Raw genomic sequence first — 57,671 nt, 5'->3', positions numbered from 1 at the left:
CCCGCCCGAACTACATGGAAGCGTTCTGGAAGCTGGTTAACTGGGACTTCGTCAACCAGAACTTCGCCTGATCGCAGTGATCTGAAAAGCGGGCTTACAGCCCGCTTTTTACTTTTCAGCCACCCCCTGCGGTGGCGTCCTCCCCAACCCCATAAACCCACAAGGATTAACACCAAACGGGAATGCCAAACATGCAGTTCACCAAGACCCTGATTGCCGCAGCCATAAGCACGCTGGTAATAACAGGCTGCGACCGCGCCGAGGACAAACCGGCACCAAACCAGGATGCCGGAGCCAGCGCAGAAAGCTCGATTGAAAACGCGAACACCCATTCCAAGGCAACCGCTCAAGACACCTCAGTCAACCCAGAGACGGTCGCCAAGGCCAACCAGCTGTTTGAGGATCACTTCGAGGAGCTGCTCGACCGCAGCCCGGTCTTCAAAACCTTCCTCGGCATGAAAGAGGATTACGATCAGTGGGACAACCTCTCGCCGGAGTTCGAGCGGGAAACCCATGAAATCGTCAAGCGCCAGCTGGCCGAGCTGAAAGCCATCGACGCCAGCGAACTGGATGACTCCACCGTCCTGAGCCTGAAACTGGCCATCCGCAACAAGGAAGAAGAGATCGAGGGCTTCAAGTGGCGGCTGCATACCTATCCCGTCAACCAGATGTACGCCGAGCACACTCAAGTGGCGTCGCTGCTCATCAACCAGCACCGCATTGACAGTGTCGAGGACGCCGACGCCTACATCGCGCGCCTCAATGCCCTGCCGGCGCACTTTGACCAGCTGATCGCCAACCTCAAAGAGCGTGCCGACGCCGGCATCATCCCGCCGAAGTTTGTTTTTCCCTATGTCATCAGTGATGGCAAAAACCTGATTACCGGCGCGCCCTACAGCGAGGGCGAGGACAGCACCCTGCTCAAGGACTTCAAGGGCAAGGTGGAAAAACTCAACATCAGCGACGAGCAGAAGCAGGCCCTGATCACCAAGGCCGAGGCCGCGATGCGCGAAAGCGTGCAGCCGGCGTACGAGGCGCTGATCGCCTATCTCGGTGAACTGGAACAGCAGGCCAACACCGATGATGGCGCGTGGAAATTTCCCGATGGAGACGACTACTACGCCCATCGACTGAATGTTTACACCACCACCGACATGAGCGCCGACGAGATCCACCAGAAGGGCCTCGAGGAAGTGGCGCGCATTCACGACGAAATGCGCGGGATCATGGAGCAGGTCGGCTTCGAGGGCTCACTGCAGGAATTCTTTGAATTCATGCGCACAGACCCACAGTTCTATTACCCGAACACCGAAGAGGGGAAACAGCGCTACCTGAAAGAAGCCACAGCCCTGATCGACAACCTGAAAGAGCGCCTGGACGAGCTGTTTATCAGCAAGCCAAAGGCAGAACTCACCGTCAAGGCCGTGGAGCCATTCCGGGAGAAATCCGCCGGCAAGGCGTTCTACCAGCGTCCGGCCCCGGACGGTTCGCGCCCCGGCATCTATTACGCCAACCTCTACAACATGAACGACATGCCCAGCTACCAGATGGAGGCGCTGGCTTACCATGAAGGCATCCCCGGGCACCATATGCAGCTGTCCATTGCCCAGGAGCTGGAAGGCATTCCCAAGTTCCGCAAGTTCGGCGGCTACACCGCCTATACCGAGGGCTGGGGGCTCTATTCAGAGCTGGTGCCAAAGGAGATTGGCCTGTATCAGGACCCCTACTCCGATTTCGGCCGCCTGGCGATGGAATTGTGGCGCGCCGCGCGACTGGTGGTGGACACCGGCCTGCACAGTAAGAAGTGGACCCGCGAGGAGGCGATCGAGTATCTGGGCAAGAACACCCCCAATCCGCAGGGTGACCAGAAGAAAGCCATCGAGCGCTATATTGTCATGCCCGGCCAGGCCACCGCTTACAAGATCGGTATGCTGAAAATCGTCGAACTGCGGGAGAAAGCCAAGGCAGCCCTCGGCGACCGCTTCGATATTCGCGAATTCCACGATGTCGTGCTCGCCAACGGCGCAGTGCCGCTGGACGTGCTTGAGGAACTGGTGGATGAGTGGGTAGCGCAAGTGCAAGCCCGGCAGTAACCAGAGCAAGCTCTCGGGGCGGCGATAAAAGGCACCCCCTGCACTTTGCGAAAACGGGCCCCTCGGGGCCCGTTTTTTATTCCGCAGACAATTGATCTCAGAGCGATGGCTTTCTGGCGGTGCTCACCAGGCACTACTTCCCAGCCTCTGCCCACTGGTCTCTGCCCTCAACTCAAGGCCCTGGCACCTTTGCTCTTACCCCTGTGCTCCGGTCCCACAGCTCTGGCCCCAAAGCTCTGGCCCCAAAGCTCTGGCCCGGCCGGAAAGTGGCTATGAGAGAGGCTTGACCGGGGTTTTGTAATCACTGGGCTTTAGCGCCAGCAGCGAACAGGTAAGCCGCTGCAGAATATTTTCCGCCGTGTTGCCCATGATGAAACCGGGGATGCCGGTGCGCGCGACGGTACCCATCACCAGAATATCCAGCTGCTTTTCCTCGATCAGATAGGGAATAAAGGAATCCGGTCTCGCGATCGCGTGGTGCACTTCCATCGGCCCCTCGATACCCGATGCGTGAATCAGCGCATCCAGCTTGGCGCGGTGTGCCGCGCCGGCCTTTTCCAGCGCCCGATCCAGCTCTTCATCGGAAATATTAATCGGGTAGTTATGCCGCAGGTACTCATCCACATCGTAATCCCAACAGGACACCACATGTAATATCCCGTTGCAGCCATCCGCGAGCGCGCGGGACAGCCGCAGCAAACGGATGCCGAGATCATAGGCGGAGGGCTGCTTGTACTCAGGGTCCACCGCCACCACAACCCGGACCTCCTCGCGGGGGTGCTCGATGGGTCGGCTCAGCCAGACCGGACAGGGGCACTTGCGCAGCAATTCCATATCCAGCGCCTTAAAGCCCTTGCGCCGGGTAGGCCCCTCCACGTTTTTCACCACCAGGTCGTAATCGTCGGCCAGTACCCGCCGGATAATCCTCTGCGCCGGGTTATCGCCCGCGTCCAGCTGAATTTCAACCGGCTCCGGCGATGCATTCATCTTGAGCAGTTCGCGGGCCTTCTGCAGTGACTGCCCGGCGCGGGCCACAAGGCCATCCCCATACACCCCTTCGTACTCGGTAAACTCCTCCGGCAGGTGAGGACACACCACCAGAATCGCCAGTGTCGCGCCGCTGACCCGGGCCGTACTCAGCGCCTGCATTAGCCCATCGCTTTCATCGACTGTGCCATGACTGACAAAGAGTATTTTGCGGAAGTTCTGCATAGGCTTTCTAGACTCCTCTCTGGTCTCCTCACTAGACTTGTTTGCCTGGGGCGATAGCCGCGGGCCAAGCCATGCCAGGTTTGCCTGGGCATCCCTTCATTATGAGCGGCTTAGCCCCCCGGCAACACCGAAGTGGCGCCCAGTCACACCCGAGCAAAACCCTCTACAGGCCAAGACAGCTCATGCGGCATACCGCCCCCCTCAACGCCCACCTTATGGGCATCGACACCCACGAGGAACCCATCGTCTTTATGCGCAGTGACTGCGCCATCTGCCGCGCGGAAGGATTCACTGCCAACACACGGTTGCAGGTGCAGGCGGGCGAGCGCAGCCTGATCGCGACACTGAATATCGTCAGCAATGAACTGCTGGCCGAGGGTTTGATCGGCTTCTCTGACAGCGCCTGGGAATTCCTGCAGCTGGCCGACAGGCAGCCTGTGCGGGTGCGCCACGCGCCGCTGGTGCGTTCCCTGGGCGCCCTGCGGAAAAAAATCTACGGGCATGCGCTGAACGCGCTGGAAATCAGCGCCATCATCCGTGACATCAGCGGTCGACAGTACTCCGATATCGAAATCGCCAGCTTCCTCACCGCCAGCGCCGCCGGCCATTTGAGCGCCGCCGAGGTGACCGCCATGACCCGCGCCATGGTGGGCAGCGGCAACCAGCTACAGTGGCCTGGTGCCGAGCGGATTTTCGACAAGCACTGTATTGGCGGCCTGCCCGGCAACCGCACCACACCGATTGTGATCTCCATCGGCAGTGCCGCCGGCCTGATGATTCCCAAGACCTCCTCCCGCGCCATCACCTCGCCCGCCGGCACCGCCGACACCATGGAAGTACTGACAGAGGTGGACCTGCCCCTGGAAAAACTGCGCGAGGTGGTGGAGCACACCGGCGCCTGTCTGGCGGCCGGTGGCAAGGTGGGCCTCAGCCCGGTGGACGACCTGTTGATCCGCATTGAGCGGGCGCTGGACCTGGACAGCCCGGGCCAGCTGGTGGCCTCGGTGCTGTCGAAGAAGATCGCCGCCGGCTCCAACCATATCCTCATCGATATGCCGGTCGGGCCCACGGCGAAATTGCGCTCGCGGGAGGAGGCCTGCGAGCTCGCCGGGGTTTTCCATCAGGTGGCGGGCGCTCTGGGCATACAGCTGCGCTGTGTGATCACCGATGGCGCCCAGGCGATCGGCAATGGCATCGGTCCGGTGGAGGAGGCCCGGGATGTGCTCGCGGTCCTGCGCAATCGCGCCGATGCCCCACCGGACCTGGCGGAGCGCTCGCTGTTTCTGGCCGCCAACCTGCTCTCCATGGCCTCCGGCGAAGCGCTGGACAGCACCCTGCCACAGGCACGGGAGATCCTGTACTCCGGGCTTGCCTGGCAGCAGTTCCGGCGCATCTGCGAGGCCCAGGGTGGCCTCAAAACTCTCGGCCAGGCGCCGCACCAGTCGTGCCTGCAGGCGCAGCGCAGCGGCAAGTTGCGCAGTATGGACAACCGCCGCCTTGCCCAGCTGGCCAAGCTGGCGGGCGCCCCCAGTTCGCCGCTGGCAGGACTGCGCCTGCACGTGAAGACCGGCGACAGCGTTATCCCGGGCCAGCCCCTGGCCACCCTGTTCGCCGACACCCCGGGGGAGCTGGCCTATGCGCGGGACTACTACCATCAGAACCGCGACCTGTTCGATATCGAGGCGACCTCGTGAAACCGATCCTGATTCCCCTGCAGAGTGACCTGCCACTGTTCCAGCATTTATGTACCGCGCTGGATGCGGAAGCGGGAGAGCTGGAGCGGCGCCGCTTTCCCGACGGCGAGAGCTACCTGCGGGTCCACAGCGCGGTGGCGGCAAAACCCTGCATCGTGCTGGCGAACCTGTCCGATCCGGACGCCAATATCCCGGCTCTGCTGTTTCTCGCGGATACCCTGCGCGAACTGGGGGCGACCAGTGTCGGCGTGGTGGCCCCCTACCTCTGCTATATGCGCCAGGACCGGCGCTTTCACACTGGCGAAGCCGTCACCGCGCCGAGCTTCGCACGGCTGCTGTCGCGCTACTTCGACTGGCTTGTCTGCGTCGACCCACACCTGCACCGCATCCACCGGTTGCAAGAGGTGTATTCCATTCCCGCAGTGGCCCTCAGCGCGGCGCCGCTGCTGGCCAGCTGGATCGCCGCCAGGGACGAACCCTGCCTGCTGGTGGGCCCCGATGCGGAGAGTCGCCAGTGGGTCAGCGCACTGGCCCGGCAAAGCGGCCAGCCAATGATCGTGGGCGAGAAGCAGAGACTTGGCGACCGGGAGGTGAGAATTTCTTTGCCGGCGCTCTCTCAGTACTGCGGCCATAGCGCGGTACTGGTGGACGATGTGATCTCCAGCGGGCACACGGCCCTGGAGGCGCTGCACAGGCTCCGCGAAGCGGGCTTTGCCCGTATCGACTGTCTCGCGGTGCACGGGCTGTTCGCCGAGGGCGCCGCAGAAAAGCTCCGCCGGGCGGGTGTGCGGCACCTGCTGGCCAGCAATAGCCTCGCCGGCGCGGACAACCGGCTCGACCTGAGCCCGCTGTTGGCGCCGGCGATTCACGAATTGCTCAATCGCAGCCGCAGCGGCCGGGAAAATTCACAGTAGAAGCCACGGTAAAAACTACAGTGAAAAGCACAGGGATAAAACACAGGGAAAACCAGCGCAGTGAATATTCTTTTCCTGGGCGCCACGCAGACGGTTACCGGTTCCAAGTTCCTGGTGGAGCATAACGGCAGCAAGCTGCTGGTGGACTGCGGCCTCTACCAGGGCTACAAGTGGCTGCGCGAGCGCAACTGGCAGACACCGGACTTCGATATCGACGCCATCGACGGCATTCTGCTCACCCACGCACACCTGGACCATTCCGGCTATATCCCGCGCCTGTACCAGCTCGGCTACCGGGGGCCGGTGTTCTGCCATCCGGCGACGCGGGATCTGTGCGGCATACTGCTGCCGGATGCCGGCCATATCCAGGAGGAGGACGCGCGCTTCTACGCCCGCCACCGCCTCGGCAAACACGCCCATCCCCAGCCGCTGTACGATGGCGAAACCGCCGAGCGCAGTCTCGAACTGCTCCAACCACTAGGGTTCGGTCAGGAGCAGCGGCTTGGCGGCCTGAGTTTCCACCTGCAGGGCGCCGGGCATATCCTCGGTGCCGGCAGCGCCATCGTCAAAGCCGCTGGCAAAACAGTGGGTTTCTCCGGCGATGTGGGCCGGCCGGACGACCTGATCATGTACCCACCGGACCCCCTGCCGCCTGTGGACCTGTTGCTGCTGGAATCCACCTATGGCGACCGCGCGCACCCGGAGCTGGATGTGCGCAGCGAACTCAAGCGGGTAGTCAATGAGGCCGTGGCCCGCGGCGGCGTACTGGTTATCCCAAGCTTTGCCGTAGGGCGGGCGCAGATGATCCAGCATATGCTGGTCTCGGCGATGTCGGCAGGCGATATCCCCCGCTTGCCGGTATTTCTGGATAGCCCCATGGCCATCGACGCCTCGCATATCTACCGGCACTATCCCAAACTGCATCGGCTCTCAGAGGCACAGTGCCGGGAGATGGGCCGGCTGGTGACCTACACCCGCGATGTAGAACAGTCAAAAGCGCTGGAGGAGATCACCTACCCGCATATCATCATCGCCGGCAGCGGCATGGCCACCGGCGGCCGGGTTCTTCACCATCTGAAGCGCCTGCTGCCCAACCACCGCACCACGGTGCTGTTTGTCGGCTATCAGGCCGGGGGAACTCGCGGTGCGCGTATGCTCGCTGGCAGCAACGCGGTCAAAATCCACGGCGAGTACATACCTTGCCGGGCCAGAGTGGAAATGCTGGACGGCCTCTCGGCCCACGGGGATTACCTCGATCTGACCCAGTGGCTGATGAATTCACGGCTGGAGAAAGGCACCGAGATACAGCTGGTGCACGGCGAGCCCGACGCCGCCGACTGTATGCGCCTGCACCTGAACGATCACACACCCTTCCAGGTGAATGTGGCGCAGTACCGGCAGATACTGCGGCTCTGAGCCGTGCTGGTCTGTGAGAAGTGCTGGTCTGTGAGAAGTACTGGCCTGTGAGCAATGGGGAACATGAACCACCCGCGCCGATCAGCTGGGCACGGCGAAGTGCCGGCCGGGCTCAGATGCCGAGCACTTCCTTGACGAAGGGAATGGTGATCTTGCGCTTGGCCATCAGCGAGGCCCGGTCGAGGGTCTCCAGGCACTGAAACAGCGCCCCGGTATCCCGCGGCGCCCGGTGCAGGATGTACTGAGCCACGTCTTCGGGCAGGTCAAATCCGCGCAGGCGGCTGCGCTGACGAAGAGCGGCGAGCTTGTCGCTGTCGCCGAGAGGCTGCAACTGGAAGACCAGCCCCCACTGCAGGCGCGAGTGCAGGTCGGCCAGGGCCAGGTCCAGCCCGCGGGGAGATTTGCGGGCGCCCAGCAGCAACTGCCCACCACTGTCGCGCACCCGGTTGTACAGATGGAACAGCGCCTCCTGCCACTCGGGATGACCCTCCACCAGGTGCAGGTCATCGAGGCACACCAGCTCGAGCTGTTCGAGGCCATCCAGCATCACCGCCGGGTCCATGGCCATCAGGTCTTTCAGGGGAAGGTACTGGAAGCTGCGGGCGGCTTCCTCGGCGCCCTGGCAGACAGACTGGAGCAGGTGGCTGACACCACTGCCGGACTCCCCCCAGAGATAGATCACCGGCTCCGGCGACTGCCCGGAGGCGAAATCCTTGAGAGCCGTCACCACCTGCCGGTTGGCATCTTCCCCGGAGAGGTAAAAGTTGTCGAAGGTGGCATCGTCCCGCAGGGACACCCCAAGGGGTAACTGCTGCGGCGCGCCCTGATTGCTGCTCATCTTACTGCCAGCGGTAACGCAGTGGGTTTTGCGGGCTGCCGGGAGGGGCGCGGTAGCCGGTCAGATCGATCAGGTCTTCCTCCGCGCTGGCGCTCAGCCTGCGGTTCAAAGCCAGCGCGTCGCGCAACCGATCCAGCCCCACGGTGGCGGTAATGGAAAAGCGCAGCCGATCGTTATCCACGGACAGCAGCTCGGCACTGCTGATCTGCGCCAGGCCCTGCAGGTAATCGATGGCGCCGGTGTAATCGGCAAATTCGTTGATACCGGAGAGTTCCAGCACCAGCGCATTCTGCTGACCGGCCTCCCCGGCGCGGATCGCGTAGCGCTCGGCGAGCAGGTCGGCGGCGCCGGCGATACCCTGCTGCGCCACCTCTTCCAGGGTGTCACCCCGGGCATCGAAGGCATAGGCGCGCCGCCCGTGAATCAGCAGCCAGTTGGCCTGCCAGCGCCCGGCGGAGAGTTCCAGGGCCCGTCCCATCAAAGTGGCATCCGGGCGATAGCGCACTCCGGCGCGTTCGGCTGCCCGTTCATCCTGGGCCCAGAGGTTTGCCAGGGGCATGGCGCTGCGGTCCAGCTCGTCCATGGCCGGGAAATCCACCGGCAGGCCGCGCTCGACCGCCATCTCTTCGAGGGCGTCGTAAACTTCGGGGGACTGCTGTTGGCTCGGCGCGCTGCGCCCGCTCTGCAGTGTATCCACGGCCAGCCAAACCAGTGTGGCCGGGCGATTGTTGGGCCACAAAGGCAGTTGCAGGCGCTGGACCTGCTGCGCAATCGCCTGTGGCTCATAGGACAGATGCAGGTGGAGCTGGTTGTCTTCCACCTCGTAGCGGTAGCTCTGCAGATACTGCTGCGCCCGCTCGAGCTCCGCGCCCAGCTGGGGATCACCGGCCACCGAAGTTTCACCGGTAACGCGCACGAACACCCGCTCCAGCCCGCGGCGCGCGGCTTCCTCGCGATCCGTGGCGCCGCGACTGGGGACGGCCTCCACAACCTCGTAGAGGTCCGCAACCACTCGGGCCTGGGCGGGCATCGCCAGGGCGCAGGCGCAGAGTAGAAGCGCCATCAAATGAGTCGCCAGCCCTTGCCGGAGCAGCTTGTGCATCGGATCTCTCCCAAACATCTTATTTCTTACGGCCCACTGCAGCGAAATCATCACAAAGGCAGCACAAGACCCCCGGAGCTGGCAGTAAGGCGGGCCCCAAGCGGCTATTGTATCAGTGTCGGCCTTTTCTCCCAGCCCCCAGTTCGCACATTGGGACCTTTGTCACCGGGTAGCTCGCCGCGAGACGAAAGCCAAATAGCGGCAGATCGACGCAGGGCGTGGCTACAAACGCGACTCCGGGCTAGAATACGCGCCCTCTCGAATCCCCCTAGTTTGCAGGAAGAATCATGAGCGATTCCAAACCCCAGTCCCTCAGTTACAAAGATGCCGGTGTGGACATCGACGCAGGCAATGCCCTGGTCGACCGTATCAAGCACGTGGCAAAGCGCACTCAGCGCCCGGAAGTCATGGGCGGGCTGGGCGGTTTCGGCGCACTCTGCGAGCTGCCATCCGGCTACCGCGAGCCGGTGCTGGTTTCCGGCACCGACGGCGTCGGCACCAAACTGCGCCTCGCCATGGACCTGGGCATCCACGACACCATTGGTATCGACCTGGTGGCCATGTGCGTCAATGACCTGGTGGTGGCAGGTGCCGAACCGCTGTTCTTCCTCGACTACTATGCCACCGGCAAGCTCAATGTGGATGTGGCCGCCCAGGTTGTCACCGGTATCGGCCGCGGCTGCGAACTCTCCGGCTGCGCCCTGGTCGGCGGCGAGACCGCCGAGATGCCCGGCATGTACGAAGGTGACGACTACGACCTGGCGGGCTTCTGCGTGGGCGTGGTGGAAAAATCCGAGATTATCGACGGCAGCAAGGTCAAAGCCGGCGACAAGCTGATCGGCCTCGCCGCCAGCGGCCCCCACTCCAACGGTTACTCCCTGATCCGCAAGGTACTGGAAGTCAGCGGCGCCGACCTGCAGCAGGATATGGGCGGCAAAACTCTGGCCGCAGCGCTGATGGCGCCCACCCGCATTTATGTGAAGAACCTGCTTGAACTGATGAAGTCCACCCAGGTCAACGCCCTCAGCCACATCACCGGCGGCGGTCTGCTGGAGAACCTGCCACGGGTGCTGCCCGAGGGCGCCAAGGCCAAGATCGATGTCAGCAGCTGGGAAATGCCGCCGGTTTTCCGCTGGCTGCAGCAGGCCGGCAATATCGATGGCCGCGAGATGTACCGCACCTTCAACTGCGGTGTGGGCATGGTGATCTGCGTGCCGGCAGAGCAGGCTGAGCAGGCCCTGCAGACTCTGCAGCAGCTCGGTGAAGAGGCGTTTATCGTCGGCAGTATCGACTCGGCCGCCGAAGGTGACGAGACCGTGGAGCTGGCGGGACTCTGATGACTGGGACATCTGGAATTTCAGGGGTGTCAGAACACAGTGAGGAAAAGCGCTGCCGCGTGGTGGTGCTGATTTCCGGCAGCGGTACCAACCTGCAGTCCATCATCGACTCGGCCGCCGGGGAAAACTCGCCCTACGCGGTCTGCGCCGTGATCAGCAACAAGGCCGAGGCCTATGGCCTGACCCGCGCCCAGACTGCGGGAATCGCCACCGAGGTGATCAACCACCGCGACTATCCCGACCGGGAGGGTTTTGACAGCGCCCTGATCGAGACCATTGACCAGTACCAGCCGGACCTGGTGGTGCTGGCCGGCTTCATGCGGATTCTCACCCCGGGGTTCGTGCGCCACTACAGTGGACGCCTGCTCAATATCCACCCCTCGCTGCTGCCGAAATATCAGGGCCTGCACACCCACCAGCGCGCCCTCGAGGCCGGCGATCGCGAACACGGCGCCACGGTGCATTTTGTCACCGAGGAACTGGATGGCGGCCCGCCGATTGTGCAGGCCACAGTGCCGATCGAACCCAATGACTCCGCAGAGACGCTCGCCCAGCGGGTTCAGGTGCAGGAACACCTCATCTACCCCCTGGCGGTACAGTGGTTCGCCGAAGGCCGCCTGCGCATGAATGGCGAACGCGCCGAGCTGGATGGCCAGCCCCTGCCCCCCTGCGGCCAGCGGATCGACAGCCGCGCCTGAATCGCGCCAGCTACTATCGCGCTCACAATTATCTATCGCGCCAACTGCCCGGCTAACCACCGCACTTGCCACCGCACTAAATCCGCGCGCCGGGGTCAGAGGCTTTACAGGCTTTGCATCCGGCGCCGCTTCACACCTCAACAGGCACGGCAGCCGGATGCTAAAGTGTTGCATCCGCGCTCGGACAACTGGAGGTCAAAGTGCCATTTCGCAAAATCGCCTCGCTGGTCTCATTTTTCACCGTCTTGCTCTCCCTCCCCCTGCTGGCGCCGCTGGTCAGCGCCGCCGAGCTGAAACCCTTCCGCGCCGTTTACGAGGCCCGCTACGGCGCCTTTGAGGTCACCGCCACCCGCTCGCTTTCGGGCAGTGCGGATAACTGGCGGCTGGATTTTCAGGCAGACTCTTTTTTCGCCGACATCAATGAATTCTCGCGTTTTCAAAATCGGGATGGCCAGCTCTCGCCACTGCATTACGAATACCGCCGCTCCGGCCTCGGCCGCAGGCGGCACACTGCGCTCAACTTTGAACAGGCGGACAAGCGTGTGGTCAACCTGACCAACACCAAGCGCACCTTGGAAAACGCGCCGGAAAAAACCCAGGACAAAATCAGCTACCAGCTGCAGCTGGCTCTGGATGTTGCCGCCGGCAAGCAGGATCTCCATTACCTGGTGGCGGACGGTAGAAAAATCCGCGAATACCGCTTTACCGTCGCCGGCACAGAAAAGCTGCAGACCCCCCTTGGGGAAGTGGAAACCATCAAGGTTCAGCGGGTGCGGGAAGACGACGGCCGGGAAACGAACATCTGGTTTGCCCCGGCATGGAACTATGCACTGGTGAAGCTGCAGCAAAATGAAGATGACGAAACCTACCAAATTGCTTTGACTGAATTAACCATCGATGGAAAAAGCATCAGCGCTCGCTGAACAACTGCAAATTTTCCGACAAAAAGCCAAAAAAAATCCGTCATGGAATGGATTTTCTGACTCATTCTCCTTATAAAGTCGCCCGTTTCCTCCGGTGCAGTAGCGTGACAGAGTCGCGCTGCTAATATTTCTTTTTGCACCATGGAACACCCTGCGAGAGTTGAAAGCTTGGAAATTTCTGAAGTCTCGAATCTTTGAAACTTTGGAACTCTGAAAAAAGCTTTCCTGCCGGATGCGCGCATCGGTACTCCCGCATTGGGCGCCCCGGCCAAAAGTCACCAGTAATACAGAGTGGGACCTCATGAAACAGAATTTATTGCGCCGCGCAGCATTGGCTGTTGCGATCAGCACCGTTTCCAGCGGCAGCATGGCTGCCGGTTTCTACCTTCAGGAATCCAGCACCAGTGGCCTTGGCCGCGCCTATGCAGCAGAGAATACGATTGGTGACAACGCCGCGATTCTCGGCCGCAACCCTGCTGGCTCCGCGCTGTTCGACAGCATCAGCCTCAGCGGCGGCCTCATGTACGTCAACCCGGAAATCGACGCGGCGGGCACTACGACCTACTACTTCGACGATGGAAATGGCGGTTTTAATAACTTCAACACCGTCGCCCAAGCGAACGACTATGCCACCGACGCCTTTATCCCCAACGCCTACCTGGCCGTGCCGCTCGACGAGACCTGGTCCCTCGGCCTGGCGATGTTCACCACTTACGGCCTGGAAACCAATTTCGACTCCTCCTGGCCGGTGACCAATATTGCCGATCAGACCGAGCTGCTGACCATCAACATCGCACCCTCGGTCGCCTACGATTTCAACGACCAGTTCAGCGTCGGCGTTTCCGCCAACTTCGTTTACGCCAAGGCCAAGCTGAACACCATGGTGCCGCGCAACTTCCCGGTGGCCTCCGAACAGCGCAAAAAAATCCTCGACTACGACCACGCCGACGACTGGGATGTGAGCTGGTCTATTGGCGGACTGTGGAGAATCAACGACCAGACCCGCCTGGGCATCTCCTACCACTATGAAATCGAGCCGAAGCTGGAAGGCGACGTCACTTCCGACTACCTGCCGACGGCCGCACTGCCTCCAGCTCTGCAACCAGCATTCCCACCATTCGACGATGCCCGGGGCGATGTCAGCCTGAACCTGCCCGATACACTCGAGCTGGGTTTTTACCACCGCTTCAACGATCAGTGGGGCATCGCGGCCGGCCTGATGTGGACCGACTGGGATGATTTCGAGCGTCTGGAAGCTTACATTCCCTCCGCCCGCCTGGGCGTGGAGGACGAGCCTTTCAACCCGCTGCTGGTGAAGGAAGAGAACTTCAAGAGCGGCTTCCGCTACAGCATTGCCGGGGAATATTACCCCTGCGAGGAGCTCACCTGGCGCATTGGCTACGCCTACGATGAGGGCGCCGCCCGCGATGGCCTGAACCCTGCGGGAGCCGCAGAGGCAGAGGCCACGGTCGGCGAAGCGCTGCCGGTTACCTGGCGCTCGCTGTCGATCCCCGACACCGATCGCCAGTGGATCACCTTCGGCGCCACCTACAAGTTCGACAAGCACCTGAGCATTGATGGCGGTTTTGCCTACCTGTGGGGCGACGACGAAACCATCAAGGAGTTCGGTCAAATTCCGGTACCCACTTATTTCGATGGTGGCACCACCAACCTCGAAGCCTGGCTGGTTGGCGCTTCTGTGAACTACACTTTCTAATCACAGACGCCAGAGCCTACCCAACCAAGGCAAACAAAAAGGCCGGGCAGCGCAAGCTGCTCGGCCTTTTTGTTTTCTCCGGCGGGCGTTTCTTAAAAACCGTCTATGGCCGTGCGAATAATCACCGTTTGCTGTATGCCCCTCACCGAACAACGCAAGCGGTGAGCATCAAGGCTGGGGTTTTGAAGCAGGGCTTGAAACCAGGAATTTTTGTTAGGGCTTTGCCAAGTTTAGCTTGGCAGCCTACTGCCAGTGAATACGGCGCGGCCACCCTGGGACCATTAGATCCACCAGCGCCACAAAAGCCACGGGCGACAGTATCCGCCGCTATGGAAAAGAGGCGACAGGTGATAGGTGATAGGTGATAGGTGATAGGTGATAGGTGATAGGAACGCTATCGGCAAAAGAAAGCAGCCAACAGCCGCAACAACTTTTTATCGGCGGAAACACTGCGGGGCCACAGGGGCCGCGGAGCGAGCCGTGCTCCGCGCTACCAACTCCCCCAAAGATGATTATTCCCAGCCGCAGTCGCGCCCTTTGTTTTGCTCTTGCAGATACGCCATCAGCGGCGCGAAGTAATCGATGATCGCAGAAGCATCCAGCTCGCGCTGTCCGGTGATGGCTTGCATGGCTTCAGGCCAGGGTTTGCTGGCGCCCATGGCCAGCATTTCGCGCAGCTTCTTGCCGGCGGCGTCATTGTTGTAGATGGAGCAGCGATGCAGCGGGCCCTTGTGACCGGCGGCCTCACACAGGGCGCGATGAAACTGGAACTGCTGTATGCGGGCCAGAAAATAGCGGGCGTATGGGGTGTTTCCGGGGATATGGTATTTCGCACCGGGATCGAAGTCCGCTTCGCTGCGCGCTACCGGGGCCTGAATCCCCTGATAGTCCTCCCGCAGCTGCCACCAGGCTTTGTTGTAATCCTGCGGCTGCACCTCTCCGTCAAATACCTGCCAGCGCCACTTGTCCACCAGAAGGCCGAAGGGCAGGAAGGCAATCTTGTCCAGCGCCTGGCGCATCAGGAAACCCACATCCTTGTCGCTGCCGGGCACTTCTTCCATCAGGCCGATTTCCTTAAGGTATTTCGGCGTAATGGACAGGGCGACGGCGTCGCCCACCGCCTCGTGAAAACCGTCATTGGCGCCCTCGCGGTAAAGGAACGGCTGATCCTTATAAATGCGCTGGTAGAAGTTGTGTCCCAGCTCATGGTGGACGGTGATAAAGTCATCCGCGGTTTTCTGGATACACATTTTGATACGAATATCGTCCTCGCCATCCATATTCCAGGCGCTGGCATGGCACACCACATCGCGGTCGCGGGGCTTGGTGAACTGGGAGCGCTCCCAGAAAGTATCCGGCAGCGGCTCGAACCCGAGGGAAGTGAAGAAACGCTCGCCCACCTCGACCATCTCCTGCTCGCTCATGCCCGACTCCTGGATCAACGCATCCAGATCATAGGGCGCCTCCATGTCTTCGTCTTTGACCACGTCATAAATATTGCCCCACTCCTGCGCCCACATATTGCCGAGCAGGTGCGCGGGAATCTTGCCCTTGGGCGGCACCACCTCGTCGCCGTAGCGCTCGTTGAGCTTGGCCCGCACATGGCAGTGCAGCGCCACGTACAGCGGCTTGACCTTCTCCCATTGCGCGTCCATATCCGCGGAAAAGTCATCGGCAGCCATATCGTACTTGGAGCGCCACATATCACTGAGGTTGTCATACCCCAGCTCCCGCGCACCGGCGTTGGCGATTTCCACCTGGCGCTGATACAGCGGCTTCATCGGCGGCGACACCTGGCGCCAGCCTGTCCATATCTCCTCAAGCAGCTCGGGATCGCGGCTCTCCGCCATCAGGCGGCCCATCTCGGTGAGGCTGTAGCACTTTTCCGCGTCGCCCTCGCCGGTGCAGTACTTGCCGGAGCCATACATGCCCTGCAGTTTGGACTGCAGCTGCGCCAGCTCGGCGGTCTGCTTGGGGTCCTTGGGTGCCGGCAGAACCAGCGCCTGCTTCAGCATGGTCAGCTGGCGGCGGGTCTCATCGTCCAGCGGCAGCGCGTCGAATTTTGCCGCCTCATTGGCCAGCTCCACAGCCAGGGAGGTGAAACGCTCGGAGGCGAGGGATTCCACATACTGGGAATCCTCATTGATGTAGGTTGAGGCCAGCCAGCTGGCGTGGCTCAGCTCCCGCCCCATCTCGGCCAGACGGGACTGGGCGTCATCGAGGAATGCCTTCGCATCAGCAGGCGTCGGCTCGGCGCCGCTTTGCGCGCTATCGGAGGGCTGGGCGGCGGTGTTCGTCGCCTGAGAGGGAGCCTTGCCGCCATCACCATTGCCGTTGCCACAGCCGGATAAAACCACTGCGGCCGCGACCACTGGGGCAACTACCGCCAGAGCTATTTTTTTCATCGGTTCCCTCTTAGGTTTTATCGGAATCGGTTACGGCATGCCATTGCGTTTATAGCATAGGGAAAAGCGTCAACGAGGGGCGAAGGCGGCTGCGGGCGAAACATCGGCACAGGAATCCCTGTGGTTCTATCCCAGTACAGCGAAAGGCAAGTCGGCAATTCCGGCAAATTCAATTCAACGCCGGAAAAAACAGATTGATGCGCAGGGCGCGGGGATTCATCAAGGCGCTATTTCAGCGGGTGGGATTCACAGGAAGTGAGTTTCCGAGGCCGGAAATGGAGGCAGCCCAACCAGCACACCCTCGGCACATGACGTCACTGCTACCGTTGCTCCCTTCCGGGCCTGGCGGGGTTCACAGCTGTTCATTGCGAGGGGACCGGAAGGGCCGCCATTGCAGTTCTTAAACACCGACCCGGGGCATCCCCAGGGTCCTGTTAAGACTCTTAAGACTCCGACCGATATCGACAGGCGATCAGCATCGAAGAGGCCGGGATTATAGAGACTCACAGGCGCGAGTTCTACCCCTGTTAGCGGTTATACTAGGCCCGCGTTTTCCCCCTGATTCCGACCCAACCCCTAAGGCAGTTCATGCACCTTTTTGTCGACAACCTCATCAATGTTGATTTCAGCTACCTGGACCACAAGCGCGGTCTGGTGGGCGAGACCTGGCTCGCCAGCGCCGCTCTCGATGGCGCACTGGACGAACAGGGTATGGTGTGCGATTTCGGCATCGTCAAGAAAACCCTGCGCAACTGGCTGGACAGCGAGCTGGATCACCGGCTGCTGGTGCCCTTACAGTCAGCGCATCTGGAGCTGCAGCGCAGTGGGGACACCCTGGCACTGACCTGGCAGCTGGAAGACGGTGAACAGATTACCGTCAGCGGCCCCGAGCAGGCCTTTGCGCTGGTGGATGTCGAAGAAATCTCCGAGCAGAGCGTCGCCGCCTGGTGTGTCGGCCAGCTGGATTCCGCCTTCCCCAGCCATGTGGCGAAACTGCAACTGCGCTTTGACTGCGAAGCCATCGACGATGCCTACTACCACTACAGCCACGGGCTGAAAAAGCACGACGGCAACTGTCAGCGCATCGCCCACGGCCACCGCTCCAGAATACAAATCTTTATCGATGGCAGACGCAGCCCGGACTGGGAAAGCCGCTGGGCGCAGCGCTGGCAGGATATCTACTTGGGCACCCGCGAGGACCTGGTCAGCCCTGAGGGGCTGGCCAGCGCTGAGCACAAAGCGCAGAAGCAAGTCGAGTTCGCCTACCAGGCCCGTCAGGGAGCCTTCACCCTGGGCCTGCCCGCCAGCCGCTGTGAACTGGTGCAGTGTGACACCACCGTGGAACAGCTGGCTGTGTATATTGCCGACACCATCGCCAACACCATTGCCGCCGAACAGGAAAAAGGCCGCATTGTACGGGTCCGCGCCTACGAGGGGCTGGGCAAGGGGGCCGAAGTCAGCGTATCCCGCTAGCGCCGGTGGACAGCGCTCCCCCACGCAGCCCCCCGCCAGCCTGCGCTGACCGTCGCCGCAAGATGAGAACCACCTCTTGAACCTGATTATCCTGTTCCCCGATGACTTCACCGAAGCCACCCGCGCAACCCTCACTGGCCGTCGCCACGGGCATATACGCCAGGTGCACCGGGCGCAGCCCGGCGACACCCTCAAAGTGGGGCTGCTGGGCGGCGCCATCGGCCGCGCTGAAGTACTCAGCATTGATGACCATGCGGTGCAGCTTGCGGTAGAGCTGCTGGACCCCGCCCCCCCGGCGCTGCCCCTGACGGTGATCCTGGCGCTGCCGCGTCCCAAAATGCTCAAACGCATCATCCAGCATGTGACCACTCTCGGCGCCAAGAGAATCTATCTGGTCAATGCCTACCGGGTGGAAAAGTCCTACTGGCAATCGCCGTGGCTGGAAGCGGAAAAACTGCGCGAGCTGTGCCTGCTGGGACTGGAACAGGCGGTGGATACGCAGATGCCAACCATCGAGATCCGCAAGCGTTTCAAACCCTTTGTGGAAGATGAACTCGGCGAGATCGCCGCCAACTCGCGCCGCCTGGTCGCCCACCCGGTGACAGACACCCCCTGCCCGGTGGATATCGACGAACCGGTGACTCTGGCGGTGGGGCCGGAAGGCGGTTTTATTGCCTACGAGGTGGAAAAGCTGCAGGAGCAGGGCTTCGAGAGTGTGCATCTTGGACCGCGCATCCTGCGGGTGGAAACGGCGCTGCCGGTACTGCTGGGACGCCTGTTCCCCGGCCGCTGATAGGCTCTAGAGCCACGGTCTCTAGCGCCGTCCCCTGCCCCAATTAGCCCCACCCCTGAGCGCGGCACTGGCATGAAACTGCGCCGGTTTGAACAGGCACCAGCCTGCAACTGGCGGGCACAAAAAAGCCGCGTAAAAACGCGGCTCTAAAATGGTGGCTGCCGCCACCGGTTCTCACAGAGTGGGGCGCAGGCTGCGCCCCCGGGGAGAAAATTCGCTCAAACAAGAAGACGAGCGAGAATCAAGCAAATGTGTTCAGGCAGAGGCTCAGGCCACTGCATCCTGCTGTACTGCAGACTTCTGCAGGGCCAGCTTGGGATCGACGAACTCGTAACCCAGAACATCTGCCACCGCCTGGTAAGTCACCATACCAGCGTGGACGTTCAGTCCCTCCAGCAGGTTGGCGTCGTCCAGCAGAGCCTGCTTGGCGCCCTTGTTGGCCAGGGCAACCGCGAACGGCAGGGTCGCGTTGTTCAGAGCCATGGTGGAGGTACGGGCAACACCGCCGGGCATGTTGGCAACACAGTAGTGCACCACGCCGTCCACCACGTAGGTGGGGTTCTCGTGGGTGGTGGCCTTGGAAGTCTCGAAGCAGCCGCCCTGGTCGATAGCAACGTCCACAACAACCGCGCCTTTCTTCATGCGGCTGATGATGTCGCGAGTCAGCAGCTTCGGCGCTGCGGCACCCGGGATCAGAACCGCACCGATCACCAGGTCAGCTTCCAGCGCATGGCTCTCGATGGCGTCATTGGTGGAGTACTCGGTGCGCACGGCGCCGCCGAAGATATCGTCCAGCTGACGCAGGCGCGGCAGGGAGCGGTCCAGAATGGTCACGTCCGCACCCATACCCAGAGCCATCTTGGCAGCGTTGGTGCCGACAACACCACCGCCGATGATCAGCACCTTGGCGGGGGCTACGCCGGGAACACCGCCCAGCAGCACGCCGAGGCCGCCCTGGGCTTTTTCCAGATGGTGGGCCCCGCACTGCACGGACATACGGCCGGCAACTTCAGACATCGGGGCCAGCAGCGGCAGTCCGCCAAAGCGGTCGGTCACGGTTTCGTAGGCGATGCAGGTGGCACCGGACTTCACCAGCAGCTCGGTCTGCTTGGGATCGGGCGCCAGGTGCAGGTAGGTGTAGAGAATCTGCCCCGGGCGCAGCATTTCGCATTCCTGCGGCTGCGGCTCTTTGACCTTGACGATCATGTCGGCGCTGGCGAAGATTTCTTCCGCCGTGTCGATGATACGGGCACCCGCTTCAACGTACATTTCATCGCTGAAGCCGATGGCGGAACCACCGTCTTTCTGTACCATCACTTCGTGACCGTGGCTGATCAGCTCGCGTACGCTGGCCGGAGTCAGGCCGATGCGGTATTCGTGGTTTTTGATCTCTTTTGGTACACCAATCAACATTTTCTCTACTCCTGAAAATAAAGGACGCCCGCACTGTTAATCGACGGTTTGCCGTCCTGCCTCTGTGATTTCGGCTAGTATAGGAGCAGCCAACAAGTGGATTTCTGATAGATTTTCGATTTAACCAGTGGATTCCACTGATACAGGCCCGGAAATGCTGATTTTTTGAGCGAACAAACTTTTTGGAGCCCCCATGCGCAAGCGCGCCAACGAACTGAGCACCATCGACCGCAATATCCTGCGCGTCCTGCAAAAAAACGGCCGCACAAGCTATGCCGAACTGGCCCGTCAGGTGGGTCTCACCGCCACCCCCTGCGTCGAGCGCGTGCGTCGCCTTGAGAGCGACGGCGTCATTCAGGGCTATACGGCCCTGATCAACCCCGAGTTCCTCGATGCCGCACTGGTGGTCTTTGTGCAGATCCGCCTCAACCGCTCCGCTCAGGATGCCTTCGAGGATTTTCGCAACGCCGTCGCCGCCCTGCCGGAAGTGCAGGAGTGCTATCTGGTATCCGGTAATTTCGATTACCTGATCAAGGCGCGGGTGGCGGACATGAGCGCCTACCGGAAGTTTTACGGGGAGACCCTGCTGACCCTGCCGGAGGTGCAGGAGTGCACCAGCTATGTGGTGATGGAGCAGGTGAAGGAAACCTTGGAGGTGCCGGTGCACTACAACCGTTGAGGGGACTGCAGCCAGTGAGAGGGCCAAGGAGGGCAGTGAGAGGGCCGAGGAGGCCAGGCCCCGGCGATATTGCCCGGGGCCTGCACTTCAGCGTTAGTAACGAATACCCAGTTTTCTGTACACAAAGCCGATCACCCAAGCCGGGCCGATCAGCAGGAACTGCAGGTCTTTAAAGAAAGAGGGTTTCTTGCCCTCCACGTGGTGGCCGATGAACTGGAAAATCCACATCACCACAAACAATATCAGCGATATCTGCCAGACGCTGAAGCCCAGCCGCTCGAGCACAGACCAGCCCCACAGGCACACCACACTCAGGGCCACCATCCCCAGCGCCAGAGAGAAAGACACCACGGCATAAAACATCAGCGCCGGCACCAGCGCCACCACCGCCCAGTTGAGCCAGGGGATCTGCGCCATAAACGCCGGCTGGGGAATGGACCACACCAGGCCGATCACCGTTGCATAGATCACCGGCACGGCGATCCAGTGAATCGCTTTATTGATGGGATTCTGATGGCTCTCGCCATATTCGCTGAACCACTGCTCCGCGCTGCGCATACTCATATCCTCGCGTCTTTTTATTGCTGTAATGTTATTGGCGTTATTTTTGCTGTTATTTTTTCTGTTGTATCGCCACCAATCATGTTGGAGGCCGGCGCAGGAATCAACCATATTTCAGCGACGCACCAGAGGCTCCAGTTGCTGCCGGTAGAGAACGGCCATGGCCTCGTCAAAGCAACAGAAAAGAATCTCGAATGGTGGGCTGCCCCGGTCCAGGTGGTCCTGAACCTGCTCGAGCGCGATCTCGACGGCCAGCTCCGGCGGATAGTCGTAGACACCGCAGCTGATGGCGGGAAAAGCGATGGAGCCCATCCCCTCGCGCCGGGCAAGGGAAAGGCATTGACGGTAACAGCTGGATAACAGCTCCGGCTCACCGAGGTTGCCGCCCCGCCAGACCGGGCCAACGGTGTGGTAAATACGCTTTGCCGACAGGGAAAAAGCCGGCGTTGCCCTGACTTCACCGACCGGGCAGCAGCCGATTTCACGGCACGCCTGCGAGAGCTCGGGCCCGGCGGCCCGGTGCACAGCGCCATCCACCCCACCGCCACCCGCCAGATGGCGATTGGCCGCGTTGACGATTACATCGGCCTGTAATCGAGTGATATCTCCCAGATGAACTTCTACCACTCAGTATCTCCAACCGCGTTGTCGTTTAGTCCTGCGGATGGAAATCCTTTTCGCCCTCAGCCGGTGCAGGGCCCCGGCTGAGGCTACCGCAGGCCGGATTTTCCGGCCCGGCGTGGCGATGCGTCCCGCACTGCCATGCGTGGTGTCGCAGCTCAGCCCATCATTGCGCGGTGTCGCTGCTCCACCTCGGCAGGACATTTCGTCACTGCACTCACTAAAACGATAGCAGCTGCGGAGAAAACGAAACCCGGCAGCAGTTCGTAGACATCGAAGATACCCCCCGCGAGCTGCTTCCATACCAGCACCGTCACGCCCCCCACCAGCACGCCGGCAATGGCGCCGGCGCCGGTCATACGCGCCCAGAACAGGCTGATCAGGATCGCCGGGCCAAAGGCCGCACCGAGGCCGGCCCAGGCGTATGCCACCACATCGAGCACATTGGAGTCCGGCTCCATGGCCACCCAGACCGCCACCAGCGACAGGGCAACCACCGCCCAGCGCCCGACTTTCACCATGGCCTCGGGGCTGGTGCTGCGGCCAAACCAGACATGGTAAATATCCTCCGCAAGCGCCGCCGAGGAGACCAGCAGCTGGGAATCGGCGGTGCTCATAATCGCCGACAGGATTGCCGCCAGCAGAACACCCGCCACCAGCGGGTGGAACAGCACTTCCACCAGCGCCATAAACACCCGTTCGCCATCCGCCAGCACCTGCGTGAGTTCCAGGTGTCCGAACAGCCCCACGGCCATGGCGCCGAGAAAGCCCACCAGCGACCAGACCGCGGCCACCGTCGCGGCCAGTGGCACATCGTTGGCACTGCGCAGCGCCTGAAAGCGCGCCAGAATATGCGGCTGGCCGAAATAACCGAGTCCCCAGGCCAGAGAGCTGAGAATGGCCACCACACCCAGCGCCTGCCCGCTGCTGTCCTGCGTCCAGTGCATCAGCTGCGGCACCTGCTGCTCCAACTGGCCCCAGCTGGCGGCAAAGCCGCCCTCATCCATGATCACCACCAGCGGCACCATTACCAGCGCCAGGCTCATCAACAGTCCCTGAAAAACATCCGTCCAGGACACCGCCAGAAAGCCACCGAAGAGGGTGTAGGAGATCACCGCCGCCGCGCCGATGCCCACCGCCCAGCGGTAATCCCAGCCGAACACCGTCTCGAACAGCTTGCCGCCGGCGATGAGGCCCGAGGCAACATAGAAGAGGAAAAACAGCAGAATAAAGACAGCGCACAGGGTGCGCAGGTAAGGGTGACCCATATTGAAGCGCCGGTGCAGGTAGGCGGGCACCGTCAGGGCATCGTCCAACTCGAAAGTATAGATCCGCAAGCGGCGGGCCATCACCGTCCAGCTCAATAGGATGCCGCTGAACAGACCAATCGCGATCCAGCCCGAGGAGAGGCCGCTGGCATAAGCCGCACCCGGCAGGCCGAGCAACAGCCAGCCGCTCATGTCGGACGCGCCGGCGCTGAGGGCCGCCACCGCCGGCGGCAACGAGCGACCGCCGAGAAAATAGTCACTGGCATTTCTGGTGCGCAGATAGGCGTATACGCCAATCAGCAGGATCAAGGCCAGGTAGGCCACGAAGGTGAGGACGATCAGCCACTGTCCTGACATGGTAACTCCCGTTCAGCTATGCAGATCCGGCCCGCAGGAAGGTGAGAATAGGCCCTGCAGTGAATTTTTGTGTTAATTGCGCGTAAATATTCCTGTTCGCTGGCACCGACTCAATCCACAAACTACATATTGGGGATAGACACGGAAAGTAAGACAACACTATGGGCATTTGTCTGGACGAGTTAAGGCTGCTGGTCATTCGTCCGACCCTGAAACAGCTGAAAGCCTGGACTGCGGGAATGGAAAACCTGCTGCTGGGCACCGCCGCGCAGGAATCGCAGCTCGGCTTTCATCTCAAGCAGGGGCGGCGCCACGGACTGGGCATCTATCAGATTCAACCGCACACCCACCGCGAGATCTGGGACAAGTACCTGATCGAGCATCCGGCGCTGGCCTCCACGGTGCGCGGGCTGGCGAGCCAGCGGGACTTTCTCGATCACCCCCACAGCGAGCTGACCACCAACCTCCGCTATGCCACCGCCATCGCCTGGCTCATATACCGGGCCGCCAACGCCGACCGGGTGGCGGAGGATGACGTGCCGGCCATGGCTAGGCTGTGGCACCAGAACTTCCACCACGGCCCGGCGGCTTCACAGCGGGATTTCGAGCAGAGTTACGCCCAGCTGGTAAGCGGTGCCGACCCTACAGATTCCGCGCCTCGATATACAGGGGAGTCTGCTGTTCCTGAACCGGCTCCCGATCAGCCTCCGGCACCCAGGAGTTCACCTGGCGCTCAATGGCGTGCTCGTCCCGCCCAGCAGCCACTGGCTTAGCGCGGTCCAGCTCAAGGCTGACAAAATCATAGAGGTTCGCGTCCGCCAACTGTGACGGGGATACCCTTGTCAGCGCGGCAAAAATATTCTCGGTGCGCCCGGGGAACTGGCGGTCCCAGTCCTGCAGCATTTTCTTGATGGCCTGGCGCTGCAGGTTTTCCTGACTGCCGCACAGGTTGCAGGGAATGATGGGGAAATTGCGCTGCTGGGCGAACTCCACCAGGTCGGACTCGCGGCAGTAGGCCAGCGGGCGAATAACGATGTTGCGGCCGTCATCGGCGCGCAGCTTCGGCGGCATCGCCTTCAGGCGGCCACCGTAAAACATGTTCAGAAATAGCGTCTCGACGATATCGTCCTTGTGATGCCCCAGCGCCACCTTGGTGGCCCCGATCTCCTCGGCGAAACCATAGAGAGTGCCGCGGCGCAGACGGGAGCACAGCGCGCAGGTAGTCTTGCCCTCCGGCACCACTTCTTTCACCACCGAATAGGTGTCCTTCTCCACGATGTGATAGGGCACCCCCAGCGACTGCAGGTATTCCGGCAGAATATGTTCCGGGAAGCCCGGCTGCTTCTGGTCCATATTCACCGCCACCAGCTCAAAGCTGACCGGCGCCGTCTTCTGCAGGTTGAGCAGAATATCCAGCATGGCATAGCTGTCTTTGCCGCCGGACAGGCACACCATGATCTTGTCGCCGTCTTCGATCATGTTGAAGTCGGCGATGGCGCGACCCACATTGCGGCGCAGGCGCTTCTGCAGCTTGTTGAATTCCAGCCGCTCGCGGCGATTTTCCAGTTCGGGCATGGTGCTTCTCTGAATACAGACCTCAGGGTCCGGGGCGGCAACGCCGGCTGCGCAGGCGCTGCCGGCAATGAGGCTACTCAGATCGACTCTGCCCCGGGAATCAGGCGGCGATTGTACGCATTTCGATCACGGAGTACACGACCCGCTGCTCGCCCCATCCGCCAGCAACCGCTGAACGCAGGGCCACACATGATCCAGCAGCGCTGGCTGCGCCGCCGCCGTTGGATGAATGCCATCGGTCTGCATGGCCCCCTCCACCAGGGCGATGGGTTCAAGGAAGAATGGCACCAGTGGCACCTGCTCCGCCTCGGCCACTTTCGGGTAAACACCGGCAAACGCCTCGGTATAGGCGCGGCCGTAATTGGGCGGCATGCGCATACCCAGCAGCAGCACTTCCACCTCCTCGGCCCGGGCCAGGCGAATCATCCGCTCAAGATTGCGCTGCATGGCCTGCGGCGGGTAACCGCGCAGACCGTCATTGCCGCCCAGTTCCAGAATCATCCAGCGCGGCTCGTGCTCCTGCAGCAGTTTGGGCAGGCGGGTCAGACCGCCGGAAGTCGTTTCGCCACTGACACTGGCGTTGACCACCTTCACCTTCTCGCCCTGCTTCTGCAGGCGGTTCTGCAGCAGCTCCACCCAGCCGTCTGTCGGCTCCAGGCCATAGGCCGCGCTGATACTGTCCCCCAGCACCAGCAGTGTGCCGGCGCGGGCGCCGGCCAGCGGGGCGAGCAGCAACAAACACAGGCCCAAGTGAAGGCACAGGCGCCGGAAAAAATCTGTCGTCATGTCATACTCTCCACTGCTCTACGCGTACAAACGGGTATACGCACAGCTTTGCGCAATTGCCGACAATAAGGAAGACTTTCGATGACCGCCATGCTTCGGGCCGATAACCTGGTCCACCGGGTGACCACCAACGAGGGCCCCCTCACCCTGCTGAACGATATCTCCCTGCAACTGAACCGCGGCGAAAGTCTCGCCATCACCGGCGCCTCCGGCTCCGGCAAGTCCACCCTGCTCGGCCTGTTGGCCGGCCTCGACAAACCCAGCGAGGGAAAGATCTGGCTCGCCGGCGAGGAGATCACAGCCATGGACGAGGAGCAGCGGGCCGCCGTGCGGGCGCGAAGTGTGGGCTTTGTTTTCCAGACCTTCCAGCTGCTGCCCGGCCTGACCGCGCTGGAAAATGTCATGCTGCCCAGCGAGCTGCGCGGCGAGCGCAACGCCGCCGGCCGCGCGGAGGAATTTCTCGTGCGTGTTGGTCTCGAACACCGGCTGCATCACTACCCGCGCCAGCTCTCCGGTGGTGAGCAGCAGCGGGTCGCCATCGCGCGCGCCTTCTGCAGTATCAGCGGCAGCGACGGCATCCTGTTCGCGGACGAGCCCACCGGCAGCCTGGACGCCGCCAACGGCGAGAAGATTATCGACCTGCTGTTCCAGCTGAACGCGGAATCCGCCACCACGCTGGTGCTGGTCACCCATGAACAGCGCCTCGCCCAGCGCTGCCAGGCGCACCTGCGCATGGCCGCCGGCGAAGTGGCGCCGGTGGAGGATGGCGACAATAACAGCCTGTCGGAGGTATCCGCCTGATGCCGTCCGCCAACCCCCTGCTGCCACTGAAGCTGCTCCTGCGCGACTGGCGCGGGGGCGAGCTGGCCCTGATCGCCACCGCCCTGGTGCTGGCGGTGACCTGCGTGACCGCCATCGCCCATTTCAGCGACCGCCTCACCCGCGCCATGCATATCCAGTCGCAGACCTTTCTCGCCGCCGAGCGGGTGGTCAGCAGCAGCCGCCCGGTGGAGCGGAGCTGGCTCGAAGAGGCCTCCGCGCGCGGGCTGGCACAGGCCCAGACAGTCCAGTTCGCCTCCATGCTCGCCGCCGGCGAGCAGTTTCAGTTTGCCTCCATCAAGGCGGTCAGCGATGGCTACCCGCTGGTCGGGCACCTGGAAATGCGTCCCAGCGCGGACGCCGCCTCCCGCGTGGTGCCAAGCGGGCCCGCTCCCGGCGAAGTGTGGATGGAACCGCGCCTGCTGCCACTTCTGGGCCTGTCTCCCGGCGACAGCCTGCAAATCGGCGAATCCAGCTTTACCGTCACCGGCCTGCTGGACCACGAGCCGGATCGCAGCGACAACCTCTTTTCCATGGGCGCTCGGGTGATGATGCACCGGCAAGACCTGGCGGCGACCAATGTGGTTCAGCCCGGCAGCCGGGTTCAGTACCGCTACCTGTTCGCCGGCGACGACGCCGCCCTCGACGATTATTTCAACTGGCTGCAACCCCGCCTGAGCGAGCACCAGCGGGTGATCGACCTGCGCGAAGGACAGCCCCGGGTCGCCTCCGCCCTCGACCGGGCCGAAAGCTTCCTGTTCCTCGCCGGCAGTCTGGCGGTGTTGCTGGCCAGCGTGGCGGTGGGCCTTGCCGCGCGGCGCTACAGCCTTCGCCACACCAGCTATGTGGCGGTGATGAAGAGTCTCGGCGCCGGGCGCGGCAAGGTGCTGGGCATCTATCTCGGGCAGCTGGCCGCACTGGCGCTGATCGCCACCGCCGCCGGCCTGCTGCTGGGCAGCGTGATCCAGGCGCAGGCGGTCAACCTGATGGCCGACTTCTTCCCGGTGGACCCGCCGCCGAGCGGCTGGAGTCCCCTGCTGGTGGGGCTGGTCACCGGCCTCGCCTGCGCGCTGGGGTTTGCCCTGCCGCCCCTGTTCCGCCTGGCCCGTACCGACCCGATGCAGACCCTGCGGCGGGACTGGAGCAACCCGGACCGGCGCGAGTGGCTGGGACTGGTACTCGGCCCCACGTCCATGCTGCTGCTGATCTGGTGGCTGTCCGGCAGCCTGCCCATCACCCTGGCGCTGTTCGCCGGCATGGCGCTGCTGGTGGGCGGCAGCGCACTGGTCAACCGCCTGCTGGTGCGCGGGCGCCTGGCCAAGCTGGGGGGCAGCTGGCGTATCGCGCTGGGCAGCCTGCAGCGCCGCGCGGCCTTCAATACCCTGCTGATCGCCGCGTTCGGCACCGGCCTGCTGGCCATGCTGGCGATGGTGTTTGCCCGCACCGCGCTGATCGACGAGTGGCGCATGCAGTTGCCGGACGATGCCCCCAACCACTTCCTGATCAATATCGCCCCCTATGAAAAGGAAGACGTCGAGGCGCTGCTGGCGGACAACAACCTCACCGCAACCGAGCTCTACCCGATGGTGCGCGGGCGCCTGATCTCCATCAACGACACCCCCGCCAGAGAGCGCAAGAAGCAGGCCGGGGCGCTGCGCCGCGAACTGAACCTGAGCTGGACGGAGAACCTCGCCCCCGACAACCGCATCGTCAAGGGCCAGTGGTGGGACCAGCTCGATACGGACAACGGCGTGTCGATCGAGGCGGACCTGGCCGAGCGGCTGGACCTGCAGCTGGGCGACCGGCTGAAATTTTCCATTGGCGGGCTGGAGGTGGAATCCACCATCACCAGCCTGCGCACTCTGGACTGGAACAGCATGCGGCCCAACTTCTTTATGCTGTTCGCCCCCGGCAGCCTGGAGGATTTTCCGGCCACCTACATCACCAGCTTTTATCTGCCCGCGGAGGACAAACTGCTGGTGAATGACATGGTGCGGGCCTTCCCCAGCGTGACGGTGATCGAGCTGGACAAGATTATCGAGCGCATCCGCGACACCATCAGCCAGGTCTCCCTTGCCATCGAATCGGTGATGGCGCTGATGCTGGTGGCCGGGGTGCTGGTGCTGATCGCCGGGGTGCGCGCCAGTATCGCCGAGCGTTTGCAGGAGGCGGCAATAATCCGCACACTGGGCGGGCCGCGCCGGCTGCTGTTGCACAGCCTGGTGATTGAGTTCGGCCTGCTGGGTGTCGCCGCCGGACTGCTCGCCGCCGCGGGCGCCGAGACCACGCTGGCGGTGCTGTCACAGCGGGTCTTCGAGCTGCCCTTTACCCTGCACCCGCTGCTGTGGATCGCCGGGCCGCTGGCGGGCGCACTGCTGGTGGGCACCGCCGGCACCCTGGCCTGTCGCAGCGCCGTGAGCCAGCCGCCGCTGCGGGTGCTGCGGGAACTGGCCTGACCCGCCCGCCTGACCTGTGCGCCGTACAGAGTTCAGGCCGGCACGGCCCGGCATTCAGATTGAACGGAAGAATCCTGGCAGGCGCTGACAAACAGCCTCGATAAACAGCGCCTGTAAACAGCCCGATAAAACAATGAATCCCGGCCAGACCGGGGTCACGCACCAGAAGCAGACTGCAGTACAGACCATGGATTTAGCATTCGACCGCCAGCATGTCTGGCACCCCTACTCCTCGCTGATCGACCCACCGCCGGTGTACCCGGTGGCCCGCGCCGAAGGGGTGCGCCTTTATCTTGAGGATGGCCGCGCCCTGATCGACGGCATGTCTTCCTGGTGGTGCGCGCTGCACGGATACAATGTGCCGCAGCTGAACCGGGCCGCGCAGCAGCAGATGGAGAAAATGTCCCATGTGATGTTCGGTGGTCTCACCCACGAGCCGGCGATCGAACTCAGCAAGAAACTGGTGGAGCTGACACCCGCGCCGCTGCAGCGGGTTTTCCTCGCGGATTCCGGCTCGGTGTCGGTGGAGGTCGCCATCAAGATGGCCCTGCAGTACTGGCAGTCCCAGGGCCGCCCAGAGAAAAGCCGCCTGCTGGCCCTGCGCAACGGCTACCATGGCGACACCTTCGGCGCCATGGCCACCTGCGACCCGGTCACCGGCATGCATCACCTGTTTGCCAGCCACCTCACCCCGCATCTGTTCGCCCCGGCACCGCGCCCGGCCTTCGACCAGCCCTGCGGCGACGAAGACGTGGCGGAACTGCGCCGGCTGATCGAGGACAACCGCGAGCAGCTGGCCGCCATCATTCTCGAACCCGTGGTGCAGGGCGCCGGCGGCATGCGCTTCTATTCGCCGCAATACCTGCAGCGGGTGCGCGCGCTCTGCGACGAGCATGACCTGCTGCTGATCGCCGATGAAATCGCCACCGGCTTCGGGCGCAGCGGCAAGCTGTTCGCCTGTGAACACGCCGCTATCAGCCCCGATATTCTCACCCTGGGCAAAGCGCTGACCGGCGGCACCATGACCCTGGCGGCCACCCTGTGCACCGATAAAGTGGCCGAGGGCATCTGTCGCGGCGAAGCGGGCGTCTTTATGCACGGCCCCACGTTTATGGGCAACCCACTGGCCTGCGCCGTCGCCAATGCCAGTATCGAACTGCTGCTGTCCGGCCCCTGGCAGGAACGGGTCAGCCGTATCGAAAGCCAGCTGCGGCAAGAGCTGGCGCCGCTCAGGGATGCGGACGGTGTCGCCGATGTGCGCGCCCTCGGCGCCATCGGTGTGGTGGAGATGCAAGCGCCGGTCAATATGATGCAGGTGCAGGAAGCCCTGATCGAGCGCGGCGTGTGGCTGCGCCCGTTTGGCAAGCTGGTCTACGCCATGCCACCCTTTGTGACCAGTGAACAGGATTTGCGCCAGCTCACCGGCGCCATGGTGGACGTGCTCGGCAACCTGTGAGCGATGCACCCGGGCCATGCCCGGGTGCATCGCTCTGCGGCGGGGTTACACAGGGTCTTTGTACGGTTGCTTCGCCGCTAAACTCTCTACCTGCCCTATACCCGCCCTCTACCGCCATAGGCTTTGCCGACTGGCCGCGAACAGGGATAATCCCTCCCCCAGCCATTACCAGGGACCATTGTGCAGCCGCTTCTCAAAGTCACTGATGCCGAATGCCGTTACGGCGACAAGCTGATTCTCGAATCGGTCTCCTTTGTCCTGCAGCCGGGGGAGATCGCCTGCCTGCTGGGCCCCAGCGGCTGTGGCAAGACAACCCTGCTGCACGCCATCGCCGGCTTCCAGCCGCTTGCCGGTGGCAGTATCAGCCTCGGCCCATCCATCCTCAGTGGCAGCGGCCAGATGGTGCCGCCAGAGCAGCGCCAGATCGGCGTGGTCTTTCAGGATTACGCCCTCTTCCCCCACCTGAGCGTTGCGCAGAATGTCGCCTTTGGCCTGCGCAGCCTGCCCCGGGGCGAACGGGATGGCAGAGTCAGCGAATTGCTGGCACTGGTGCAACTGACCCCCTACGCCAGCCAGTACCCGCACCAGCTTTCCGGTGGCCAGCAGCAGCGGGTCGCACTGGCCCGCGCTCTGGCGCCGAAGCCGCGGCTGCTGTTGATGGATGAACCCTTCTCCAATCTGGATACCGAGCTGCGCCGCAGCCTCGCCGCAGAAGTGCGCCACATACTGCGCGAAGAGGGTATCGCCGCGCTGATCGTGACCCACGACCGCAGTGAGGCCTTTGTCGCCGGGGACAAGCTCGGTGTACTGGCCCATGGCCAGCTGCAGCAGTGGGACACGCCGCAGAACCTGTATCGCGCTCCGGCCAACGGCGCCGTGGCCCGTATCGTCGCCGATGGCAACCTGTTGCGCGGCAAGTATCTGGGCGATGGCTGGGTGGAGACGGCGCTGGGCCGGGTGCAGGTCGGAGAGCGGGGCGCGGCTCATGACGGGCATCAGAATCTGCAGGTGGGCTCTGCGCTGGAAGTGTTTGCCCGCAGCGAGGATCTGCTGCCCGGTGAACACGACTGCGCCGTCAGCGTGCAGGTGGTGACCAAGAGCTTTCTCGGCAACAGCGCCCTGTACTGTTTGCGCCTGCCCAACGGTCGCACGATCGACGCCACGCTCAGCAGCGAATACCGCTTCGAGCCCGGCAGCGAAATCCCCATGCGCCTCGACAGACCGCTGATCTTCCCCGCCTGAACGGGCACATCTACATCACCGGAGCCGCTCGCCTCTGAACGGTTTGCCCCGCGACAGCCTGTGAGGGAACTGCATTCAATCCATGGCGGCGGTGCTGGGCAGCTCCGCCATTGTCGCCGCCTGAGTCTCAGGGGCGTCTTCACGCCCACCCATGGCGCGGCTCAGCAATATCACCGGCAGCAGCCCCACCAGCACGATCAGCAGCGCCCCCAGCGCCGAGCGCTCCAGCATCTCGTCGGAAGCGAACTGATACACATAAGTGGCCAGGGTATCGAAGCCGAACGGGCGCAACAGCAGGGTGGCCGGCAGCTCCTTCATGCAGTCCACAAACACCACGATGGCGCCGCTCAGAATGCCCGCGCGCACCAGCGGCAGGTGCACCGCCCACAGGGTCTGCCAGCTGTTGCGACCCAGCGAGCGTGAAGCCCGGTCCATGGACGGAGTCACCTTGTCGAGACTCGACTCGATAGCGCCGGTGGAGACAGCGAGAAAGCGCGCGCTGTAGGCAAAAAGGATCGCAAACACGGTTCCGGACAGCAGCAGCCCGGTGGAAGTGTCGAAATAACGGCGGGCGAAGTCGTCCAGGGTATTGTCGAAAGCCGCCAGCGGGATAATCACCCCGATCGCCATCACCGCTCCCGGCATGGCATACCCCAGCTTGGAAAAGCCCACCAGCACCCGCACCGTACGCCCCGGTTCTAGGCGCTTGCCGTAGGCCAGCAGCAGGCCCAGCCCCGCCGTCACCAGTGCCGCCGCGGCCGACAGCAGCAGGCTGTTGCGGGCGATGGAGAGAAAGTCATCGGTCCAGTAGCTGGCAAAATTACCCAGCGCATACTGCAGCAGCACCGCCAATGGCACCGCAAAGCCGCCCGTCAGCACCAGCGCGCAGAACAGCGTCGCCAAGATAGCGCGCCCGCCTCGCAGGCGATAGCGGCGCTGCCTGGTCCCCGGGGATGGCACAAAGTGCCGCTGCCGGCGCCGGGCGATGCGCTCCAGCGTCACCAGCAGCACCACAAATACCAGCGTGCTGCAGGCAATCTGCGCCGCGCCGCCCAGGTTGCCGCGGCTCAGCCAGGTATCGTAAATACCCACACTGAGGGTGCGCACCGCGAAGAAATCCACGGTGCCGAAATCATTCAGGGTTTCCATCAATACCAGCGAAAGACCCACGGCAATGGCGGGCCGGGCCATGGGCAGGGAAACCCGCAGGAAGCTCTGCCAGGGCGTGCAGCCCAGTGAGCGACTGGCGGCGCGGATGCTGCCGCACTGTTCGAGAAACGCGGCGCGGGCGAGCATGTAAACGTAGGGGTAGAGCACCAGCGACAGCATGGTGATGGCGCCGCCCATACTGCGAATGTCCGGAAACCAGTAATCCCGGGCCGTCTGCCAGCCAAAGGCGCCGCGCAGAAACTGCTGCACCGGCCCCGCGTATTCCAGCAGGTCGGTATAGACATAGGCGATCACATAGGCGGGCACGGCGAAGGGCAGCAGCAGGGCCCACTCGAAAAAGCCGCGCCCGGGAAAGCGGCACATACTCACCAGCCAGGCGGCGCCCACACCGGTCACGAGGGTGCACAGGGCAACGCCGCAGGCCAGGGTCAGGGTGGCGCTGATGTAATGCAGCAGCACCGTGTCCCACAGGTGGCCCCAGATATTTTCCTCGGGGAATAAAGCCAGCACGAACACCGACAGCACCGGCAGCGCCACCAGCAGCGCAATCACCAGTACGGTCCAGAACCAGCGGCCAGAGGAAGGGGTGAACCCCATAGCAGATTCCCGCTCATGCATAAAACACAGATGGCGCGGCACTCTTAAAGCGGCACACATAGGATGTGCGCACAATGGCTCACAACCGGCAGGCTTTTTAAAGCCAATGCCTTAAGGAGCAATCTTCATGGAGCCATTTTCAAGGTAACGCGCGATCGAACCGATACACTGTCAAACCGGTGCAATACCGAACCAGTGCCAGCCTGCGGGGAGCGCCCGCAGACTTTTATGGAATGGGGCACAATCAGAAATCGAAGGCCACCTCATCGACAAGCTTTGACGCCGCAGGCACATAGGTGGCGATTTCCGTGAGGCTCAGATCATCCTCCCTGAACTCACCCATATACTCCTGTATCAGCTCGGAGCGCTTCACACCCGGGCGTACCGGGAACTCGAAGTTTTTCTCCGCGTACAGGAACTGTGCCGGCTCACCACTCAAAAATTCCAGCAGCTTGACCGCGTTTTCACGATTCGGGGCGTGCTTGGTGACCGCCGCACCGGAAATAAACATGTGCGTACCGCGACCCTGCTGATTGGGGAATATGAGATTTACCGACTTGGCCCACTCGATCTGCTCCGGCTCTTCTTCATTGGTAATCATGTTGCCGAAGTAATAACTGTTGCCCAGTGAAAGGTCGCACACCCCCTCACTGATGGCCTTGACCTGGGCGCGGTCGTTGCCCTGGGGCTTGCGAGCCAGGTTCGCTTTGACTCCCTCGAGCCAGGCCCGGGTTTTTTCCTCGCCGTGATGGGCGATCATCGACGCGATCAGCGACAGGGTGTAGGGGTGCTTGCCACTGCGGGTGCAGATGCGCCCTTTCCACTTCGGATCGGCAAGCTCTTCATAGGTAGTGATTTCACCCGGCCGCACCCGCTCCTTGGAAGCGTAGATCAGGCGGGCGCGGGTGGTCAGGCCGAACCAGTGATCATCCTCGGCGCGGAACTGGGGCGGAATATTCTTTTCCAGCACTGCGCTGTCCACCGGCTGGGTCAGCCCCTCGTTCACCAGCTGCATCAGGTTGCTGGTATTGGAAGTCAGCACCAGATCCGCCGGGCTGTTGCGCCCCTCGCGGGCCAGGCGTTCCACCAGTCCCTTGCTGGCGTATACCACGCGGGTCTCGATACCGGTCTCCTGGGTAAACGCATCCAGTACCGGCTGGATCAGAAACGGCTGGCGGTAAGAATAGATATTCACCTGCTCGGCGGCGGTACTGCTCAGGGCGGAGCCCAGCAGGGCAGCGGCCACGGTGAAGCAGAAAAAGCCTTTAGCGAGAACTCTTGAAAGCATCGAAAATCCCTGACGGCCTGGTTAATTTGAGAAGGATTCTCATTTTTGCACGGGGAGAAGTCAACCGCCCGGAACACCCGCCCCGGTCCGCCGCAACAGCCGGTCTCAGCCCGGATCAGCGTCTGTAAACATTATCGTCGTGCGTCATCCGCATTGCCCGACCCTATCATCTCCACAATCGCGGAATTCGTCCTATGCTTAGGGCAAATACAACGCCCCGGCAAATGGTGCCGGGGCGCCCTTAAAACACATCGATGAGGTGTCTTATGTCTCGTATGTACCGTTATTTATCGCTGATCGCCCTGCTCATGCCGCTGGCCCTGTTCGGCTGCGGCCAGAAGACTGACACCAACGATCCCGCCAACGCGGAAGTGGTGGAAGAGGATATTGAAGTCACCGAACCCAGCCAGGATGGCGGCACGCCCGGGGACACCACCGATAGCGCGACTGGCGATGACACAACCGGCGATAGCGCCTCGGCTGAAGATAGCCAATCCAGTGAAGGGCAAACCTGCACCCCGGAGTGGTTCGAATGGGTGCAAGCGCAAGTCGTCGCCATCCCCGGTGCCGATGCCATGATTGCAGAGTGGTACGGTGATGGCATGCCCGAAGTGGGCTCTGACGACTGGTATGTGGCCATGGACCGCCTGACCGGTGGCGATGGCGCCCACGGCCCTGACGGCGGCAGCGCCGAGTGGTGCAGCATGATGGAGCAGCGCCTCGGCAACCTCGGCAGCCAGTAATCTTCGCGCCCACTTTGGACGCCCTCTTGCAACCGGGGCCGGCACGCCGGCCCCGGCAACTGACACCTGCCGCTGAATCAGGGGAACACCATGAAGCACGCACTCTGGCTGGCGCTCACACTCACTGCCGCAATACTGCCACTGGCCGCTGCCGCCGATGACAAGCCGCCCCCCGGGGCCATGGCCCTGTCCACCGTCCTCACCGCGCTGGAGCAGCGGGGTTACACACCGATTGTCGAAGTCTCTCTCGACGATGAGCGCTGGGAAATCGAAGCCTACAAGGAGGGCAAGCCGGTCAAACTGAAAGTAAACCCCAATACCGGCGAGATTCTCTCGGAGCAATCGAAAAAGCCGGAAAAAAACGAGGGTGAGGAACACGAGGAAGACAGCGAAGAAAGCAAGGACCAGAACCATGCAGAGGACAATAAAGAGGACTCTGACGAGGACAATGACCAAGACGAAGACAAGGACTAGGACAATGCCCAGGACAAGGGCCAGGATAGCGACGAGAGCAATTCAAGACACAGGGCACACCAGAATCGTCAGGGCCGCAAGCCATCGTCAGCGATTGCCAACAATCGTCAACAATGGAAAGAGAGCCGACCTCACCCCTGTCCTGGCGGACAGAGAGCGACACTCCCGAGTGCCGCCGTGTTACCCGCCACCGCTGTATTCGTCAATTTATTAGCCTCACTCCACACACACACCACACACACCACACACACCACACACACCACACACACCACACACACCACACACTCCTCACCCCACACTCCTCACCTCACACCTCACACCTCACACCTCACACCTCACACCTCACACCTCACACCCCACACGACCGACGACCCACGCCCCCGCTCACTGATCCGCTAAAACACCTTTCGCAGCCGATTATGCAGCGGAGCCATCAGCGCTATCAGTGCCATCAGCGCTATCGGAGCCATCAGCGCTATCGGTGTCATCAGAGCCCAGTATGCAAGCGGTGCTGCCCGGCCGGCACCATAATCAGGCGATCACAGGGCACCGGACTCGCGGCAAAAACGCATCATCAAGCGACTGAAACCGCTATTCGCCGCGAGGCTCGCCGACTCATTCATGGTGTGATAGCCGGTAGTGGGTATCTGCAAAGTCGTCCCCTGCACAAATCCCCCGGAAGCCGCCACGATTCGCCCCATCTCCGTACTGCCCAGAGACTGGGGCTCCGCACCACTCCCCGCGCTCAGGAAGTTCTGCTCTTCTATATAGTCATCTTTGTAACTGAAACTGATCCCCTCCAGGCGACACAGGCGCTCCAGCTCTTCGGTGGTGCCGGGATGAAATTGCGCATTGGCATCCCGGTGGCGCAACACCACCTGCTGGCTGTCGGCGGTCTTGCGGTCCGGATAAGGGCTGGTATCCACCACCACCAGGCGGTTGGTAGCGCCGTTGAAGCGACGGAACCATTCCAGCAGGTAGCGCCAGCTGCTGCCGGCCTCTTCCGCGGCAGTGAAGAATGCGGTGCCCTGAAAGCCGAGGGCAAACAGGTGCACCAGGTGCGCGGCACTCAGTACATTGTCCAGCTGGGCACTGAGAATACCGTCTTCCAGGCTCAGCCGATCGGTAAAAGCCAGCGGCGCCCCCGCCTCCAGATGCTCGAGCCCATTCACCACAAAAATCAGGTTATTGCGGTATTCACACACGTAGGCCCTTTCGATCACCCCGGAGCCGCGATAGGAGCCGGACCAGGGGTCGTAGGCCATCACCGGTATCCCGGGAAAGCGGTCGACGATTTTCATCATCAGCTTTTCCGACACCGAGTTACCCAACAGGTCCGAGCGGCGGCCGGCCACGAAGGCCGCATACTGGAACTCGTTGGGGCCGGTACAGATCAGTCCGTGGCGATCGATATGGGCCGAGAACATCGCCGAGTGAGGGCGGCTGCCCTGGGCCACCAGCACCCCCTCATACCAGGCAACCTGAGCGCCGCGCTCCTCCAGCTCACGCTGCAGTACGCGAAAGAAAGAATGCTCCGCGCCAACCACGCTGGGGCTGCGCACCAGTACCTTTAACAGGTCGATAAAATCCTCGAATCGCTCCAATGCCGCCCCCTTGCAACTGTGGCACCCTTCCGGCCGCTCCGGTTTTCTTGCGCGTTTATAGCGCCTTTTGCCCACGGCGCATATCGAAAACTGCGCAGCCCGCCTCACTCTGCCGCCGCGGCCAGCAAGCGCCGTCAATCAGGGGCAAATACAGCCCCCCTGATCCGGCATCGGCGACCATTGCGTATCAGGCAGGCGGGACAGCGACTCCGTGAAATGGTAAAACCTCAGGTCTGCAACGGCTGGCTGACCCAGCCCTCCACCATTAAAGTGAGTGGCAGCAGCCCGGCAAATCAATATGGCGCTTACGCAAAGAGATACGACACCGGGGATAAACATGCATAGAAAGACGGATACAAGAATGGGCATCAAGATGGCAACAACCATGAAACAACGCTTCGGCTTCCTAGCCGCCTTACTCGCCGGCATGCTCAGTCTGCCCCTGGCCGCTCTGGAAGCCGGCGACCCGGCACCGGACTTCAGCCTGCCGGGGTCCGACGGTAAAACCCACCGGCTGGCCGACTACAAAGGCGATAAAGCCGTGGTCATCGCCTGGTACCCGAAAGCCTTTACCAAGGGCTGCACCATCGAATGCAAATCTCTGGCTGAAAAGGGACACCTGATCCGCGACTACAACGTCGCATACTTTATGGCCAGCACCGACGAGCTGGAAACCAACAAGGAATTCGCCGAAGCACAGCAAGCCGACTTCCCGCTGCTCAGCGACCCGCAAGGCAAGGTCGCCAAGGCCTACGGCGTACTGATGCCGGTAGTGAATGTGGCCAAACGAGTCACCCTCTACATTGGCAAGGATGGCCGCATCCTCAAGGTTGACCGCGATATCAAACCCGCCACCAGTGCTGAAGATATTGCCAGAACCCTCGGCGAACTGGGCGTGGAGCGCAAAGATTGAAGGGGGGGTACTGCAGAAAGAGCTGACAGGCCACTCCCAGAGCTGGCCGGCCAGCTCGCTTTAAGCGACGCTTATTTAACCGCTCGCATTGAATCGCTTACCTTGAACCGCTCGGGTTGAACCGCTCGGGTTGAACCGCTCTAGTTGAATCGCCCTGGCTGAACCGCTCGCGTTAATCAGCGCAGCAAAAGACTCTTGCATGGTCAGGGAGTTACCTTTGCGACCATGGCACACCGCAGCGTTAGGCCAACACGTCACTATATAATCTGTATTCCAAATAACGTGCCTTCCAAATAGCTTGTCCACCAAATAACTTGTCTACCAGATAACGCGTGTAGCAAAGGTGGATTAACGCTGAAAAAAGCCGACTTGTACCGCCAAGCAGAATAACCCGGCCCCGTTGATGCGTTTGACGCATCCCTACCATTCAATCTGGATCTCGGTACCAACCTGAACCAAATCCATGAACTCATCCATTTCCGCGTTTGTAAGTGCAATACACCCGTCTGTCCAATTGAACCGCTGAGTAATTGGCGCCAACCACCCCAACCAGTTCCTTTGGCCATGAACCATGATGAAACCGCCCGGAGAAACACCGCGCTCCTTTGCGTCGGCTTTATCCTGGGCGTTGGGATAGCTTACGTGCATGGCACGATAAAACGCGGAATCCTCTTTTTTATAATCCAGGATATATACACCTTCCGGTGTCCGCTCATCGCCCTCCTGTTGCTTATGTCCTTTTGGGTTTGCTCCGAAAGCAACATCGTACTCCTGCACAACTGCACCACCATCCATCAGATAGAGCTTGCGCGCTGACTTATCCACCTTGACAAGATCAACTTGCGCAAGCGCAGCACTCGAGAAAACCAAAAAGAAAAATACGATGTATCTCATATCAAGTGCATCTCATATCAAGTAACAAGCCGATGAGAGAAAAGCATTAACCACCGCCGTGCAGGCGCGGCCAGGCGAAACGAGACGAAGAGTGACCCAGGGCAACCAGGCAACCATCTAAACGGCTAAACACTTAAGCGACTAAACAACTAAACAACTAAACAACTAAACAACTAAACAACTATCCGACCACTAACCTTCCACACTCAAAATATTGCCTTATGCAATAAGGCCATTTTACCAATACCCCTGAGATTAAACAGGAAATTATATTCAGCGCGACAGCGACTGACCAGACACAAGCGACATACCATGCCTCATCAACCCCAGCGGCATATCAGCCCCAGCGCCCCGTGACATGAGCACGATCGACGCGAGCCAAAACAAGGCGAGAAATTCTTCTGGCGACGATGAAAGTGAAAAAATGAAGAAGCCGAAAGAAATAGCACCGGCCAGAGCAGACCAGAGAATAACCGTACGGACGTACAAAAAGCAGGCCAGCCATGACAAAAATATAAATGCTTAACAGATAAATCATGGAAAAACGAACAACCAAGCAAAAAACCACAACGAAAACATCACCATAAACACTTTTTATTTCAACAATTACCATCAGAAATGGCATGTGAAATTACTGCAATCAAGACACAAATACGGTGATCATCAAATTTTTTCAGATTGTCAAACCGATCACAAAATGCAACATACAACACAGAATACAAGCCACCCTAAACTGCATAAATGCAAAATATGTAGAACCCATCACACATCAAAATAACGACGCAAAACCAAGGCAACAAATTTGAAATAGATTGGGGTTTTTTCGTGAGTTACAGTGACCCGCGAAGCTGACTCACAAAAAGAAAAGCTTCACCTGGAAACAGCCATAAAAATAAATTCCCGAGAAACTATACAGACCGAGTCTTTAACATTTTCTCGATAACCACTTGAGGATGGAAATCATGGAAGCTACCGCAGCCCCACCAAAAACAGCCGTGCCTTCTGGAAACCTCGGACCAGGAAAGAACGCCCCAGGTAATATCACCACACTGGCCGGGCATCTCACCAGCCTATCAGCTTATTCCTTTTCTATTTTGGCCGCCGGGTCTGTCAAAATACCCTCAGACGCAACGGCCAAAGAAACAGCATCACTCAACCAATTCAAAGCTGCCCTACAGTCAGCCAAAGGAGTCGCTACCAACTGGCAGGAAAATGTTCAGCCTCTTGTGTTCGATATGGTCACCAACATCTCCTCCGCGTCAACCATATCCAATATGCTTACCCAAAGGTTGTTGCCAACGGCCAAAAAAATTGAACAGCATCAGGTTGTCACCAAAGCCGAGATGTTGAGCTTCTACTCTGACGTAAATGCACTGCAAAAAAGTGCTCAGATGACCTCCAGTCAGGCGACCACGGCAAAGAAGGCCCTAGACCTCTTTGTGAATGGCAACGCGACCAGCGCACCCACGACACCTGCCCTTGGAGCTGTATTCACCAATCTGGACAACGCCTACACCGGCCTTAATACCGGACCAGTGGAAGCCACTATTGAGGCTGACCAGAAACTGCTTGCCGCCTATCACTCAAGCTACGAGAGCGCCATTGGGTCCTGCGTTGGCGGAGTGGTTGCCATCGGCGCTGGATCAGTGGGGATCGCCCTGGCTATTGCCACCGACGGCGCTGCCTCTGCTTTTGTACTGCCCGTCATCTTCATCCTGGGGGGCACGAGCCTCATCATCGACTCGGCCCTGATAATGGTCCACGACGTCGAGCAGATTCAAAAGTACACAACGCAAATCAGCCAGCTGAACCAGGTCATCGCAGCTTCGGCGGCAGCCAAACTGCAATTCAAATCCCTGATCAACGCAACCAATAATGCAGCATCGATCGCTGAGTCTATTGAAACGGACTTTGGATTGATGTCGAGCAATTTGACCAATCTGTTGAACTGGGCAGATCAGGCGGTCAAAGAGCTGCCGGAGTCAGGGGGCGTTGTGAAAAACCCGAACAACCTCATCGCCGTCGATATCGATGCGGCCAACACCCAGTGGCAGTCGGCGCAAAAAATAGCCAGCTCACTGATAAACAAAATTGGAAACCTGACCCCACAAACACCTCCGTCCAATGCTCATGGGGTCCCACCGAAAACCAAGTTCTCATCACAGGGGGGAACAGCCCAACTGTTTGCCGCGTCCCTACCAACTTTGACCAGCACACCACCCCAGCGCCTGAGCAATGCAGAACTCACTCCCAACCCACATGTAGTGGCCTTGTCCACTCAGCTCAGCACGATCAAGGCCGATGCCGCCAAGCTCAAGCAGGCAGCCACACTGAGCAGCGGAGTCGTGGCAAATGGAGTCGCTGATCTCACCCAGACCATCACGGCCATCACGCCCGCCGTCACCTCCGTCGACAGCCTGATTAATGAATTATCGACCATCGGTTCTAAATGGCTCCCCACTCTTCAAGCCATTGATAAACAAGCCGCCAGCTCCGGTCAGAGTGCAGCCTGGGTCGCCGGTGCAGTTCAGGACATCGCCGATGTTGTTCAGGCTCTTCACAACGACCTGACCTCTGGGGATGCCGCCAAACAGGACGTTGGCACCTTGATGACGGCAGCCACATCGGCACTGGGTGACATCACCCAGCTCAAGAATTCCGACCAGTCCGCTATCGATGCACTAAACAGCAGCATGTCCAGCTTGAGCGCACAAATCCAGCAAGCCAAGGCCAATCCGCCAGCACCCCCTAACCCCGGTCCATGCCCATCCGAGCAAGGCGAAAATACCGATAATAATTACTATGGCCAGCAGCTGCGCAACTGGCAGAACCAGCTGAGCGCGGACCAGAGTGCGCTCGCTACGGACCAGTCCAAATTAGAACCTCTGAGCGCTCAACTCACCTGGTTGACCACGGTTCACTCGGTCGCCAGCTCTCTCTCGCTCAAAGCGGTGCAGTTACTGAGCAGTGTCGAGATGGTCAGCGCGCAATTCCAAAGTACCGCCAATTATCTAAAACCCCTGGAGGCCAGCGAAAACGGTCAGGCAAGCCGCTACTGGAAAACCAATTCGAAGTATCTTGAAACCTGCCTCACGGTGATGATGGGAAGCTCAAGCACCAGCAGCCAGATAACAGCCCTTATGGCCACCCCCGCACCGCTGGACCACCTCGGATACTTGCTCCAAAGTGTCCACAGCACCCAGGTTCCCGACTTGTGCGCAAGCTTTATAGCAACTACGTCCAACGCCGCCACCTGTGGTAACGCAGCCCAACTGATCATTTCACAACCCACCGTGAATCTCGCGCTGGTGCCCGAAGTGGCGACCGAGCAGGTGCGTTTTCAGCAGAGCTGCAAAGCCCTAATCGAAACCTACAACCAAAATATCATGGGGCTAGTCACTAATGTCTCTGGCTACGCCACAGATATGGGTAAATTACTGGAAAACGTTTCGGCTTCCACTTCAGCCGACGAGGTTCAGAAGACCCTGAAAACGATCATCACGCAATTGACGACTTGGGCGGGTTCTGTGAGCTCTACGCGTCATATATTTCAGCAGTTTTTGGACGCCAGTTTGAGAACAACGGCGGCGGTACTGGAACAAGTCTGCGCACCCAAGGTGGCAGAAGAGTACGATGGCCCCAACGGCAAGCTAGCGCAAATCCAAAAAATCATCCTGGCTCTCCAAACAGCTGTAAACCAAGACGTGAGCACAATTTCGAACCAATCCTTTGACGTTTTGGGGGCCATTATCACGGAGAACTTGTCCGTGGGATTGGATTATGTGTCATCTCAAATCCCCATCTCCGGACAATTTAGCGCCGTGATTGTCGATCAGGTTAAGGCTTCGGCTTCCTCCAAGCTGAAAGATGTGCAAAAACAAGCTGAGGAAAAGCTGGAAGAGGTACAGGAGGGAAGCGTATACAAAAAAGCCAGCACCGACGTGGCAGAACTCAGCGCTGCCATCACTGAGCAGGCGAAGATCTCCAGTGAGCTAACAAGCTTTTCGTTCATTTCCAATCAGGTGTCACTACTGGATCGACACGCCGACGACCTGATCGAAAAGCTTAAGACCCTGGAAACCCAACTCAGTGGTTGCTCTCTCTCCTTGAACGTACTGAATTCCAAGCTGGGTACCGGGACCATTTCTTTAGCTGAATGTGTTTCTGACCTCGGAGGTTACAAAGACGAACTCAGTAAACTGATCGTACTGGGCAATAACCTAACCTCATCATGGGCAGATTCCTCACCGAACTCATGATCCATAAGTAATGCCAGAGCACCTTTCTGCTGAATTTCAGCTTAAGGGTGCTCATACCACTTGGACATTGCCGGTAACGACAGGCTTAATATGAGCAAACCCTGTTCATCATACAACGCGTCTTTTAGACCTTCATGTCTGTTAAAGGCCGGAAAGATCATCTTCTAGCATTCCGATCAGCCGGAAACAAAAAAGCCCCGCATATGCGGGGCTTTGATCAGGATGGCGCTGTGGTGTTATTCAGCGGCTTCTGCCATAAAGGCTTTGGCCTTTTCCCGCATCACATCAGGAATGCTTGTGGCCGAGCGCTGCTTTAAGTCAAAAAGCACCGAGGTGGCTGTATTCTCCGCCGCCACTTCATTCTTTTCACTTAGGATAAGGGTTTGGCGATAGGTAATGGAGCTATTGCCGACGCGCAGCGTTTCGCATTCCACATGCACCAGTGCGCCCTCGGGAACCTCTGCCCGGTAGTCAATTTCATGGCGCACATCGGCCCAGCCGAGCCGACGCTCACCGTCCACCATGGCATTGTGACCCAGAATCAGCATGAAGTGCTGCATGGCGTCATCAAACATCCCCACGTAATTGCGGGTGTTCATGTGGCCCATCTCATCACACAGCCAGGTGTGCGCAACACCGGAGAAGGTTCTGACAGCCGCCATCAGTTGTCTCCCTTGATAACTGCCAGCATGGTCTGCCAGGCATCTTCCGTGGCGGCAGGGTCGTATTTGGAACCCGCTTCAATGTTGGCCTGGTTGGGCTTTGCATGGTCGAAGGTGTGGGTAGCCCCTTCGTACAACTTCAGTTTGAAGGTGCCGGCCTCCCCCGGGTGGTTTGGCAGGTAAGCCTGGCAGACTTCCTCCTGGATATAACGGTCGTCTTCCGCCAAAAACGCCACCGCGTCTACATCCACGCTCCAGGGCTGCATGCAGGTGCCGTAGAACATAAAGGCGGCTTGCACGTGCCGCGCAAAGTCGACCTGCGGCCACTGTGGCAGGCCTATCGGGGCGGTCTCACTGGAAGCCTGCGCCAGTGCCGCCCAGATGGTAACGGCACCGTGGGAAAAGCCCGCGAGGTAGAGTCGCTCCGCATCGACCCTGGGGTCTTGCTTGACGTCCTCTATGGTGGCAAGAATATCCGCGGAGCGCTGCCACGGAGTCATCGCCTGCATATTACAGGCCCGCTGCCAGTCGATACCCCTGCCCTCATAGCTGTCCACCGCAATAACACCGACCCCTTCCTCATTGAAGCGCTTGGCCCAGTCCTGTTCATGGCTGGCTGTGGGACCACTGCAACCGTGAAAGAACAGCACCGTGGGTACCGGCTTCTCGGACTGCGGGAAGTAAGCCTGATCAAACGGGCGCAACTCCCTGCTGATGGCGTCCATGCTGGTGGGCTTGACCGTGGCTTTGGCGTGGGCGACGGCTCTGGCAACAAAGCTCTCCAGTGAGCCTTCTTCCACCACGCTTTCCAGTTCTTCGCGACTTTTATCGCCGGCCAATAGTGGGGCACTGATGAATAAACCCAGCAGTAATAAAACTCTCATCATTTCCAAGATTCCTCATTAGTAGGCTGAATGACCAGTGAGCTCTTGCGCACCTGCTGGCCGAAATCGCTATTGAGCACCCGCAGCAGTGCGCGGAACAGCACAAGCAGGATCATTGTCAGCGGCAGCGCCAGTATGATGGTCAGGGATTTGACGGTGCCGAGGCCGTTGGCGAACAGCAGGCCGATCGCCACGGCCGCCAGCGCGAAAGCCCAGGCCAGGCGGTTCGCCTTGGCTGGCTCATCCTCACCCGACAGGTTGCGGGTACTGATACTGGCCAGCACGTATGCCGATGAATCCAGCGTGGTGGCGAGAAAAACAAAACTGAGCAGCGTGAAGGCCGCCAGCAACAGCTGACTGAAAGGCAGCGTTTCAATAATCGCCACGACCGTTGCCGGTATGCCCTGTTCATCCAGCAGACGGGTGACTTCAAGCGTGCCGGAAATTTCCAGCTCCAGCGCATAGGCGCCACAGATACTCAGGAAGGAAATACAACCCAGGCTGCCCCACAGCAATATGCCCAGCACCATTTGGCGGATGGTACGGCCGCGGGAAATACGGCCAAAGAACAACCCCATCAAGGGTGCATAGGCAATCCACCAGGCCCAGTAGAACAGCGTCCAGGCATCGGGGAAGCCGCCCTGGCGCACCGGGTCCAGCCAGAAACTGATACGGGTAAAGTTATCCAGCATCAGGCCGAGGCTGTTGGCGGACATGGTCAGGATGAAAACCGTGGGCCCGGCCAGCAACACCACTACGACCACAAGGATAGCCAGGTAAATATTGATATCACTGAGAATACGAATGCCGGCTTTGAGACCCTTATAGGCACTGGCCGCGAAGATCAGTGTCCATACGCCGATCACCGCCAGCTGCGTGAGCAGAGACTCCTCCATGCCCAGCAACGAAGTGGTAAGCGAGGAGACCAGCGGCACCCCCAGCCCCAGCGAGGTGCCGGCGCCGCCGATCAGACCGAGGATAATCAGGGTATCGATGACTTTGCCAACCCAGCCATCGGCATGGCGGCCCAATAAAGGCCGGCAGACTTCGGAGATTCGCAGGAAGGGCCGCTTGCTGACATACAGCATGTAGGCGACAGCCACCGACGGCACGGCATACAGCGCCCAGGGCACAAAGCTCCAGTGGAACAGCGCATACATATGCCCCCACTCCGCCGCGCGCGCCGAGTGGGGTTCGATATTCAGCGGCGGCGTGGAAAGGTAATAGATGGGCTCGACAAAAGACCAGCTCACCAGGCCGATACCGATACCGGCTGAAAACATCATCGCCGCCCAGCTCAGCTCCGAGTACTCCGGCGGCTCATCGGTACGGGAGAGTTTCACCTGCCCGAAACGGCCAAAGGCGAGCCACAGGGCAAAAACAAAAGTACCGAAGCCAAAAATCACAAACAGCCAGCCGAACCGGCTGGTGACGAACGACATCATCTCGCTCGCCCACAGTTCCGCCTGCTGTGGCATCAACAGCAGAAAACTGGCAACCAGAATCGCGATGCCGAACGCCGGCAGAAACACCGGCAGGTCCAGCCTTGGCCCCGGCTGTGATGGGTTCATTTGCATATTCTCACCGGAAATCTTGGCCGGTGTTCACGCGCGGTGAACACCAGCGGGTAGGTTCGACCTGATTACGACCTGATTAGAAGAAGTCCCGCGAGACGCTGAGACCCCAGGTCAGAGGTTCACCGGGTATATAGAAAGCCATACCGGACTGCTCGAAGGAGTGCGCTCGGTATTCCTCATCCGTCAGGTTCTTGCCCCACAGGGCGACTTCCAGGCCCTCGTAGTTGTCCCAGGTCACATTGACGTTGACCAGAGTGCGGGCATCGTCACCGGCTGCGGCGGTGTTCTCAATGCTGTAGAACACCTCGTCCTGATACATGGCGTTGGCATTGAAAATAATGGCGGAGCCGTTACCCAGCAGCCACTCGTAGTTGAGGTTACCGGAAACGGTTTGCTCCGGCGTGCGAGCCAGGCTGTTGCCAACAATTTCCGGGCGCGAGTCAAAGCGCACGTACTCGGAATCGGTATAGCCGTAGTTCAGACCGACCCGCAGGCCTTCGGTCAGGTAGGCGGTGGCTTCCAGCTCCATGCCTTTGATCTCGGCATCGCCTGTGGCGGTTTTCACCTGCCCGGTTCCCAGGTCAACGGTAAAGCTCTGCAGATCGGTGTAGTCGAGGAAGAACATGGCTCCGTTAAAACGCACGCGCTGATCCAGCAGGCTGGTTTTGAAGCCAAGCTCGTAGTTGATGGCATTCTCGGGATTGAATGCCACGGTGGCGCCCTGCTCGGTGGCGGCGATGCCATTGAAGCCACCGGCCTTGTAACCTTCAGACACGGTCGCGTAAACGATATCCGCATTCTCGGTGGTGTAGGTCAGGGTGGCCTTGGGCGTGAACTTGCTCCAGCTTTTGTCCGCCGTTACCGCGTAGTCCTCGGACAGGAAGCCAAACAGGTCCGGCGCGCCACTGGCGCTGCTGGCAAATTCTTTCTTGTCGTAGGTATAACGCCCACCGAGTGTCGCACTCCAGGCAGGCGTGAAGATATAGGTCGCCTCACCGAAGGCCGCGTAGCTGGTGGTCTCGTTAGTGGCGTCCCACACCGGGCGGGAGGTGAGTCCCAGTCCGGCCATGCCCATGGCTTCATAGACGAGAGTGGAATCGAAACTTTCCTCGCGCTCCACCTCTTCCTGGAAGAAGTAAACACCGGCCGTCCAGTCCAGTTTGTCGCCAGCGGACTGCAGGCGCAGCTCCTGGGTGAACTGACTGGATTCTTCCACGGCATCGTTGGTCAAAGCGGCATTGGCGGCGGTTAGATAACGACCCAGCAGGTCATCGCCAAAAACATAATCCTGTGCGCGGTAGGCGGTAATGGAAACCAGGTCCATGTCGCCGATGGCGTGGGTCAGCTTGGCGGAAAAGCCGTGCATTTCGCGCTCGGCGTAACCGTCGAGGAAAAGGTCCACTTTATCCGCGTCTTTCTCGGTGGGGTGTGTCATCTCCTCGTAACCATCGAAGGCACGGGCACCGGAACCGATCAGATCATCCCGGGCATAATCCGCGCTCAGGAGCAGGTCGGTGTTGTCTCCCAGAGTGATATCCAGCTTGCCCCGGGCGGAGAGGTTATCCTGGTTGGCCAGTTCTTCTCCGCTGGCGACATTCTCGATCCAGCCGTCGCGCTGGCGCTGGGAGACGGCGATACGGCCGTTGACATTGTCCGCCAGCGGGCCGCTGGCCATGCCGCGCAATTCAACCAGGTTGTAGTTGCCGTAGGTGAGTTTTGTTTTGGCCTCAAAGGATTCCGTCGGATTATTCGTGATCACATTGATGGCGCCGCCGGCAACATTGCGCCCATACAGTGAACCCTGCGGGCCACGCAGCACCTCTACCCGCTGCACGTCGAACATGTCCGCGCTGTAACCACCGGCACGCCCGGCATAAACCTCGTCGATAAACACACCGACCGAGGCATCGTCACCAACGGAGCTTGAGTTGGTACCCACACCGCGAATGTAGGGCTGCGGTGTCACCGGGTTGTAAGTGGACAGGGAGAAGCCCGGCGTCATCGCCGAAACATCCTCCACATTCAACATGTTACCGCGCTCCATGGCCTCGCCGCTGAACGCCGAAACGGCAATGGGGACACTCTGGAGGTTCTGCGCCTTGCGCTGAGCGGTAACGGTCACTTCCTCCAGCGCCAGGGCCGTAGATTTTTGTTCATTTCTGGCTTCTTGGGCCATTACACTGTGGCTCAGCACAATGGCCAAAGAGGTCGAAATTGCTTTGGCCAGAGGCTTCGACTGGATAAGGGGCGTGGCGGGCTTATTAACTGTTCGCATTTATCTTCCACTTGTTGATTTGATGTGAACGACCCCGAAAACCTTAGAGGTCTAAAGAGATGGATATGCTACTGCCTGCCCCGGCATATACTTTATGAAATGCGATGCTTAGTTTATTGATTGCGACATGACCGATCATTCCCACACCCCGGGGAGCCAGGACACCCCCCAGCCTCCCCGGTTTGGGCACAGTGAAGTGGTGCATATCGGTTTTTTGCTGATCCCGCAGTTCTCCTTCTTTGCCCTGGCCTGTTGCTCCGAACCACTGCGGGTTGCCAATCGCGCGGCGGGCAGGCAACTGTTCGAGTTCACCTTTCTGTCTGGGAATGGGCTTCCGGTGCAAGCCTCCAATGGGGTGCCTTTCGAGGTTTCCTGCTCCCTGTCGGATTGCCCCAGCGAATACCAGACCATCATCGTGGTATCCGGCTTTGATCCGCTCGAGGGCTGTGGAGACAGCCTGCTGTACGACCTGCGCAGGCTGTCAGCGAACGGGATCAACCTCGGCTGTGTGGATACCGGGGCCCATATCCTCGCCAAGGCGGGACTGCTGCACGGGCAGAAGGCCATCGTGCACTGGGAGTCCAGCAGCGGCTTTCAGGAGAGCTTCCCCACCATTCAGGTGGTGCCGGAGCGGTTCATGATCGAGGAGGGCCATGTGGCCGCTGCCGGTGGTCTGAGCAGCCTCGACATGATGCTCAATATCATCCAGGCCAGCCATGGGCATCAGCTTGCCAATGCGGTGGCCGAGCAGTTCACCTACAACTTTGTGCAGAGCGCGGACGACGCGCAGCGGATGAGTCTTCGCGGGCGCCTCAACACCACCAACAGGCGGCTGATCAAGGCTGCGGAGATCATGGAGAAGCACCTGGCCAGCCCGCTCACCGTGCAGCAGATAGCGCAGCGGACAGAGACCTCAACGCGGGAGCTGGAAAGGTTGTTCAAACGGGAAGTCGGCACTCCGCCGAAGCGCTACTACCGCCGCCTGCGCCTGGAGCGGGCACGCCAGCTGCTGCGCCAGACCGACATGACGGTACTCGATATCGCCATTTCCTGCGGTTTTCAGTCCGCCGCGTATTTCAGTTCCGCCTACCGGGCAGAATTCGGCCTCAGCCCCAGCCGCGACCGGGGCCGCACGGACGCCTGAGCCGTTTCCACACCGCCCTGTGCAGCCCTGCCCAACCCCGCTTGTCGGAAAAGCGAAAGTACCCTGCGGCTTTGCGGGAGCCATTTTGCCCGCGATCATTAGCATTGGCGCCAGCTTAAGAAATCCGGAGCTGATGTCGATGAATCAAAACGTCATTATTACCTGCGCCCTCACCGGCGCCGGCGCCACCACAGATAAAAGCCCCCATGTACCGGTGACACCCAAGCAGATCGCCGATGACGCCATTGCCGCGGCCAAGGCCGGGGCTGCCGTGGCGCATATTCATGTCCGCGACCCCGAGACCGGCGCACCCAGTCGCGACACCGAACTTTACCGCGAAGTAGTGGAGCGCATTCGAGAGTCCGATACGGACGTGGTGATCAACCTCACCGCCGGCATGGGCGGCGACCTGCTGCTGGGTCCGGACGAAAACCCGATGGACTTTGCCGAGGGCACCGATGTGGTGGGCGGCCTGGAACGCCTGCAGCACATCGAGGAACTGCGCCCGGAAATCTGCACCCTGGACTGTGGCTCGCTCAATTTCGGCAACCACAATCTGGTCTACATCTCCTCGCCGGAAATGCTGCGTGCCGGCGCCAAGCGCGTGCAGGAACTGGGGGTCAAGCCGGAACTGGAGATCTTTGATACCGGCAACCTCTGGTTCGCCAACCAGCTGCTGGCGGAAGGGCTGCTGGACGACCCGCCCCTGTTCCAGCTCTGCATGGGGATACCCTGGGGCGCGCCGCCAGAACTCGGCACCCTTAAAGCCATGGTGGACAACCTGCCGGCTGGTGCGCAGTGGGCAGGTTTCGGCATCGGCCGCCACCAGTTTCCCATGGCCGCCCAGGTGATGCTGATGGGCGGCAATATGCGTGTGGGACTGGAGGACAACCTCTACCTCAAGAAAGGGCAACTGGCCACCAACGCGCAGCTGGTGGAAAAAGCGGCCGGCATCGTCGAAATACTCGGCGGCTCCGTGGCCACGCCCGCGGAAACCCGCGAGCGTCTGAAACTGAACAAACAGAGCTGAGGGGGAAAATATGTCACATGCAGCCGTGATCGGCACCGGCGTCATCGGTGCGGGATGGGTGGCCAGACTGCTGGCAAACGGCCATAAGGTCATCGCCTGGGACCCGGGTGCGGACGCCGAGCGCAAGTTGCGCGAGAGCATCGACACCGCCTGGCCGGCACTGGAAAAAGTCGGGCTGGCGGCGAATGCCAGCAAAGACAACCTGCACTTTGCCAGCACCCTGGCCGAGGCTTGCGAGGGGGCCTTCTTTATTCAGGAAAACGCGCCGGAGCGGCAAGCCATGAAGGTGGACCTGCTGGCCGAGATCAGCCGTGCCGCACCGGAAGATGCTCTGATCGGCTCTTCCACTTCCGGCTTCAAGCCCTCGGTACTGCAGCAAAAAATGACGGCGCCGCAACGCTTCGTAGTCAGCCACCCGTTCAACCCGGTCTACCTGCTGCCGCTGGTGGAAGTGGTGGGCGGAGAGCAGACTTCCAATGCAACCATCGAGCGGGCCATGGCCTTTTTCAAGGACATTGGCATGCACCCCCTGCACGTGCGCAACGAAATTGACGGACACCTGTCCGACCGCCTGCTGGAAGCGGTGTGGCGGGAGATCCTGCATCTGGTCAATGACGGCGTGGCCACCACCGGCGAACTGGATCAGGCCATCACCTATGGTCCGGGCCTGCGCTGGGCATTTATGGGCACCAACCTCACCTACCACCTGGCGGGCGGGGAAACCGGTATGCGCCATATGCTGGAACAGTTCGGCCCGGCCCTGAAACTGCCGTGGACCAAGCTGGAGGCGCCGGAGCTCAACGACCAGCTGATCGACCGCATGGTGGAAGGTACGCAGGAACAGGCCGGTGACCACTCCATCCGCGAGCTGGAAAGCCTGCGGGACAACTGCCTGGTACGGATCATGGAGGCACTGAGCGAGTTTGAGGTGGGCGCAGGCAAGGTTTTGGCCGAACACCGGGCCAGACACCAGGTTGAACCCGCGCAGTAACCACTGCCGAAAAGACGGTTCAGCCAGATTGGTTGCAGCCGTCCAAAAAGGGCAGCGTCAACTGACGCTGCCCTTTTTATTGCGAGCCTGTTGATTGCCGCTATTAACGTCTATCCGCGCGACTTGCACCTCGCGCCGCCTCGAGCCCGATCCCTACCCGGCCCTGAGCCCGATCCTGAGCCCGATCCTGACCCTGAGCAGACTTCTGTGCCGCAGCGCGAGCATGGGCTCTACAAACAACCTGGCGCGGCGCGCTGCTGTTTAAGGTATTGCAATTCAGCTGGCTCAGCCCAGCAGCAACTCATCCCCGATAGGAACAAACACACTGGCGGCGTTCACCAGCGAGGCCGCCGTCAATGCGGGCACGCCGTAGACTTCCACAACCTTGCCTTTATCGACACGCAGCTTTTCGGCAAGGAGGTCGAAGTCACCATCGCCGGAAACCAGCACCACGACATCGGCATCCGCACAGAATTCCAGTGCATCGATGGTGATGCCCACATCCCAATCGCCTTTTGCGGAGCCATCCGAGCGCTGAATATAGGGCTTCAGTTTTACCTCGAAGCCGATTGCGCGCAGAATATTCTGGAAAGCCCGCTGCTGCCGGTCACCGCGGTCAATAGCGTAGGCGATCGCTTTCGTCACCTGCCGGCCCCGGGTCACCTCGGCCCAGAACTTGTTGTAATCGAAGTTGCGCTGGAAGGCTTGGCGGGTGGTGTAATAGACATTCTGCACATCGACAAACAGGGCGACCTTTTTCATTGTTCGCCTCGCGCTGCTATTTTCACCGGCTTATTTACCCCTTTTTTACTGTCAATTTCATCGGCTTTGTATGGCCTTTGGCGTCGCAGCCTTTTATCCCACCCTCCCTCTCCGCTGGACAGCGCCACAGGGCCGAGGGGAGGCTTTCGTTCCGGGGAGTTTATCCAGTCTCTCACGGTGTGAAGTTCGACAGGCGACTTTTTACGCACAAAAAAAGCCCCGCGTTTGCGGGGCTTTTCTGCATAGGCCCTGAACAGGCCTTGGCTAGGCTGAAAGGCCGGCTTACATCATGCCGCCCATGCCGCCCATGCCACCCATGCCGCCCATGTCTGGAGCAGCCGGCTTGTCTTCCGGAATATCCGCAACCATGGCTTCGGTGGTGATCATCAGACCGGCGATGGAAGCCGCCGCCTGCAGTGCGGAGCGGGTTACCTTGGCCGGGTCGAGGATACCCATTTCCAGCATGTCGCCGTACTCGCCAGTGGCAGCGTTGTAGCCGTAGTTACCGGAACCCTGCTTGACCTTGTCCACCACTACAGAGGACTCGTCACCAGCGTTGGCAACGATCTGGCGCAGCGGCATTTCCATGGCGCGCATGGCAGCGGCGATACCGTGATTCTGGTCTTCGTTGTCACCGGTGACGCTGATGGACTGCACGGCGCGAATCAGAGCGGTGCCACCGCCAGGAACAACGCCTTCTTCCACCGCAGCGCGGGTAGCGTGCAGGGCGTCTTCAACGCGGGCTTTCTTCTCTTTCATTTCGACTTCGGTGGCGGCGCCAACCTTGATCACTGCAACACCACCGGCCAGCTTGGCAACGCGCTCCTGCAGTTTTTCTTTGTCGTAGTCGGAGGAAGACTCTTCGATCTGGGCGCGGATCTGCTTAACGCGCGCTTCGATATCTTTGACATCGCCAGCACCGTCTACGATCACGGTGTTTTCCTTGGACAGGGTGACACGCTTGGCGGTACCCAGGTGCTCCAGGGTGGTGCTTTCCAGCTCCATGCCCACTTCTTCGGAGATCACAGTGCCGCCAGTGAGGATAGCGATATCCTGCAGCATGGCCTTGCGACGGTCACCGAAGCCCGGCGCCTTAACGGCTGCAACCTTGACGATGCCGCGCATGCTGTTCACAACCAGAGTGGCCAGCGCTTCGCCTTCCACGTCTTCGGCGATAATCAGCAGCGGCTTGGAAGCCTTGGCGACTTGCTCCAGCAGCGGCAGAAGGTCGCGGATGTTGGAGATTTTCTTGTCCACCAGCAGGATGAACGGGCTGTCCAGCTCGGCGGTCATGTTTTCCTGGTTGGTGACGAAGTACGGAGACAGGTAGCCGCGATCGAACTGCATGCCTTCCACGATATCCAGCTCGTTCTCCAGAGACTGGCCTTCCTCGACGGTAATCACGCCTTCCTTGCCAACTTTTTCCATTGCCTCGGCAATGATGGTGCCTACGCTCTCGTCGCTGTTGGCGGAGATGGTGCCGACCTGGGCGATGGACTTGCTGTCTTCACAGGGAGTGGCCAGGGTGGCGATATGGTCAACCGCGGCGGCTACGGCCTTGTCGATACCGCGCTTCAGGTCCATCGGGTTAAAACCGGCGGCGACGGACTTCAGGCCTTCGGTAACGATCGCCTGCGCCAGTACGGTCGCGGTGGTGGTGCCGTCACCGGCGGTGTCGGAGGCCTTGGAGGCAACTTCCTTCACCATCTGCGCGCCCATGTTCTCGAACTTGTCTTTCAGTTCGATTTCCTTGGCTACGGAAACACCGTCTTTGGTCACGGTCGGGGCGCCGAAGGACTTGTCCAGTACCACGTTGCGGCCTTTGGGGCCCAGGGTGGTTTTTACGGCGTCTGCCAGGATGTTTACACCAGCCAGCATCTTGTGGCGGGCGTCGTCACCGAATTTAACTTCTTTTGCTGCCATGATTCTTATTCCTCAATTCTGTCTGTGCGTTGGTTTCAGCGATGGGCTTAGCCTTCCAGCACGCCGTAGATGTCGCTCTCGCTCATGATGATCAGCTCTTCACCGTCCACCTTGAGGGTGTTGCTGTCGGCGTAACGGCCGAACACCACGGTATCGCCTACTTTCACGGCCAGCGCGCGCACTTCGCCGCTGTCGAGCAACTTGCCTTCGCCCACGGCGACCACTTCACCCTGGTTGGGCTTTTCCTTGGCTGCGCCCGGCAGCACGATGCCACCAGCGGACTTCTCTTCCTCTTCCTTACGACGTACTACGACGCGATCGTGTAAAGGACGAATTTTCATGGATAGGCTCTCCAATGAGTCGTTTCTTAAGGTTTTCAAAATGAACAACCCTTGGCCCGGAGGCCGCCGGTCTTTGCGCCCTTCCCTACTGCGAGGGGTGGGCAAAATTCTGCGTGCACCCTATCTAAGGGCGGGGGAAGGGATTTCAACAGCAAAATGAAAAAAAACTGCGCTGCGGGTGGGATTTCAAGGCCGCAGCTTGCTGGCGGCCCTGAATTGGTCACTCTTTAATCGGCAATGGGCCGCTACTTGCGGTTTTCGCCGGAGTCCCGCTCATCGCGCATGCGCCGGCGATCCTCGCGGGAATACTCCCCTTCGATGATGTCACTGTCTTCAGCCGGTCCGCGCCGGGGACCGTACTGGCCGCCGGGACCGGGGCCGCGCATCACCACCACACGGCGCAGCAGACGCCCGAGCAGCAGCTGGCGCACACCGGGTATCAGGCAGGCAAAGCCCAGGGCATCGGTAAAGAAGCCGGGGGTCAGCAGCAGCGCACCGCCGACCGCAAGGAAGATGCCTTCCGCCATCTCCCGCGCGGGCAATTCGCCCGCCTGCATTTTCCGCTGCGCCCGCAGCACGGTGGAAAGGCCCTGTCGCCGCAGCAGGGCCAGTCCCACCACCGCGGTCAGCAGTACAAGACCAATGGTGGGCAGGGCGCCGATCTCGCCGCCGACGGTAATCAGCAACCACATCTCGAGAATTGGCACGGCAATAAACAGCAACAGCAGGATGGGCATGAAGGGGCTTCCGGTCGTTGAATTTGCGGGGTGGATTTTGGTGAATCGGGGTATTTTGGGCAATGCTGTACTAAATAGACTGCGTAGGCAAACGGACTTCAACGATGAAGGGCTCTGAACGCCCAGCCCACGCTCGACAGGGAGTCTTCGATGGAAAGTGAGCAGCGACAATCGTTGTCGGCGGCCTCCCAGCGAGGCCATCAGCATCTGGTTGAGGAGGTACTGGCAGAGGCGGATATCCGTATCAACGGTGACCGACCATGGGATATGCGCCTGCACAAGCGCGGCGCGCTGGACGAGATCGCCGCCCGCCAGAGTATGGGCCTTGGCGAGAGCTACATGCGCGGCGACTGGGATGTGCCGGCGCTGGACCAGTTTTTCTACCGCCTGCTGCGCATCGACCTCTCCGAGCACACCCGCTTCTGGCGGGATGGCCTGCGGCTGCTGCGCAGTTATCTGGTCAACCGCCAGAGCCGCCGACGCGCCTTCGAGGTGGGCGAGCGCCACTACGATCTCGGCAACGATTTCTACAGCGCCATGCTGGACACCCGACTGACCTACAGCTGTGGTTACTGGAAAGCCGCGGACAATCTGGAAGATGCCCAGACCGCCAAGCTGGACCTGATCTGCCGCAAACTGGGACTGCAACCGGGCATGCGCCTGCTGGATATCGGCTGCGGCTGGGGCAGCCTGGTAAGCTACGCCGCCGAGCACTATGGCGTCGACTGTGTGGGCGTTACCGTGTCGCGGCAGCAGTGCGCCTATATCGAGGAACACTTTGGTCACCTTCCCATCACCGTGCACCTGCAGGATTACCGCAACCTCCGCCAGCGCTTTGACCGTATCGCCAGCGTGGGCATGTTCGAACACGTTGGCCGCAGAAACCACCGCACATTTATGCAGGTAGCCAGGCGCTGCCTGCAACCGGAAGGGTTGTTACTGCTGCATACCATCGGCAAGAACGAGCGACGCTCGCCTCCCGACCCGTGGATCGATAAATATATCTTCCCCAATGGCGACCTGCCCTCCGCCGGACAGATCAGCGATGCCGCAGACGACCTGCTGGTATGCGAGGACCTGCACAATTTTGGTTGCGACTACGACCGCACTCTGCTGGCGTGGCACGAAAATTTCGAAAAACACTGGGATAATTTCGCGGCGCAATACGGCCAGCGCTTCTACCGCATGTGGCGCTACTACCTGCTCTCATGCGCCGGCGCATTCCGCGCCCGCAACGTGCAACTGTGGCAATGGCTGCTGTCCGATCGCAGACCCGCTGGCGTGGCCAGGGTGTCCTAGGGAAGCTCTGAACAACTCATGAATTTCCACGCCGCTCTCCGAAGCCTCTATTTATTGGCTTCTGGGGTGGAAGCCCCCTGTGTATTCCTCTGTTTTCCGTCCGGAATTTGCTTTTCAGCAAACTCCAGACGGAGTTATCCCGTTATGTCGTCCTATATGAATCTGCCCGCAGCAGATTGGTAAAGCCCGCTAGCAGATACAGTCGATTCGTATTCTTCGCCAAACCGCGATAGCGAACCTTGTCATACCCGAACTG

At 60.5% G+C, this 57,671-nt stretch carries 47 protein-coding genes, 1 other RNA gene and 1 pseudogene (1 of these 49 running past the window's edge); 24 read left to right on the top strand and 25 right to left on the bottom strand.

Going from position 1 to position 57,671, the window contains the following annotated elements:
* On the top strand, positions 1 to 71 hold the final stretch of the coding sequence (locus ABEA58_RS11525) for a superoxide dismutase (RefSeq protein WP_345551667.1). 511 nt of this gene lie to the left of the window's left edge; the window shows 71 of its 582 coding nt (coding positions 512-582); its start codon lies off the left edge, out of view; its stop codon occupies positions 69 to 71.
* 120 nt (positions 72 to 191) lie between these two features.
* Complete coding sequence (locus ABEA58_RS11520) at positions 192 to 2,093, top strand: DUF885 domain-containing protein (RefSeq protein WP_345551665.1); 1,902 nt, start codon at positions 192 to 194, stop codon at positions 2,091 to 2,093.
* A 270-nt stretch (positions 2,094 to 2,363) separates the two neighbouring features.
* Here ABEA58_RS11520 and ABEA58_RS11515 read toward each other — a convergent pair whose 3' ends face one another.
* The gene (locus ABEA58_RS11515) at positions 2,364 to 3,305 is read right to left on the bottom strand and encodes a universal stress protein (RefSeq protein ID WP_345551664.1); all 942 of its coding nucleotides are present in this window, start codon (positions 3,303 to 3,305) and stop codon (positions 2,364 to 2,366) included.
* Positions 3,306 to 3,487: 182 nt separating this feature from the next.
* Here ABEA58_RS11515 and ABEA58_RS11510 point away from each other — a divergent pair, with 182 nt between their 5' ends.
* From ABEA58_RS11510 to ABEA58_RS11500, 3 genes are read left to right on the top strand one after another with little or no spacing between them, the layout of a single operon-like run.
* Positions 3,488 to 4,999: a thymidine phosphorylase family protein gene (locus ABEA58_RS11510; RefSeq protein ID WP_345551662.1), complete on the top strand. Its 1,512-nt coding sequence runs from the start codon at positions 3,488 to 3,490 to the stop codon at positions 4,997 to 4,999.
* Positions 4,996 to 5,913 (top strand): ribose-phosphate diphosphokinase, encoded by a 918-nt coding sequence (locus tag ABEA58_RS11505; protein WP_345551661.1) that lies wholly within the window; start codon positions 4,996 to 4,998, stop codon positions 5,911 to 5,913. Before ABEA58_RS11510 ends, ABEA58_RS11505 begins: the two co-directional genes overlap by 4 nt.
* Before the next feature lie 60 nt (positions 5,914 to 5,973).
* Positions 5,974 to 7,329, top strand: a complete 1,356-nt coding sequence (locus ABEA58_RS11500) for an MBL fold metallo-hydrolase RNA specificity domain-containing protein (RefSeq protein WP_345551659.1) — start codon at positions 5,974 to 5,976, stop codon at positions 7,327 to 7,329.
* A gap of 112 nt (positions 7,330 to 7,441) precedes the next feature.
* Here ABEA58_RS11500 and hda read toward each other — a convergent pair whose 3' ends face one another.
* Both hda and ABEA58_RS11490 read right to left on the bottom strand, forming a co-directional pair.
* Positions 7,442 to 8,167: a DnaA regulatory inactivator Hda gene (gene hda, locus ABEA58_RS11495; protein ID WP_345551658.1), complete on the bottom strand. Its 726-nt coding sequence runs from the start codon at positions 8,165 to 8,167 to the stop codon at positions 7,442 to 7,444.
* Between the two features lies 1 nt (position 8,168).
* Positions 8,169 to 9,269: a DUF2066 domain-containing protein gene (locus ABEA58_RS11490; protein ID WP_345551656.1), complete on the bottom strand. Its 1,101-nt coding sequence runs from the start codon at positions 9,267 to 9,269 to the stop codon at positions 8,169 to 8,171.
* Positions 9,270 to 9,556: 287 nt separating this feature from the next.
* Here ABEA58_RS11490 and purM point away from each other — a divergent pair, with 287 nt between their 5' ends.
* The 4 genes from purM (at position 9,557) to ABEA58_RS11470 (ending at position 13,944) form a co-directional block, all read left to right on the top strand.
* The gene (gene purM, locus ABEA58_RS11485) at positions 9,557 to 10,606 is read left to right on the top strand and encodes a phosphoribosylformylglycinamidine cyclo-ligase (RefSeq protein WP_345551654.1); all 1,050 of its coding nucleotides are present in this window, start codon (positions 9,557 to 9,559) and stop codon (positions 10,604 to 10,606) included.
* A 26-nt stretch (positions 10,607 to 10,632) separates the two neighbouring features.
* Positions 10,633 to 11,304, top strand: coding sequence for a phosphoribosylglycinamide formyltransferase (gene purN / locus ABEA58_RS11480; protein WP_345551652.1), 672 nt, complete (start codon positions 10,633 to 10,635; stop codon positions 11,302 to 11,304).
* Positions 11,305 to 11,504: 200 nt separating this feature from the next.
* Positions 11,505 to 12,227, top strand: a complete 723-nt coding sequence (locus ABEA58_RS11475; RefSeq protein WP_345551650.1) for a DUF3108 domain-containing protein — start codon at positions 11,505 to 11,507, stop codon at positions 12,225 to 12,227.
* A 301-nt stretch (positions 12,228 to 12,528) separates the two neighbouring features.
* A complete protein-coding gene (locus tag ABEA58_RS11470) occupies positions 12,529 to 13,944 on the top strand; it encodes an OmpP1/FadL family transporter (RefSeq protein ID WP_345551649.1) in 1,416 nt (471 codons plus the stop codon).
* Positions 13,945 to 14,456: 512 nt separating this feature from the next.
* Here ABEA58_RS11470 and ABEA58_RS11465 read toward each other — a convergent pair.
* Positions 14,457 to 16,349 carry a M2 family metallopeptidase gene (locus ABEA58_RS11465; protein WP_345551647.1) on the bottom strand — a complete coding sequence of 631 codons (1,893 nt, stop codon included), beginning with the start codon at positions 16,347 to 16,349 and terminating at the stop codon, positions 14,457 to 14,459.
* Positions 16,350 to 16,634: 285 nt separating this feature from the next.
* An RNA gene (gene ffs / locus ABEA58_RS11460) (signal recognition particle sRNA small type) lies at positions 16,635 to 16,731 on the bottom strand.
* A 206-nt stretch (positions 16,732 to 16,937) separates the two neighbouring features.
* Here ffs and ABEA58_RS11455 point away from each other — a divergent pair.
* Both ABEA58_RS11455 and ABEA58_RS11450 read left to right on the top strand, forming a co-directional pair.
* Positions 16,938 to 17,822: a 6-carboxytetrahydropterin synthase gene (locus ABEA58_RS11455; RefSeq protein WP_345551645.1), complete on the top strand. Its 885-nt coding sequence runs from the start codon at positions 16,938 to 16,940 to the stop codon at positions 17,820 to 17,822.
* Between the two features lie 76 nt (positions 17,823 to 17,898).
* Positions 17,899 to 18,615 (top strand): 16S rRNA (uracil(1498)-N(3))-methyltransferase, encoded by a 717-nt coding sequence (locus ABEA58_RS11450; RefSeq protein WP_345551643.1) that lies wholly within the window; start codon positions 17,899 to 17,901, stop codon positions 18,613 to 18,615.
* 267 nt (positions 18,616 to 18,882) lie between these two features.
* Here ABEA58_RS11450 and ald read toward each other — a convergent pair whose 3' ends face one another.
* Positions 18,883 to 20,028 (bottom strand): alanine dehydrogenase, encoded by a 1,146-nt coding sequence (ald, locus tag ABEA58_RS11445; protein ID WP_345551641.1) that lies wholly within the window; start codon positions 20,026 to 20,028, stop codon positions 18,883 to 18,885.
* A 193-nt stretch (positions 20,029 to 20,221) separates the two neighbouring features.
* Here ald and ABEA58_RS11440 point away from each other — a divergent pair, with 193 nt between their 5' ends.
* On the top strand, positions 20,222 to 20,707 hold the full coding sequence (locus ABEA58_RS11440) for an Lrp/AsnC ligand binding domain-containing protein (protein ID WP_345551640.1): 486 nt from the start codon (positions 20,222 to 20,224) through the stop codon (positions 20,705 to 20,707).
* Positions 20,708 to 20,800: 93 nt separating this feature from the next.
* Here ABEA58_RS11440 and ABEA58_RS11435 read toward each other — a convergent pair whose 3' ends face one another.
* From ABEA58_RS11435 to ABEA58_RS11415, 5 genes are all read right to left on the bottom strand, one after another.
* Complete coding sequence (locus ABEA58_RS11435; RefSeq protein ID WP_345551638.1) at positions 20,801 to 21,271, bottom strand: Mpo1 family 2-hydroxy fatty acid dioxygenase; 471 nt, start codon at positions 21,269 to 21,271, stop codon at positions 20,801 to 20,803.
* Positions 21,272 to 21,382: 111 nt separating this feature from the next.
* Positions 21,383 to 21,895, bottom strand: coding sequence for a macro domain-containing protein (locus ABEA58_RS11430; protein WP_345551636.1), 513 nt, complete (start codon positions 21,893 to 21,895; stop codon positions 21,383 to 21,385).
* A gap of 152 nt (positions 21,896 to 22,047) precedes the next feature.
* Positions 22,048 to 23,514: a sodium/proline symporter PutP gene (gene putP, locus ABEA58_RS11425; protein WP_345551634.1), complete on the bottom strand. Its 1,467-nt coding sequence runs from the start codon at positions 23,512 to 23,514 to the stop codon at positions 22,048 to 22,050.
* A 642-nt stretch (positions 23,515 to 24,156) separates the two neighbouring features.
* The gene (ttcA, locus tag ABEA58_RS11420; protein WP_345551632.1) at positions 24,157 to 25,089 is read right to left on the bottom strand and encodes a tRNA 2-thiocytidine(32) synthetase TtcA; all 933 of its coding nucleotides are present in this window, start codon (positions 25,087 to 25,089) and stop codon (positions 24,157 to 24,159) included.
* Between the two features lie 126 nt (positions 25,090 to 25,215).
* Entirely contained in the window at positions 25,216 to 25,875 is a 660-nt protein-coding gene (locus ABEA58_RS11415; protein ID WP_345551630.1) for an arylesterase, read from the bottom strand.
* Between the two features lie 81 nt (positions 25,876 to 25,956).
* On the opposite strand from ABEA58_RS11415, the gene ABEA58_RS11410 reads away from it, so the two are divergent.
* From ABEA58_RS11410 to ABEA58_RS11395, 4 genes are all read left to right on the top strand, one after another.
* On the top strand, positions 25,957 to 26,676 hold the full coding sequence (locus tag ABEA58_RS11410) for an ABC transporter ATP-binding protein (RefSeq protein ID WP_345551628.1): 720 nt from the start codon (positions 25,957 to 25,959) through the stop codon (positions 26,674 to 26,676).
* Entirely contained in the window at positions 26,676 to 29,150 is a 2,475-nt protein-coding gene (locus ABEA58_RS11405; protein ID WP_345551626.1) for an ABC transporter permease, read from the top strand. Before ABEA58_RS11410 ends, ABEA58_RS11405 begins: the two co-directional genes overlap by 1 nt.
* A gap of 187 nt (positions 29,151 to 29,337) precedes the next feature.
* Complete coding sequence (gene bioA, locus ABEA58_RS11400; RefSeq protein ID WP_345551624.1) at positions 29,338 to 30,606, top strand: adenosylmethionine--8-amino-7-oxononanoate transaminase; 1,269 nt, start codon at positions 29,338 to 29,340, stop codon at positions 30,604 to 30,606.
* 180 nt (positions 30,607 to 30,786) lie between these two features.
* Complete coding sequence (locus tag ABEA58_RS11395; protein WP_345551623.1) at positions 30,787 to 31,848, top strand: ABC transporter ATP-binding protein; 1,062 nt, start codon at positions 30,787 to 30,789, stop codon at positions 31,846 to 31,848.
* 75 nt (positions 31,849 to 31,923) lie between these two features.
* Here the strand turns inward: ABEA58_RS11395 and ABEA58_RS11390 are convergent, their stop codons facing one another.
* Entirely contained in the window at positions 31,924 to 33,615 is a 1,692-nt protein-coding gene (locus ABEA58_RS11390; protein WP_345551621.1) for an ABC transporter permease, read from the bottom strand.
* A 244-nt stretch (positions 33,616 to 33,859) separates the two neighbouring features.
* Positions 33,860 to 34,903, bottom strand: coding sequence for a Fe(3+) ABC transporter substrate-binding protein (locus tag ABEA58_RS11385; protein ID WP_345551620.1), 1,044 nt, complete (start codon positions 34,901 to 34,903; stop codon positions 33,860 to 33,862).
* A 266-nt stretch (positions 34,904 to 35,169) separates the two neighbouring features.
* On the opposite strand from ABEA58_RS11385, the gene ABEA58_RS11380 reads away from it, so the two are divergent.
* Complete coding sequence (locus ABEA58_RS11380; protein ID WP_345551618.1) at positions 35,170 to 35,646, top strand: hypothetical protein; 477 nt, start codon at positions 35,170 to 35,172, stop codon at positions 35,644 to 35,646.
* A gap of 90 nt (positions 35,647 to 35,736) precedes the next feature.
* Positions 35,737 to 36,120 (top strand): PepSY domain-containing protein, encoded by a 384-nt coding sequence (locus tag ABEA58_RS11375; protein ID WP_345551616.1) that lies wholly within the window; start codon positions 35,737 to 35,739, stop codon positions 36,118 to 36,120.
* Positions 36,121 to 36,659: 539 nt separating this feature from the next.
* On the opposite strand, the gene ABEA58_RS11370 is transcribed toward ABEA58_RS11375, so the two are convergent.
* Complete coding sequence (locus ABEA58_RS11370) at positions 36,660 to 37,724, bottom strand: peptidase M42 (protein ID WP_345551614.1); 1,065 nt, start codon at positions 37,722 to 37,724, stop codon at positions 36,660 to 36,662.
* A gap of 337 nt (positions 37,725 to 38,061) precedes the next feature.
* Between ABEA58_RS11370 and ABEA58_RS11365 the strand changes: the two genes are divergently transcribed.
* On the top strand, positions 38,062 to 38,637 hold the full coding sequence (locus ABEA58_RS11365; RefSeq protein WP_345551612.1) for a peroxiredoxin: 576 nt from the start codon (positions 38,062 to 38,064) through the stop codon (positions 38,635 to 38,637).
* Between the two features lie 420 nt (positions 38,638 to 39,057).
* On the opposite strand, the gene ABEA58_RS11360 is transcribed toward ABEA58_RS11365, so the two are convergent.
* Together ABEA58_RS11360 and ABEA58_RS11355 are read right to left on the bottom strand one after the other, a co-directional pair.
* Positions 39,058 to 39,531: a L,D-transpeptidase family protein gene (locus ABEA58_RS11360; RefSeq protein WP_345551610.1), complete on the bottom strand. Its 474-nt coding sequence runs from the start codon at positions 39,529 to 39,531 to the stop codon at positions 39,058 to 39,060.
* 337 nt (positions 39,532 to 39,868) lie between these two features.
* Positions 39,869 to 40,156: a hypothetical protein gene (locus ABEA58_RS11355; RefSeq protein WP_345551608.1), complete on the bottom strand. Its 288-nt coding sequence runs from the start codon at positions 40,154 to 40,156 to the stop codon at positions 39,869 to 39,871.
* Positions 40,157 to 40,493: 337 nt separating this feature from the next.
* Here ABEA58_RS11355 and ABEA58_RS11350 point away from each other — a divergent pair, with 337 nt between their 5' ends.
* Positions 40,494 to 43,790: a hypothetical protein gene (locus ABEA58_RS11350; protein ID WP_345551607.1), complete on the top strand. Its 3,297-nt coding sequence runs from the start codon at positions 40,494 to 40,496 to the stop codon at positions 43,788 to 43,790.
* A 236-nt stretch (positions 43,791 to 44,026) separates the two neighbouring features.
* Here ABEA58_RS11350 and ABEA58_RS11345 read toward each other — a convergent pair whose 3' ends face one another.
* From ABEA58_RS11345 to ABEA58_RS11330, 4 genes are all read right to left on the bottom strand, one after another.
* Positions 44,027 to 44,452 carry an acyl-CoA thioesterase gene (locus ABEA58_RS11345; RefSeq protein ID WP_345551605.1) on the bottom strand — a complete coding sequence of 142 codons (426 nt, stop codon included), beginning with the start codon at positions 44,450 to 44,452 and terminating at the stop codon, positions 44,027 to 44,029.
* The gene (locus ABEA58_RS11340) at positions 44,452 to 45,339 is read right to left on the bottom strand and encodes a dienelactone hydrolase family protein (RefSeq protein WP_345551604.1); all 888 of its coding nucleotides are present in this window, start codon (positions 45,337 to 45,339) and stop codon (positions 44,452 to 44,454) included. Before ABEA58_RS11340 ends, ABEA58_RS11345 begins: the two co-directional genes overlap by 1 nt.
* Complete coding sequence (locus tag ABEA58_RS11335; protein WP_345551602.1) at positions 45,336 to 46,907, bottom strand: BCCT family transporter; 1,572 nt, start codon at positions 46,905 to 46,907, stop codon at positions 45,336 to 45,338. Before ABEA58_RS11335 ends, ABEA58_RS11340 begins: the two co-directional genes overlap by 4 nt.
* An 82-nt stretch (positions 46,908 to 46,989) precedes the next feature.
* Entirely contained in the window at positions 46,990 to 49,188 is a 2,199-nt protein-coding gene (locus tag ABEA58_RS11330) for a TonB-dependent receptor (RefSeq protein WP_345551601.1), read from the bottom strand.
* Between the two features lie 127 nt (positions 49,189 to 49,315).
* Between ABEA58_RS11330 and ABEA58_RS11325 the strand changes: the two genes are divergently transcribed.
* The 3 genes from ABEA58_RS11325 to ABEA58_RS11315 all read left to right on the top strand — a co-directional run bounded on the left by ABEA58_RS11325 (position 49,316) and on the right by ABEA58_RS11315 (position 52,353).
* Positions 49,316 to 50,332 carry a GlxA family transcriptional regulator gene (locus tag ABEA58_RS11325; protein ID WP_345551599.1) on the top strand — a complete coding sequence of 339 codons (1,017 nt, stop codon included), beginning with the start codon at positions 49,316 to 49,318 and terminating at the stop codon, positions 50,330 to 50,332.
* 133 nt (positions 50,333 to 50,465) lie between these two features.
* Complete coding sequence (locus ABEA58_RS11320) at positions 50,466 to 51,362, top strand: beta-keto acid cleavage family enzyme (protein ID WP_345551597.1); 897 nt, start codon at positions 50,466 to 50,468, stop codon at positions 51,360 to 51,362.
* Between the two features lie 10 nt (positions 51,363 to 51,372).
* Positions 51,373 to 52,353 (top strand): L-carnitine dehydrogenase, encoded by a 981-nt coding sequence (locus tag ABEA58_RS11315; protein ID WP_345551595.1) that lies wholly within the window; start codon positions 51,373 to 51,375, stop codon positions 52,351 to 52,353.
* A 285-nt stretch (positions 52,354 to 52,638) separates the two neighbouring features.
* Here ABEA58_RS11315 and ABEA58_RS11310 read toward each other — a convergent pair whose 3' ends face one another.
* The 4 genes from ABEA58_RS11310 to ABEA58_RS11295 all read right to left on the bottom strand — a co-directional run bounded on the left by ABEA58_RS11310 (position 52,639) and on the right by ABEA58_RS11295 (position 56,116).
* On the bottom strand, positions 52,639 to 53,115 hold the full coding sequence (locus ABEA58_RS11310; RefSeq protein ID WP_345551593.1) for an NYN domain-containing protein: 477 nt from the start codon (positions 53,113 to 53,115) through the stop codon (positions 52,639 to 52,641).
* A gap of 282 nt (positions 53,116 to 53,397) precedes the next feature.
* On the bottom strand, positions 53,398 to 55,038 hold the full coding sequence (gene groL, locus ABEA58_RS11305) for a chaperonin GroEL (RefSeq protein ID WP_345551591.1): 1,641 nt from the start codon (positions 55,036 to 55,038) through the stop codon (positions 53,398 to 53,400).
* Positions 55,039 to 55,085: 47 nt separating this feature from the next.
* Entirely contained in the window at positions 55,086 to 55,379 is a 294-nt protein-coding gene (locus ABEA58_RS11300; RefSeq protein ID WP_345551589.1) for a co-chaperone GroES, read from the bottom strand.
* A gap of 245 nt (positions 55,380 to 55,624) precedes the next feature.
* Positions 55,625 to 56,116, bottom strand: a complete 492-nt coding sequence (locus tag ABEA58_RS11295; RefSeq protein ID WP_345551587.1) for an FxsA family protein — start codon at positions 56,114 to 56,116, stop codon at positions 55,625 to 55,627.
* Between the two features lie 150 nt (positions 56,117 to 56,266).
* On the opposite strand from ABEA58_RS11295, the gene cfa reads away from it, so the two are divergent.
* Entirely contained in the window at positions 56,267 to 57,415 is a 1,149-nt protein-coding gene (cfa, locus tag ABEA58_RS11290) for a cyclopropane fatty acyl phospholipid synthase (protein WP_345551585.1), read from the top strand.
* Between the two features lie 142 nt (positions 57,416 to 57,557).
* On the opposite strand, the pseudogene ABEA58_RS14415 reads toward cfa, so the two are convergent.
* Positions 57,558 to 57,671: pseudogene (locus tag ABEA58_RS14415) on the bottom strand (IS5/IS1182 family transposase); the annotation flags it as partial.

The sequence above is a fragment of the Microbulbifer aestuariivivens genome (assembly GCF_039545115.1).
Lineage (GTDB): Bacteria > Pseudomonadota > Gammaproteobacteria > Pseudomonadales > Cellvibrionaceae > Microbulbifer > Microbulbifer aestuariivivens.
Note: the sequence above shows the minus strand (reverse complement) of the source record. Positions and strands in the feature narration are given on the sequence as shown.

What these genes read in the sequence shown, in the direction of transcription:
- ABEA58_RS11520 (WP_345551665.1), top strand. Translation starts at nt 192, where the DNA reads ATGCAGTTCACCAAGACCCTGATTGCCGCAGCCATAAGCACGCTGGTA.
- ABEA58_RS11515 (WP_345551664.1), bottom strand. Translation starts at nt 3,305, where the DNA reads ATGCAGAACTTCCGCAAAATACTCTTTGTCAGTCATGGCACAGTCGAT.
- ABEA58_RS11510 (WP_345551662.1), top strand. Translation starts at nt 3,488, where the DNA reads ATGCGGCATACCGCCCCCCTCAACGCCCACCTTATGGGCATCGACACC.
- hda (WP_345551658.1), bottom strand. Translation starts at nt 8,167, where the DNA reads ATGAGCAGCAATCAGGGCGCGCCGCAGCAGTTACCCCTTGGGGTGTCC.
- ABEA58_RS11490 (WP_345551656.1), bottom strand. Translation starts at nt 9,269, where the DNA reads ATGCACAAGCTGCTCCGGCAAGGGCTGGCGACTCATTTGATGGCGCTT.
- purM (WP_345551654.1), top strand. Translation starts at nt 9,557, where the DNA reads ATGAGCGATTCCAAACCCCAGTCCCTCAGTTACAAAGATGCCGGTGTG.
- ABEA58_RS11470 (WP_345551649.1), top strand. Translation starts at nt 12,529, where the DNA reads ATGAAACAGAATTTATTGCGCCGCGCAGCATTGGCTGTTGCGATCAGC.
- ABEA58_RS11465 (WP_345551647.1), bottom strand. Translation starts at nt 16,349, where the DNA reads ATGAAAAAAATAGCTCTGGCGGTAGTTGCCCCAGTGGTCGCGGCCGCA.
- ABEA58_RS11455 (WP_345551645.1), top strand. Translation starts at nt 16,938, where the DNA reads ATGCACCTTTTTGTCGACAACCTCATCAATGTTGATTTCAGCTACCTG.
- ald (WP_345551641.1), bottom strand. Translation starts at nt 20,028, where the DNA reads ATGTTGATTGGTGTACCAAAAGAGATCAAAAACCACGAATACCGCATC.
- ABEA58_RS11440 (WP_345551640.1), top strand. Translation starts at nt 20,222, where the DNA reads ATGCGCAAGCGCGCCAACGAACTGAGCACCATCGACCGCAATATCCTG.
- ABEA58_RS11435 (WP_345551638.1), bottom strand. Translation starts at nt 21,271, where the DNA reads ATGAGTATGCGCAGCGCGGAGCAGTGGTTCAGCGAATATGGCGAGAGC.
- putP (WP_345551634.1), bottom strand. Translation starts at nt 23,514, where the DNA reads ATGTCAGGACAGTGGCTGATCGTCCTCACCTTCGTGGCCTACCTGGCC.
- ttcA (WP_345551632.1), bottom strand. Translation starts at nt 25,089, where the DNA reads ATGCCCGAACTGGAAAATCGCCGCGAGCGGCTGGAATTCAACAAGCTG.
- ABEA58_RS11415 (WP_345551630.1), bottom strand. Translation starts at nt 25,875, where the DNA reads ATGACGACAGATTTTTTCCGGCGCCTGTGCCTTCACTTGGGCCTGTGT.
- ABEA58_RS11410 (WP_345551628.1), top strand. Translation starts at nt 25,957, where the DNA reads ATGACCGCCATGCTTCGGGCCGATAACCTGGTCCACCGGGTGACCACC.
- ABEA58_RS11405 (WP_345551626.1), top strand. Translation starts at nt 26,676, where the DNA reads ATGCCGTCCGCCAACCCCCTGCTGCCACTGAAGCTGCTCCTGCGCGAC.
- bioA (WP_345551624.1), top strand. Translation starts at nt 29,338, where the DNA reads ATGGATTTAGCATTCGACCGCCAGCATGTCTGGCACCCCTACTCCTCG.
- ABEA58_RS11390 (WP_345551621.1), bottom strand. Translation starts at nt 33,615, where the DNA reads ATGGGGTTCACCCCTTCCTCTGGCCGCTGGTTCTGGACCGTACTGGTG.
- ABEA58_RS11385 (WP_345551620.1), bottom strand. Translation starts at nt 34,903, where the DNA reads ATGCTTTCAAGAGTTCTCGCTAAAGGCTTTTTCTGCTTCACCGTGGCC.
- ABEA58_RS11380 (WP_345551618.1), top strand. Translation starts at nt 35,170, where the DNA reads ATGTCTCGTATGTACCGTTATTTATCGCTGATCGCCCTGCTCATGCCG.
- ABEA58_RS11375 (WP_345551616.1), top strand. Translation starts at nt 35,737, where the DNA reads ATGAAGCACGCACTCTGGCTGGCGCTCACACTCACTGCCGCAATACTG.
- ABEA58_RS11365 (WP_345551612.1), top strand. Translation starts at nt 38,062, where the DNA reads ATGCATAGAAAGACGGATACAAGAATGGGCATCAAGATGGCAACAACC.
- ABEA58_RS11360 (WP_345551610.1), bottom strand. Translation starts at nt 39,531, where the DNA reads ATGAGATACATCGTATTTTTCTTTTTGGTTTTCTCGAGTGCTGCGCTT.
- ABEA58_RS11355 (WP_345551608.1), bottom strand. Translation starts at nt 40,156, where the DNA reads ATGCCATTTCTGATGGTAATTGTTGAAATAAAAAGTGTTTATGGTGAT.
- ABEA58_RS11350 (WP_345551607.1), top strand. Translation starts at nt 40,494, where the DNA reads ATGGAAGCTACCGCAGCCCCACCAAAAACAGCCGTGCCTTCTGGAAAC.
- ABEA58_RS11345 (WP_345551605.1), bottom strand. Translation starts at nt 44,452, where the DNA reads ATGGCGGCTGTCAGAACCTTCTCCGGTGTTGCGCACACCTGGCTGTGT.
- ABEA58_RS11340 (WP_345551604.1), bottom strand. Translation starts at nt 45,339, where the DNA reads ATGATGAGAGTTTTATTACTGCTGGGTTTATTCATCAGTGCCCCACTA.
- ABEA58_RS11335 (WP_345551602.1), bottom strand. Translation starts at nt 46,907, where the DNA reads ATGAACCCATCACAGCCGGGGCCAAGGCTGGACCTGCCGGTGTTTCTG.
- ABEA58_RS11330 (WP_345551601.1), bottom strand. Translation starts at nt 49,188, where the DNA reads ATGCGAACAGTTAATAAGCCCGCCACGCCCCTTATCCAGTCGAAGCCT.
- ABEA58_RS11325 (WP_345551599.1), top strand. Translation starts at nt 49,316, where the DNA reads ATGACCGATCATTCCCACACCCCGGGGAGCCAGGACACCCCCCAGCCT.
- ABEA58_RS11320 (WP_345551597.1), top strand. Translation starts at nt 50,466, where the DNA reads ATGTCGATGAATCAAAACGTCATTATTACCTGCGCCCTCACCGGCGCC.
- ABEA58_RS11315 (WP_345551595.1), top strand. Translation starts at nt 51,373, where the DNA reads ATGTCACATGCAGCCGTGATCGGCACCGGCGTCATCGGTGCGGGATGG.
- ABEA58_RS11310 (WP_345551593.1), bottom strand. Translation starts at nt 53,115, where the DNA reads ATGAAAAAGGTCGCCCTGTTTGTCGATGTGCAGAATGTCTATTACACC.
- groL (WP_345551591.1), bottom strand. Translation starts at nt 55,038, where the DNA reads ATGGCAGCAAAAGAAGTTAAATTCGGTGACGACGCCCGCCACAAGATG.
- ABEA58_RS11300 (WP_345551589.1), bottom strand. Translation starts at nt 55,379, where the DNA reads ATGAAAATTCGTCCTTTACACGATCGCGTCGTAGTACGTCGTAAGGAA.
- ABEA58_RS11295 (WP_345551587.1), bottom strand. Translation starts at nt 56,116, where the DNA reads ATGCCCATCCTGCTGTTGCTGTTTATTGCCGTGCCAATTCTCGAGATG.
- cfa (WP_345551585.1), top strand. Translation starts at nt 56,267, where the DNA reads ATGGAAAGTGAGCAGCGACAATCGTTGTCGGCGGCCTCCCAGCGAGGC.